A 57,671-nucleotide genomic window follows, 5' to 3' on the forward strand; every position below is an offset into this window, starting at 1 on the left:
TGCAGTTATTTCCTTTCTTCTCGAAATAGCGCAACGATTAAGATTGATTAGTGCAGTTATTTCCTTTCTTCTCGAAATAGCGCAACGATCGAGACATCATTTACGAATTGTGACAAAAAGCAAAATAGCTACGAAAAGATCCGTTTGCTATAAACTCTTCCATATGAAAAAGAACCCCCTACGGTAAGGCAGGAGGTTCCTATCAATTTAATTCATTTCAAATACTTGTGATACCGGCTCTAGATTACTAGATTCTAAACTTTCACCTTTCCAAACAAACGTTTTAAGCTTATGATCTTTTATATCCTTTGGCAAGTTCATGGACAAGTTCACATCATCTCGCTCACCATCACCAATCTCTGTTGACTTTGTTTCCATACCGACCATTTTATTGTTACCATCATACAGAGCCATCACAACTGTTACTGCCTCACTAGCTCCGTTATTTGTTATCGATACATTAGCCTCAACTTCTTCATTCGCTGTCAATTCTTTTATATTAAAATGATTCGTAACTTCAAATTGACTATCATCCACTACTAATATAGTAGCTTTTACTTCAACAGTAGGACCGTTTACAACGCCATCTCCATTCGGTACACCGAAATGAGGAGTTCCATCTTCGTTCCATGTAAGAACTTTTACACGGGTATGGCGATTAGGGTCGTATAAAGGATCCCCATCAATTTCTTTGTAGGACCTAGCATGGTAAACAAGAATATCTGTGACGCCATCTTCTGCAACCGTAAATGTACTATGACCTGGTCCGTATTGACTAGTAGCATCATTACTTTCCATTACAGGTTCAGGAGACTTAGTCCAGGAATCTGGATTCATAATGTCACTATCTTCATCTGCAGTTAGCAATCCAATTTTGTAATTAGCATTCGTTGCACTTGCAGAGAAAGTCACAAAGATTTTGCCATTACGCTTGATAACATCTGGTCCTTCATTTACCCAGAATCCAATTCTTTCCCAAGCATAATCAGGTGTAGAAAGAAGCATTGGCTCTCCTTTAATTGTCCAAGGATTAACTAGTTCATCCATATAAAGATTAGAGATTCCATTCTCTTTTTGTGCCCAAATGTAGTAGCTCTTGCCGTTGTGCTCAAAAACAGTTGCGTCTAAAGAGAAATCCGTGAATGAGAAATCATCTTCTTCTGATGTTTGAACCCTTCCTTTTTCAACCCATTCACCTTCTAATGGATTTGCATTTGTATTTTCGATAACGTAAGGACGGATCTTCCATATGTCACCGTCACCACCGCCTGCTGCATAATGGATATACCAGTTGCCTTCTTGGAAATGGATTTCTGGAGCCCAGATATGTGCAGATTGTTCACCTGATGCATGTGCTTCCCAAATAACTTTTTCTTCTGCTGTGGCAAGACCTTGTATCGTCTTTGCTCTTCTTAAAATAATGCGGTTGTACTCTGGAACAGACGCAGTAAAGTAGTAGTATCCATCCGTGTGCTTATAAATATTTGGATCTGCTCTTTGTTCAATTAAAGGATTCGTATATTGATATTTCGCAGCTGATCCTTCAACTGTAAAGCTGCCTGTTTCTTGATATTGAGATTTGTTAATTTCATCCCAAGAGACGGCAAGCTCATCTGATTGTCCATTGCTATAATGTGCCGTCACTGTTTCAGGTAGTTCTGGTGCTTTACCTGAAGTTGTAGTTACTTGGACATCATCTACACTTACTAATTCAGATACATATACTTTTGCAACTGCTGAAATATCAGTTCCATAAACTATTCCTTCTACTTCAACAGTTGAGCCATTTTCTGCAACATCATTAGCAGTAATCGTATCCCAATCGACACTTACTTCATCTGTGCTTTCATCATAATAATGTACGGTCACTTTTTCAGGTAATTTTGGTGGGAAGTTAGCTGGTGTGATAACCTCCACTTCGTCAACTGATACGATATTATCTGCTAGTACCTTAACGGTAAATTCTTTTGTATCAGAGTAGTCTCCACGGCTTAAAGTAGCAGTTAACGTTACTTCAGCATCTTGCTCTTCTAATCCAGGTCTAGTAACAACACCATCTTCAGACACGATATCTGTATTGCTAGATGACCAAGAAACACTAACTCCGTTAATAGAATTAGTCGGAAGCTCAATATCATCCACTACAGCTGAAGTATCTTCTATAGTGAAAACTTCTTTCGCTTTACTTACTGCTTCTTCATCTGAGAAAGACTCCGCAATTACTTGCTTAATTTCTTCCCCTTCTAAACCTTGATTATATATACGGAAGTCGCTAAATTGACCGTCAAAGTATGGATCAACCGCGTAGTTTGACCATCCAATATAGTTCATGGTTGTATTCCCCGGAGGTGTATCATCTTCCATTGTAGCAACCGCTGTTCCATTGCTATAAATCGTATATTGATCACCGGACTTTGCAACTGCAAGGTGAGTCCATTCTCCGACCTTTGGAGCACCTGAAGTAGCTGTAACAACCGCACCTTGATTATCTAAATGAAGATTTGGTGTTAAGAATATAGTGGAACTATTCGGACCAGTACCAAAATCAAAAATACGTGCCCAATCTCCAGTTTTTGATTCCATGTAAACCCATGTAGATAAAGTGAAATCTTCTAATCCTTCCACAATATCAGAAGGCATGGTCACATATTGCTCATCATCTGCTTCGAAATCTATACCATATTTGGAATCAACAGTAGAAACGGTAGCTCCGTTATGAACCGTACCATTTTTTTCAGAACCAGATACATCTGGTACTGTTGCACCATTTACTTCATCAAATTTGTACCAAGTAACTAAATCACCTGATACATCAGTTGTGACATTAACTGTAGCACGAGCAGTCTCACTTGTACCATCAATAGTACCTTCTACATTAAATGTTAATCCAGCTCTGCTGTATTGTGATGCAGCAATAGCATCCCATGTAACGGAAACATCTTCTGTACTCTCATTCGCATACGTTACGGTTACAGTTTCTGGTAAATTTGGTTCTTCATCCACTCCAGTAGTAACAAAAACAGGATCGACAGACACAATGTACTTCGTTGCAGTAACGGTTACATTTGCTTTTGCCTTTAGCTCTGTCCCCTCTAATGTTCCTTCAACAACAAAACTGCCTGCTTCACCATATGCTGAGGATTCAATCTCATCCCAAGTAACAGCAACTTGATCAGTTGTTCCATTCGGATAAGTAACTGTAACTTGTGTTGGAAGTGAAGGAGCTTCCCCAACAGCAGTTGTCACATTTACTTCTTCAATAGAATCAATGGAAAAATCAAAGTCTGCTAAAGTTCTAATTTCAGTTAAATCTAGTGCTCTATTATACACACGGAAATCTGCCACTTTACCATCTAAACCTTTTCCTTCTATTTGTTCATGAGGCATTGCATGAAAACCAATATAATTATTAGCATTTACATTGATATCACCAGCGTCAATCCCAATATTAACTGAACCATTTAGCTCACCATTTGTATAATGATACATAGTTTGATCAGAAATAACAGTTGTTACATGGACCCATTCTTGTGTAGGAAGTTCATTAGTCTCTACACTTGGAAATGGATATGGACCAAATAACTCTATAGATCCCTTTTCTGTATCAGCTGCTTTTGGTGCATAATTTATTGCATAATCTGAATTTTCACCATCAACAAAATTACCAAAAGCATACATAGTAGCCCAGTCTTTCGCTGTGTCAAATTTAACCCATGAACTTATAGTTACATCTGTTAATCCTTCAAAAATTCCGTTCGGTACGGTCACATAGTCTCGATCTCCGTCTAAGTCTACTGCACCGCCTTTATCCGTATCTGAGGTAATAGTCGCATCATTTACTAATGTACCATCATTGCCATTACCAGAAGCATCGGTCACGTTAGTACCCTTCGCATTCTCAAAGTCATACCATAAGACCAGATCTTGTTCCAAATCCGTTGTAGCAGCGTTAATGGTAGGTACTGCAGCTACAGGGAACATACTGAACAAAATGGCAAACACGGAAATAAGTGCGAGCATTTTTTTATAGAAGCGCTTTCGCATTCATAATCCTCCTTCACAAAATTTACTTGCGATCAAATCAGTTGTTATTTAATTTCTTCTTGCGTGCGTAAAGTACAGTTACAACCCCAATTGCTACTAATACTAGACCTGCAAGTAGATAGTTAAATAGATTAGTAGCAGTGTCCGGTAAATCTTTCCCATCATCGGATTGATTTCCATCTCCTTGATCGTCTTGGTTTCCGGGCGTCTTATCTTCATCATCTTGATCATCTTGGTCACCTGGTGTATCTCCACCATTACCTGGTTTGGTAGATGAGTAAGTGAAGCTAGTCTGATAGCTTTCTTCCAAATCAGCTGCCCCAATAACTACATCATACTTCCCCGCTACAGCTTCATTTATCATATAGTTGAAAACAAACTTACCTTGATCGTCAGTCACTGTTTGATCAACATAGTCAATATTACCGCTAGGAGATGTTACTCTCACTGTGACATTCTTACCTACTCTATCTTGTAGATAGCCTTCAATACTTACTTCTTTCGTTTTATTGTTGCTGGAAACAACAACATCTTTTAACACAACTGGTCCACTTACATATTCTTCTACATTAACTGTTACAGATGCAGAATAATTACCTTCTGTTGTAGATGCAACTATCTCAGCGGATCCAGCAGATTTTGCAGTAACTGTTACAGAAGTTTCCCCTGATTTAAAATCATAAGATATATCCGATACATTCACCACATCTGGATTAGTGGAACGAAAACTCACTTCTTTTTGTAAAGCTTGCTCAGGTGTTACAGAAGCAACCAATGTCGTCTTACTTCCATCTTGTAAGGAAATAGAATCTTTATCTAACGTAATTCCCGTAACATCTGCTTCGTTTACTGTAAAAGTGGCATCGGCTTTCTCAGCATCTGTAGCAACTTCACTTACTCGAAGAATGTAATCGTAATCCATGTATAAATATAATGATTCATCCTTATACGTTTGGAAAGAAACGGCATTTTCGTCAGCTAAACCTGCTACAGTTTTAAACGTTGCATTTTCTTTAAAACTATCTGTTCCATCATTTTTAGCTAATACAACGTTATTACCATCTCTTACTAAGTAAAAACCTGGATTGTTTTCTGATTGGAAAGATACATAACCATCTCCATCATCAGACAAACCAACAACCTTATGCCATTTTGAATCATACGTATCCCCTTCTACTGGTTCCACACGAATCTCACCGTCAAGGTTACGTACGTATCTATCGGTTTCATCAAAGGATTGGATAGAATAGCTCAGATCGCTTATACCTGAAGCAGTTGCAACCATCTTTTTAATTGTTCCATCAGCGTTGTATTCTAAATTTTCTATTGATACTGATCGTCTATAATCGCCACCCGTTGGTAATGCTGCAGTATGATAGATAAAGTAAGGTTCACCTTTATAATCTAAAATAGCAGGGTGGTTAGTACCAGTTCCAGTCATCGTATCCATCAGTTTGCCTTTGTACACCCAAGGACCTTCTGGACTATCACTCATTGCGTATGCTAAGTCCTCTGGCCAATTCATAGCGAAAGAAAGGTAATATTTACCTCCATATTGATGAATAAAAGGTGCTTCAGTGAAAGTGCCTGGCATATCTTGAATTTCGGTCTTATGAATCTCTCCATCAAGCTCAACCATGTTGTCTTTTAGTTTGGCATAATATAGATGGGTATTGCCCCAATATAGATACGCCTGTCCTTCATCATCGATAAAAACAGTCGGATCAATATCATCCCATGACCAAGAACCCATGTTGTCAGGATTTTCTGTATCCGTACTCTTCACCAAAGGTTTACCAATCGCATCTGTCCATCCTTCAACCGGATCATCTGACACAGCAACACCTATAGCTTTACCTGGAGCAGAGCTATCACTATTTTCAACGGTTGTGTACCAATAAAATTTTCCGTCCCTTTCTATCACTTCAGATGCCCACGCAGAATCATTTTGTGACCATTCAAATATGTCATCAGACACGGAACCCTCAAATTCCCAATTATTCATGTCAGTAGAAGAATAAATACTCCACTCAGGAATTACATATCCTCCTCCACCAACAGCTGCACTATCGTGACCTGTGTATAAATAAACTTTACCATTATGCTCGATCGCTGCTGGGTCTGCGCTAAAATAATCTTTAATTGCGGGATTATCTGCGTACGTAACATTCGAGAACAATAACGAAATTAGCAACAGCATGAGAAGCGTTGAGATTGACTTGTTCATAGTTCTCCTCCCATTTTTCAGATTTTAAAATACCATTCGAGTTAACAAATAGGTTATGTTAAGCGTTGATAGCGGTTATAAAAATGTATCTTTTCTTTTGACGCATTTCCTGTGATGCCGGCGCATTCTTGAAATGATTCGACGCATATCTTCGTGGAGCGACGCATTCACGAGATAATTAAACGCATTTCCACATGAATTCGGCGCATTCTGGGGATAACTTTTCATATATTGAAAAGTTTAGATTGCTAGCTTTCATTCTCTTTCCATGAAAGCTAGCAATACTAAGACATTATATAGAATTCTTTCTTTTTCTTACGATTACAAATGTAGATGCTCCAATAATGAGTAATACAGCACCCGCTAATAAATAGTTAAATAGATTCGTTGCTGTATCAGGTAACTCATCTTTTTTATCGTCCGGATCTTGTTGGTCTGCTACATTATCGTTAGGAGTTCCACCGTTGTCGGCCTCGTAATCACTTCCATCTACCGGTGGCGTTTCTCCATTCCCTGGATCTTCATTTCCATCTCCCGGTGGCGTTTCTCCATTCCCTGGATCTTCACTTCCATCTCCCGGTGGCATTTCTCCATTCCCCGGATCTTCACTTCCGTCTCCCGGTGGCGTCTCTCCGCCTTCTCCTGGGGCGGATCCAACAGTTACATCACTTTTAGCTGTATATCCACCGCTAACTGTCGTTACAGTAATCGTAGCAGTTCCATCTTTTAATCCAGTTACAAGACCATTTTGATCTACAGTCGCAACTTCTTCGTCGCTACTTGACCAAACAACATCTTGTACAGATGCATCTACCGGAGCAAGATTCGCAGTTAATTGTACTGCTTGATCAATTTCCAGCTCTAGTGCACTTTTATCAACTGTAATTCCAGTAACACTAACCGGTTCTTTAACTTGTACTCCTACACCCGGAATATTTATTTTTAATCTTTCATATTCTCCTTGTGTAAGGGAAAGCACATCACCGTGACGTGGGCGGTTTGGAAGTGTAAAGTCCTCAACTAGTTTCCAATCAGCAGAAGCTAAATCTGTTGTTTCAAACAAGTTGTAGCCACTTCCTCCTCCATACTCATCAATTAATAAATAAAATTTATCTGGATCTGTATTAGATTGGAAAATCTCAGCACCTTCACCATGATCAAGGACACCCATACCAATTCCTTCTTTAACTAGTTCAAATTCTCCAAAGAAAGAGTCCCCAACATCTTGAAAAACGTGCTCTCTGATTTCTTCTCCACCCCACTCTTTTTCTGAGTAGTACGTACCTTTAGTTATGCGGTAGACTTTATCCTTATAATCAATTGCAACCGTGTCTAAAATATCATGACCTAAATCTAGTAGCGTTTGCGGCTCTGTAAAATTATAAAAATCTCTTGTTTTTGCATACATAATCCGGTTATGCGTCGAACCATTTCCATATCGGTCTGCGACACTGTCATATACAAACGAAGACCAATAAACAATGTATTCACCTGTAGAGTCATCATAATAAACCTCAGGCGCCCATGTCATACCAGCTTCTGGTTGTGATACTTCCACCATTCGTTGTTCTGACCAGTTTACTAGGTCAGTAGACTCCCAAACCATAAGGGAATTACTTCCTTCTCTTACCGTTCTACCCCAGTTATTGTTACTTTGACCGTCGTACACTTTCAAATCTGTAGCAAGTAGGTAGAATTTATCACCCTCAGGCGAGCGTATAATGGAAGGATCTCGTAAACCTTTTTCACCTAAGTGACTTGTAATAACTGGATCCGCATTGTTCATCGATTCCCAGTTAGTTACATCATTACCTTCACTTAATGCAAAACGAATTTGTTCCCCATCTGGAGTGAATTCACCTTCAAAATATGTCATTAGATATGCAGACTTATCATCCACACTTTCTGGTAGTTCTTTTACTTTTGCAGAAAATTCTTTCGTAGTAGTTTGGTCACCTAATGTAATCGTTGCTGTTAGATCAACTGTTACATCTCCTTCGCCGTATGCTGGGCGTGATACCTCACCAGTAGTGGTAATAACAGAAACATCTGAAGATTCCCACGTGATAGTAGAACCATTTTCACCTTCAGTAGGTAGATAAAGATTTCCTCTTACATCATCAACGTGATGTACCACAAGATTGTCAACGTCTTCTTGGAAAGCTAAACTATCTTGTTTTGCTTTTAAAACGGTCACTGTAAAATCTTTTGTTTTAGAATTCGTACCATCTGAGATTGTCGCAGTTAACACAACTGTTTGATCACCGTTGTCATAGGATGGTCTTGTTACTTCCCCATTTGAAGCAATGATATCGGGATGATTAGACTCCCAAGTAATCGTAGTTTCATATGCACCACTATCCGGTAATTCCAAATCTGTAGTAATTTCATTTACGCTTGTATTGAGTCTTAAATAGTCCTCGATATCAATTTGATTTATCGCAAATTCTACAAAGTAACCATCTAATCCACCAATAGCATTAATTTTGGCTTCTGCATCATCTTGTAAACCACTAATTTCCTCAGCAGTTAATGCACCTGCATATATTTCAAAATCTCCTATCATTCCGCCAAAATACGGATCTGCCGCATAAAAAGATTTTGCAATATAGCCACTTATACCGTCTTCATTATTAATCTCTGCTAACGTATAACCATTGGTAGAAGCTTCTGCAACTAATTCTCCATCTATATAGGTTTGTAAAGTCTCTGTAGACCCATTTACAACGGTAGTAACTAATTTCCACTCTGTTGATGGTAATTTGGTTGATGCAGCAAACCTTTCATTGTTATAGGAATTAGTTGCAATTCCTACACGATCATTCGCACCGCCAATGTATGATGGGGTATAGTATGTATAGTGCGTTTGATCTTGTCCTAATCCATACAACCACTGTGCTCCACCTGATCCTTCCCAGTTCACCAAAGTGGAAACGGTTACACTTTCTAGATTGTCTAAGACACCCTCAGGAATTTCAATGTATGAGTCTACATCTCCACCAGCAAAACTTACAACACTTTCTCCTGTACTACTGTTTGAGATTAGTTCTGCTTTGTCTGGATTTACTAGTGTACCATCAAATTCTCCTACTGAATTTGGTACATTTCCTTCTGAGATATTAACCATTTCGTAGTCCAAAATCTTTTCTGCATCTGTTGATGCTGCTAATACATTCGTTATCCCATAACTTGGTACTATGGAAAATAACAGGGTAGCAGTAGTAACTAACGATAAAACCTTTCCTTTTTTCACCATGCAATTACTCCTTTCAAAATGATAATCTATAAAAAGACCCCATAAATGGATCTCTCTACCATATGAAAAACAATCTTTATAATTCTGGCTTTCAAGCGTACTTGAAAGCCAGATCATTTGAGTTATAGATTCATGTTTCTTTTTCGGTGAACAAATACAATACCTAAACCAAGTACCAGTAAAAGCACACCAAGTACTAAATAGTTGTATAAATTAGTTGCAGTATTCGGAAGATCTTGTTCTTTATCATCACCTGAAGAATCGCCATTCTGGTCACTAGCGCCTGATTTATTTTCGCCAGGTGTTTCGCCCTTAGATGCTTTATCACCCTCACCTTCATTTCCTGGATCTTCCCCATCCTGGTCTGGATTATCATTACCAGTATCAGGTTTACCATTATCTCCAGGAGTTTCCGGATCTGGGTCTTCATTATCTCCAGGCGGTTGACTACCATCACCTGGTTGTTCCGCATTTACATGTACTTCTGATGTAGCAATAAAACCGCCATCTACCGTTGTAGCGGTTATAACCGCAATACCTTCATCAACAGCCGTAACAGTTCCATCCTCAGTAACGATAACAGAGTCAACATTATTACTAGACCAGAGCACTTCTTTATTTACTGCATTCTCTGGCGTAACGGTAGCAGTTAACTGCGTTTCTTTCCCAATAGTCAAATTAACATTGGTTTGGTCAAGCGTAATTCCTGTTACAGCATCCTCCTTATTCGGTTCAACCTTAACAGGAATAGTAGAGGCCAAAGCATCGTACTCCGCTTGTGTAACTGGTAAAACAGTACCATGCCTTGGACGATCAGGTAAATCATAGTCCTCTGGTACTGCCCATTCCCCAGAGTTTAGATCTGTTGTTTCAAACGGGACATATCCTCTTCCGCCAAATTCATCAATAAACATGTACCACTTTTCTTCTGTATTGGATTTGAAAACAAGTGGCCCTTCTCCTCGGCTAATGTCCCCTTTTCCGATCCCTTCTTTTATAAGTTCAAAATTAGGATCTAGGACAGTATCCCCAACCTCTTGGAAGATGAATTTTCCATTCGGAGTAGATGAACTGTTTCCTCTTTCATCTTTCGTAAAACGATAGATTTTCCCATTATGCTCTATCATTGTTGTATCAATGATGGAGTAACCATAATCCATATAAACTTTTGGTTCAGAGAATGTATGGAAATCCCTAGTAGTCGTGTACATCATCCGTTGATAACTATTACCACTATTACGATCTTCTACTGTTTCGTACAACTTAGATGCCCAGAAAATGACATACTGTCCGATTGTTTTATCATAGAAAATTTCCGGTGCCCAAGTATTCCCTGCTTCTTCTGGAGCTACTTCAGCCATACGTTGTTCAGACCAATTTATTAGATCATTCGATTCCCAGACCATAATTGATCGACTACCCTCAGTTTGGGCTCTACCCCAATCACCATTCCCATACATTTTTAAATCAGTAGCAATCATATAAAATTTATCGCCTTCTGGAGAGCGAATAATAAATGGATCTCGAAGCCCTTTTTCACCTAGTTCGGATGTAAAGATTGGCTCACCATTGTTTAATGGCTGCCAGTGAAGTGGATCATTACCTTCACTGAGACCGAAATAAATTTGCTCCCCATTTTCATAGCCTTCACCTGTAAAGTAAGAGAAAAGATATCCTTTATAATCCTCTTCTTTAGGCATTTCCTTTACATTCGCCATAAAAGCCTTAGTAATAATTTGACCATCAAGCTCTAGTTTTGCTATTAATTTAACTTTAACATTTCCGTCTCCATGCTTCGGACGGTTCACTTCGCCTGTTGTTGTAACAACAGAAGTGTCAGCTGAATTCCACGTAATAGAAGATCCATTTTCCCCTTCTGTAGGTAAAGTGAGATTTCCCCTCACATCACCAATGTTATAAACGTTTAAAGCTTTTGCATCTTCTAATACTAGTTGACTAGATTCCGGCTTTTTCATTACTGTTACTTTAAATTCTTTTATAACGGAACCCGTATCATCTGAAATTGTCGCAGTTAGGGTAACGGTTTGATCGCCTTCTTTAAAAGTTGGGCGATGAACGGTTCCTTTGGTACTAACAACTTGTGATTGGCTAGACTCCCAAGATATTGTCGTACCATAATCACCTTCTGTTGGTAAAACTAGATTAGTAGTTATTGAATTTTCGTTTTCATTCCCATTTAGGATATCGTCATATTTTAATGCATCTGCAGCACTTTCTAACAGGGCGTCCTTCATATCTGAAACTGTATTAGCTGCTGTTGCTGCTAGTCCCTCTATCTGTTCGTTTGATAGCACACCATTGTAGACCTCAAAGTCTGAAATCATTCCACCAAAGTATGGGTCTGCTGAATAGAAAGATTTCCCGATGTATCCACTAATTCCATCCGTATTTTTAATATCAGCTAAGGTCAGGCCATTTGTAGATGCTGTCGCCACTTCTTCCCCATCTAAATAAATGGTTAATGATTCCTCGGCTCCATTGAACACAGTTGTGACTAGTTTCCACTTGTTACTCGTTTGTGTATTTGCTTTAGCTGAAACCTCATTACGCCATGTGTTCGTAGCGATCCCAAACCGTGCACTACTGTCAGCGTTGTATTTTGGAGTGTAGTACAAATACTTGGAACTATCCTGGCCAAATGTATAGAGCCATTCCGCACCGTTCTTACCATCCCAATTAACAAGCGATGAAACAGTTATACTTTCTAATCCATCAAGAATACCTTGAGGTAGTTCAATAAATGAATCGGTATTGCCACCAACAAAATCAATCACTGTATTTTCTCCGTTTGTAACTACATCCGCCTTTTCAGGGTTTATGATTGTTCCATCGAAGTTCCCTACCGTATCCTTAACGGTTGTTCCTTCGATGTTCGCAAAATCATAATTTAAAATTAATTCTCCTTCAGTCGGCTCTGGATCTGGGATTTCTCCTGGATTATTAGTCACCGGCTGATCAGCTAACTGTGCTACTTCTACACTAGGCAATGCACGATTATAAATTCTAAAGTCATCAAACTTTCCATCAAACAAACTGTGCGCATTATTTCTTGATTTACCTAAATAATTTATTGTGGTCTCTAACAGCATTCTCGGTTCCATATTGAAAGTAGAGCTCCTTGTTACCTCTTTACCATCAACATATAGGACCGCATCAAAGCCATCAATTGTAACAGCAACATGCTTCCATATATTGTTGTCTAACTTTTCGTCCCGTAAGGCATATTTATAATCACTAGCTAAAGAGCTAGTAGCACTACTGAATTTCTCCGTAAATGGCGTTACAATTGCAAACTCCAATTGACCCGTATCGCCTTGTGTACTTAGATACATAGTGTTTCGATTTGCAACCCTCCCAGTATCGGACGCAAAGTCAAAAATACGTTGGGAAGCGCTGTTTGCTTCTACATTCACCCAAGTAGATATAGTAGCACTACTCAAGTTCAAATCTTGAATTAAGTTTTCAGGCATTTTTACATAACCCGACGAACCATCTAAATCAACAGAAGCTCCTGAATCACCGATATAGCTTTCTGCATTCAAGCTTGCTCCACCCACTAATTCGGCATCATGGCCGTTACCTGACACATCTTTAACAGTAGTCCCATCTACGTCTTCACTGTTAAAAGAGTAATGAACGACTGGCTTTTCGGATGGTGAGTCAGTCGGTAAGGCATAGGCATCCTGAAGTGATTCATATTCCTCATTTGTGATTGGAATAACTGTTCCATGACGTGGACCAGGTGGTAAAGCATAGTCAGATTCAGGTACGACATTATTAACAAGCTGTGCGCCATCCTCTAAATCTGTTGTATAACGAACATGGTATGGCCATGAATCAAGGAACAGGTACCACTTATCTTCTTTTAATGATTTAAAGACAGTTTGCCCTTCATTATTTCCAGAAAACCCAATTAAACCTTGATTGCCATTTTGAGTTCCTGGTACATCTTCAAATTGGAAACCGTTCTCGCCAATACCATCTAGATCATTAAAGATATTTGTAGCCTTTTCGTAGTAAACTTTGTAATTAACTTCCGACTTCGTGAAACGATAAAGTGTTTCCCCGTCCTGAACCATTGTTGTATCGATAGTTGGAAAACCTTCATCGATTAACACCTTTGGTTCAGAAAACTCATGGAAGTCTCTAGTTGTTGCATAATACATCACATTATATTGACCATTTGGTCGACCATTTGGATAATTCCCATATGTTTCTTCATTCGGGATGGAAGAAGCCCAAAAGACAACATATTCACCAGTTTCTTTATTATAGAAAGCTTCTGGTGCCCAAGTATTTCCACCGTTTTTCGGTGCTACTTCTACCATCCTTTGTTCGCTCCAATTGATAAGGTCGTCTGATTCCCATACCATAATCGAATGACTTCCTGTGATTTGCGCCTCGTCGAAATTAGTACTTTCGCCCATTTTCAAATCAGTAGCAATCAGATAGAATTTATCTCCTTCTGGGGAACGCATAATAAACGGATCACGAAGGCCCTTTTCACCCATTGTTGATTGAATAACAGATTGACCATTGTTTAATGCACGCCATTTTAATGGATCCTTTGCGGTGGCAAAGGATATTTCTTCTCCACCTTCATACTCTCCTGTAAAGTAAGAGAAAAAGTAGGCATCATAGTCCTTTTTGCCTGGGTCAGCTATGACTGTTAAATCAAATTGGCGCTCAACTTTAGCATCTCCTTTTGTAACCGTAGCTGTTAGAGTCACAGTCGTATCAGCAGAAGGTCGCGTTACCCACCCTAATTGTTTTGGGTCCTCGATCGCCTGATCAGAGCCCTTTATAACATTCGGATTAGATGACTCCCAAGAGATTGTCGAACCATTATCACCATTAACCGGTAGCTTAAGATTTCCTTTTACCTCATCTTGGTTATATATTGTTAGTGCATCTGCATCTGCCTGCACCAATGTATCCGTAGAAAATTCTTTTAAAACAGTAACTGTAAATGTTTTCTCTGCAATAAGTCCTGCATGTGTTAACGAAGCTGTTAGCTCTACTACTGTATCAGCAGCATCATTTGGTGGCCTTGTGACTGAACCATCATTCGCAATCACATCAGGATTACTAGATTTCCAATTGATCGTCACACCATGCCTTCCTCCTGTAGGAAGATTTAAGTTTTTTGTTACAGTATCTAAACTATCTCCTATAGCTAGATAATCCGACACATCTAAAGCTTGCTGTGCATCATTTATAACTAATTGATTAATTTTAGTCGCTTTAGCTGAAGTTTCTGTGCTTAGTGTTGCAACTTCTTCTGCCGTTAATGCTTTATTGTAAATTCTAAAGTCACCTATCATCCCTTTAAAATAAGCATCATTGGTAAAGATAGATTTTCCTAAAAATCCAGAAAAATCAGATTCAGAATCGATGATGTTTGCTAGTTTTTTTCCACCAGCAGAACCAGAAGCAACCTGTTTTCCATCAATGTACAAACTTATTTTATCTGTTGAACCTGAAAAAACAGCTGTAACTACCTTCCACTCTGAAGCAGCCATTATAGCATCTGCCTTCACTAGCGATTCATTTCGCCATCCTGCTTCTGAAATAGCAGACCCAGCTACATTTCCAGAGCCATGTCGTGGAGTTGCAAAAAAGTAGGCATTACCGGTCTCAATATCGGAGGACACTTTTCCTAATCCAAATATCCAGCGGTTTGTTCCTGTATTAGACCAGTTGACTAACGTGGAAACAGTTACATCTTCTAAACCACTCAGTACGTCTGAACCATCAGCAGCCTTCGGAATTTCCACATAGCCACTATTGGAACTTGCGCTTCCACCATTAAAAGCAACATAGCCTACTTGATCATTCTTTACCAAATCTCCATTCTCAGGATTTTGAAAGATACCATCAAACGTTTTCGAACTACCCGAAACATCCTTTAAAATCACTTTTTCTTCCGATTCATCTGTGGTTGTCATATCATAATGAAGAATTAAACTGCCTTCCTCTTCAGGAGCTGCATATGTTTGTTGTGGAAGAGCGCTTGTAATCGTGTTTAGTACTAAAACAAATAACAAAACTATCGATAGGCGTTTATATCTTACTTTCTTCATCATCCACTCTCCTTATAAACTCTTTACCTACATTGATTTCGTCTTTAACGGGGGTGAAGACTCTTTTATATCAACGTTATTGGCTCCTGCCGCTTTTTTCACATTACTACGAACAACTAGAATTCGTTGGAAGACAATAAATGCAAGTACTAATACCCCAATAGCAATCTTCGTCCACCAGGAACTCAATGTCCCCTCAAAAATAATGATTGTTTGGATTACCCCTAGTATGAGCACCCCGATCACACTACCTGCAACATATCCGACACCACCGGTTAATAGTGTTCCACCAATTACTACAGACGCAATAACATCTAGCTCCATTCCGTTTGCATGTAGGGCGTAACCAGACAACATGTAGAACGTAAAGACTAAACCAGCTAGTGAAGCACAAAAACCACTAAACGTATAAATTAATATTTTCGTACGACCAACTGGTAATCCCATCAGAACTGCAGATTGTTCACTTCCTCCAATCGCATAAACGGTTCGACCGAAATTAGTATAATGCGCTAGATAAACCCCAATTAACACAACAACTAACGCGATTACCACACTAATCGAAATGAAACTATCCCCGATCGGTATTCTTGTTTTTGCCATAAAATCAAAGAAAGGATCTGTGATAGCAATCGATTCAATGTTAATCAGATAAGCTAATCCGCGTGCCAGGAATAACCCAGCCAGCGTTACGATAAATGGCTGTATGTTAAAGAAGTGGATAATACAACCATTGATTAAACCTAGTGTAGTACCTACTAATAAAGAAATCGGAATAACAAGCCAAGGGGAGAGCTGCGCATTCATAATTAAATCGGCTGCTACCATACTAGTAAGTGCAATTACAGAACCAACCGAGAGATCAATCCCACCCGTTAGAATAACGAATGTCATCCCAACTGCTAAAATAATTAAGAAGGCATTATTGATAAACAAATTTAGGAATACCTGACTCGACATAAACCCTGTATAGCGCATAGAACCAAAAATATACATTAAGATAAATAAGCCAACAGTAACCAAGATTGGGAGATGTTTATAGTTAATATTTAGACGCTTCAACACGTTAAGCCACTCCCTTCGCATCTCGGTTTGCCTTAGACTTTAGCCCACCAAGCACCTTTTTCCTGAATTCAGGAGATTGTAATAAACATACAATTAAGACAACTACCGCTTTTACTACCAAATTAACCTCTGGTGGAATACCAATCGAGTAAATAGTCGTTGTTAAACTTTGAATGATCAGAGCACCAATTACCGTACCCATTAAATGAAACTTTCCACCCATTAAAGAAGTTCCCCCAATAACAACTGCCAAGATAGCATCAAGTTCAAACCATAATCCGGCGTTATTCCCATCCGCAGCTGACACATTGGAACTTAGGATAATCCCACCTATACCCGCACAGAAACCAGAAAAGATATAAACCATTAACAAAATATTTTTAGAGTTTAACCCCGTTAAACGACTTGCTTCTGGGTTGGATCCAACCGATTCAATAAACAAACCGATCGAAGTTTTTCTCGTAAGGAAAAGGGCTAATGCTAGAACTGCCGCTACAATAAAAATAGAAAACGGAAGCATCAGTAAATAGCCACCACCAACAAATGAATATGGTTCATAATAAATCGTTAGAATTTGCCCATTTGTAATAAGCTGAGCAATCCCTCTTCCTGCAACCATTAAAATCAGCGTTGCAACAATTGGTTGAACCCCAATACGAGAAACGAGTAATCCGTTCCACATACCCGCTACTACTGATAAACCAATCGCTAAAGCTAGTGCAGTAAACAAAGGTACAAGGCTATCATCAGACAATCCCGGTTTACTGACGACAAAAGCAGCCATCGCACCGGCCATCGCAACGACAGATCCTACCGATAAATCAATCCCTGCTGTTGCAATTACTAAGGTCATCCCAATTGCGATCAATATAAGTGGCGCACCACGATTCAAAATATCAATTAAACTACCAGTTAAATGTCCTCCTCTTACTTCTACAGAAAAGAACCCTGGGTCAAAAAATAGGTTTAATAAAAGGATTAAAACCAATACAAGTATTGGCCAAAATAATCTAGATTTTATCATTTTACATTCCTCCGGCCATTTCCTTCATAATGTCTTGCTGTGTGATTCCATTATCATTCTCTAATTCAGATACCTTCTCATGGTCTCTTAACACAGCAATTCTTTGACATGTTCGTAAAATTTCTTCAAGCTCCGCAGAAATAAAAAGAATAGACATTCCTTTCTCACTTAACGAAAGCATTAACTTCTGAATTTCCGCCTTTGCCCCGACATCAATTCCTCGGGTTGGTTCATCAAGAATAAGTAGTTCTGGATTTGTAATAAGCCACCTTGCTAACAGTACTTTCTGTTGATTACCACCACTTAAATTTTTAATAAGCTGCTCTGGATTTGGTGGATTAATATTTAATAGCTTGATATATTCATCCACTATCTCATTCTGTTTCTTTCTAGGAATATATCTAAACCATCCTTTAACACCTTGGATAGCTAGAATCATATTTTCTCTTATGGATAGATCACCAATGATACCTTCCGTTTTCCTATTCTCCGATGAAAAGGCAATTCCATTCGTAATCGCTTGTTTTGGCGAATTTAAAGATACTTTTTTTCCATTTATTTTTATCGTGCCACCATCTGACTTATCTGCACCAAATAATAACCGCGCTAGTTCTGAACGGCCTGATCCTAATAAGCCCGCAAGCCCAACAATTTCCCCACGATTCATATTAAGATCAAAAGGCTGTATTTTCCCTTTCTTATATACCTGGTCAGCCTGTAAAAAACTTTCTCCGCCTTTAAATATTCGCTTATTAGAACTCGCTTCGGCCAGTACATCTAATTCCTTTCCAATCATTTTGGAAACCAGTTCTAATCTTGGTAATTCTTTTGTCATATATTCCCCGATCCAATTACCATTACGAAGGACCGTAATTCTATCAGAAATCTCGTAAATTTGATCAAGGAAGTGACTTATAAAGACAATTGCTAAGCCTTCACTTTTTAGTTTCCTTATCACGGCAAAAAGTTGTTCTACTTCATTTGTATCCAGACTCGATGTTGGTTCATCTAAAATTAGTACCTTTGCTGATACATTTAAAGAACGAGCAATTGCGATCATCTGTTGAATGGCAACAGAATAAGAATCTAATTCCCTTGTTACATCAATATTTAAATTTAGCCTGGTGGAGAGAAGCTCTTCTGCACGTCTATTAATCTCTTTCCAATCGATCCGACCTCTTTTTCTAGGTTCTCGACCGACAAAAATATTCTCAGCAACAGAGAGATTAGGACATAAGTTCACTTCTTGATAAACCGTACTGATTCCAAACTCCTGTGCTTCAAGTGGTGTTGTTATCTGGATAGGTTTGCCTTCTAGGGTAACGGTTCCTCCATCCGAAGCGTATACACCTGTCAATACTTTAACTAACGTGGACTTTCCAGCCCCGTTCTCCCCCATCAATGCATGAACCTCTCCAGGAAACAATCTGAAGTTCACATTCGTTAACGCTTTTACTCCTGGAAACACTTTGTTTATGCCATCCATCCTTAACATTGGCGTTTTAGCTGACATTATCGATACCACCTACTCTTTATTAAAGTAACGCCTATGGCTAAAAGTCTTGCTCCATGGCGTTTATATGAGAAACCTTCATTACTTTTAGCATGTTATTTACAAAAAAAGTAAGAGGAAAGCCACTGGTGCCAACTTGACCATCATTTGTATTTACCCGTACAGAATGACTAAAAGTTGACTTAGTGGCTTACCGATCTTTCCTAATATTAATTAATATTTACGTGTTGGAAGTAGCTCTTCAGCTTGATCCATTGTGTAAATACCTTCTTCAACAGATACACGCTTTTCAATTTTTTCACCCGCAAGGTGAGCCTCGATTAACTCAACCATTTGTGGTCCTGTTAATGGATTACATTCTACTGTAACGTTCATTTTGCCATCAGCCATTGCTTCAAACGCACCTCTAACTGCGTCGACACCGATAATTTTAATATCCTCAGCTGGTTTCAAACCATATTCTTCAATTGCTTGGATAGCACCAATTGCCATATCATCGTTATGGGAATAAAGTACATCGATATTTTCACCATCTGATTTTAAGAAGGCTTCCATAACCTCTTTACCTTTAGATCTTGTAAATTCACCTGTTTGTGATTTAATAATCTTAAATTTTTCTGGGTATTCGGAAATAACTTCTTCAAAACCTTCCTTACGATCTATTGCTGGTGCAGAGCCAACTGTACCTTGTAGCTCCACGATATTGATAGGACCTTCTTCGTCTTTGTATTCTTCAACCATCCAACGAGCTGCTTTTCTTCCTTCTTCAACGAAGTCTGAGCCCAAGAATGTTGCCCATAAAGAATCATCTTCAATATCTACAGCACGGTCAGATAGGAATACTGGAATTCCAGCATCTTTTGCCTCTTGTAATACCGTTTCAAACCCTGTTTCTACTACTGGTGAGAAAACAATTGCATCTACCTTTTGTGCGATAAAAGAACGAATAGCTTTTATTTGATTTTCTTGCTTTTGTTGTGCATCAGAGAATTTTAATTCATGTCCTGCGTCTTCAATTGCAGCTTTCATTGATTTCGTGTTAGCCGTTCTCCATTCACTCTCTGCACCAACTTGTGAAAAACCAATAACTAACTTTTCACTATCTCCACCTTTATCTCCACTACTATCGGATCCACCGCTGTCTGTTTCCGTTGAATCAGATCCTCCGTTTTCACCACTTGACTTTTCTGATTCCCCTCCACATGCGGCAAGCACAAGAAGCAACAACATCATCAGAAGTACTAATACCTTTGAACTAAATAGTTTTTTCATACCCTAAAAAACCTCCCTCATTTAGTACCAATCGATCAAATTTTGTTTTATCTCCAATTGGCTTGAGTTAATTGTAAAACGCTTTCAACACTTTATAAATGGAATCGCTTTCAATTAAATGGTGTATATTTTTGATTCTGAAAAAATCTATTGCATTATTTTGAATAATTATTGTATTTTTTTTAGTTTTTATTGAATTCTGTACAGTTTTATCCATAAATAGGATAGAATTAGTAAAAAAGTAATGACTGAAGATAGGGGAATCAAAAAAATGAATGCGCTATCAAAAATGTCTAACCTAACTTTACGGACTAAATTTGTCATCGCTTTTGTTACACTGTTTGTTTGGCTTGCTGCAGCAAACAGTGTTCAAATCATTCTGTTTATCGGATATGTAAAACAATATAATGAGATGATGGAAACCATTACCCTTACCAATTCGATCAACGGAGTCCTGCTACATCAGCTTGATGATGAAATTCGCGATATAGTGTACGGAAAAACCTCGTTCGAATCTGGCAATCAATATAAATTACTTGCACAAATGAATACGCATTTAGATGAAATTGAATTAGCAGACCAAAAAGATCGATTTAACGCAGATATTACAGAAGTAAGAAATACGTTAACTACAGCTAATGAATACGTTGATAAGCTTGGGGAACAAATTAAATTTAATGTGCCTGCAGAAGAAAAATACATCACACTCGAATACTTAGATATCATATCGGACTTAACAGATGAACAAGTACAAGAATTACTCCAATCAACATTAAAAGTGAGTGAGGAATCTAAATCAAAAATTGTTTATAGTCTTAAAAGGGATATTTCCATTTATATAGGTGTATTTTCTATCGTCATCTTACTTTCCTTTATTTTCGCCTGGTATATTTCTGGAAGTATTGTCAAACCTATCCGTAGATTAAGAGAAAATGCTAATAAAATTGCAGATGGAAATTTAACCGTTGATGCCGTTGTCGTTAATTCCACTAATGAGATAGGCGATCTTTGTAGGTCCTATAACCGTATGTCAGATAATCTAAAAAAAATCATCCAGGATGTACGCGATACAAATGATGAAGTCATGTTATCATCAAAGGATATCCATCACAGCATTCAAGAAAATCAGATGGCTGGTGAAGAAGTTGCCAACGCCACTCAGGCAATTTCTATTAATCTTCAAAAACAAGATGAAATAATCAAACAATCCTCATCAACTTTTGAACAGTTATTTGAACATTATCGTATAATGCAAAGCAAATCTGACCAGATAAAAAGCGAGTATACGGATCTTTATTCGTTCGAAACTATGAATCAAGAAGAATTTGATAAACTTTCTTTTCAATTTGATCATTATCGTTTGGTTGCTGAAAAAATCGAGGAAGACGTTAAAAGGATGATCCGGTTTTCTAATGATTATTTAAATACTCATAAGTTGTCCAGTGTTATTCTTAGGGAAATTCAGTTATTAATAGATACGATGGACATAAAAACCATAGATAAATCTCTAGAGGAAAAGTGGATAATTTTCACTAAAAAAATAGATGAGCTAATCGATGAATTTTCACATAGCGATCAGAATCTACAAATGACTTTGGCTAATCTGCAGTTACCACTTCAGGCTTTACAAGAAAACACGCAGCTTTTAAAAACGACAAATGAACAAACCAATTATCGTTCTGACCAAATGAAACAAAGATTTCAATCTATCTTGTCAATGAATGATGATGTATATTTCCAAATAAATCACATTAATAAATCCATTCACGATGCCATACTATACATGGAGTCTCTTCGTCATTCTTTTGAAAATCTAGAAAAACACTCTAATCTTAATAAAGATGAAGTTGCTGCTATTGCTGCCATGGGGGAAGAACAGCTTGCTACAATTGAGGAAGTATCGGAAGCTTCATCAAAACAAGTGGATAGAATATCGAGAATGAAAGATAGTATACGGCAATTCACTTTATAAAAATCCGACTTTATAACCAAAGAAAGCGTATTCATATATGTTATAATAAATGCTAGAATGAAAAGACTGGATGGTAAATTCTATGAAAATAACAAAATGGGTCGACTCCAGTTTACGTACAAAAATGTTAGTCATGTTTGTCATTTTAACGATAACTCCCCTCATTTTTGTAGGACTGATATCTTACTCCAAATCATATAATATTGTCTCGGAACAATCTCAAAAGCTAGCCCAGTTAAAGGCAGATGAATTGACAAGGGACATTGATGTTCTGTTCCAAGATATTAATAGATTTAATGAGATTAGTGAACAGCAGAGCACTGTACAATTTTTAATAAATCAAGAAGATACCTATGAGGAAGCAAAAGAAATATTAAATATGTTTAATTTCTATCGTGAAAGCTACCCCTCCAGTTCTAGCATCTTTGATATTCGAATTACCAGTAATGATGGTAAAGCAATAAGCGAAAAAAGAGGCGTCTATCAAATAGAACATACACCCTCAGACGATTCTAGCTATGAAATACTTCGCCAAAATCCGAACACTTCTTTAATAGCGCAAACGGAACAAAATGGGTTTCCGGCCATTTCCATTACAAGAACGATTGTATGGGATGTCACGGACACCGTCATTGGTTACACGACAATATTAATCGACGCAGCGACAATTGAAGATATACTACATAAAGCCAAGATTGGCAACTCAGGATCTTTTTATATTCAAGAAAAAAATGGCACTATTTTATTTGAAGAAACACCCAAACACAGTAACCCAAATCGAGCTATTACAACTATTCTACAGGATACGCAATCTGGACACTTTGTCAATGACTCCTCTACCTTCTTTGTGTTCCAGACATCTAAGATGACTGGTTGGAAAGTCATCGGATACGCACCTGTGAAAGAGATAATGAAGGATGCCAATGAAATTCGTAGTTTAATCATTTTAAGTGTAATGTCAAGTATTGTATTTACGATCGGGCTCTATTTTTTCATCTCTAATCGATTAATCCTACCGATCCGCAACCTAAAGAACAGAATGAAACAAGCGTCTCAAGGTAATTTTGATGTTAAAGTAGTAAATGATGGTGGAGATGAAATTGCTGATCTCGGTAACAGCTTCAATATTATGATTAGTAAAATTAAATCCTTACTTCAAAAAAGTATTGAGGAACAAAAACAACTGAAAATAGCCGAATTCCGTGCCATGCAAGCACAAATTAATCCTCATTTTTTATATAACACATTAGACACCATTATTTGGATGGTGGAATCAAAGAAAAGTTCACAAGTAATCGGAATTACAAAAGCATTATCACAATTTTGCCGTATCTCTCTTAGTAAAGGGAAAGATTGGATAACGATTGAAGATGAAATAGAACATATCCGAAACTATTTAATCATTCAAAAGGTGAGGTATGAAGATATACTAGAAGTTTCTTTTCACCTCAATGATGAAATTTATCGGTATCGAATGATGAAATTACTGCTTCAACCCTTAGTAGAAAATGCAATTTATCATGGGATTAAGAATAAACGTGGCAAAGGATTTATTCGAATAAAAGGTGACTTTGACCAGGATGGTAACATTTGTATCGATATCATCGATAACGGAATTGGAATGGACGAACAACGATTAGATGAGATTCGTAAACAATTAACTCTCGGTATCCCTTTTGACAACAGGAAGGGTGGATTCGGGATGATCAATGTTCAGCAGAGAATTAGACTATACTACGGGGAACCCTATGGTCTTACTATTAATAGCTGGTACGGGTCTGGTACAAGAATTTGTTTAAGAATTCCAGCAGAGGAGTGACACATGTTGAAAAAGGTATTTCTTATTGACGATGAAATGATTATCCGTAAAGGGATCGCTAATGGAATTGATTGGAAGGAAGAAGGATTCGAATATTGTGGAGATGCTCCTGATGGCGAAGTTGCTTTACCATTAATTGAGCAGTGTAAACCAGATATAGTCATTACTGATATTAAAATGCCATTTATGGATGGATTGCAAATTAGTAGAATTCTTCGGGAAAAAATGCCTTCTGTTAAGATTATCATTTTAAGTGGTCATGATGAATTTGAATATGCAAGAGAAGCAATCCGTATTCGAGTGACCGAATACTGTCTAAAACCACTAAGTGCTTCTGACTTGCTCCACACCCTTCATAAAGTATCTGCACAAATTGACAAAGAACAAATACAAGAACGAAAATACAATGATTTAAAAACAAAAGCATTACAAAATTTGTCGATATCAAAAGATAAATTTCTTATTGATTTATGTGATGGTGTCTACTCCACCTCAGATGCTATAAAACATGCCTCTGAGTTGGGAATCGACATTATTGCTAGCTATTATTTCATTGTTATCATAGAATCTAAGCAGCTTCGTTCTATTGACACCGACTGGATTAAAGAAGGCTATACCTGCTTGACCTTTTGGAAAAATACGAAAGAAAAGGTCTTTATTTTTCAAGGTACATCTCTTGACCAACTGGAACAGGCAGCAACCAACATTCGGAAAAAAATGCAGTCTAGAGAAGAATCCATCTGTTTTGGTATTGGAAAAATCGAAAATAGAATACAAGGGATTTCCTTGTCTTATGCCGAGGCACAAGAGGAAAAAAGCTATGCTCGTATCATCTATAAATATAATAAACAAGCGACAGGTGATGATTTGCAATCGAAAAAAGAATTACATCATTCCTTTAATCGTAAGGAACTCATCCAATTTTTAAAGTTTGGAAACATTGGACAAATTAAAGAGTTTTCTAAATCTTATTCTTCCTATTTACAGACATCTACTATCCATTCTCCCTTACTCTATTATTATTTTTTAATGGATTTTACGATAACAATCACCCATTTTATTAAGGAAATGGACAATGATTCAGGTGATGTACTAGGTCAAATTAAAGATAAGGAGATGCGTGCAAGTTGGATTAGAGAATACCAAGAAGTGATCACATATATGGAAGAGGTCTTGTCTATTGTCATTGGCTCACGTGATCAAACGAATAGTAAGTACGGAACGATTATTCAAAAAACAAAAGAATATATTTTAGAAAACTTTGCTGATCCTAAATTGTCACTGCAAACTTCTGCTGCAAAAGTTAATGTAAGTGCATCTTATTTGAGTCATATGTTTAGCAATGAAACGGGGCAAACACTAACTGAATTTTTAACCAATACGAGAATTGAACGTGCTAAAGAATTGTTAAAAACAACGAATGATAAAACTTATGAGATCGCTTATAAAGTTGGCTATAGTGATTCTCATTACTTTTGCCATTCATTCAAGAAAGTGACAGGAATGACAACAAAAGCGTTTAAAAATAGTGGGGAAATTATCCCGATTAAATAATGGAGGAGGGTTACCATGATAAGTCGTAGGTTCTTAAAATTCGCCATCGTATTGATTGGTATTTCTGTTGTCCTTTGCACTTATCCAACCCTTTTCCATTCTCCAAAAACGAATAACGTGTTCAAATCAGCTAATGAAAACCCAACTGATATAGAAGAAAAGCCAACCTATGCGGTTATCTATCCACTTGCACACCCTTTCTTTGAGAAGGTAACAAAAAACGCAAGAAATACTGCTGAATCATTAGGTGTTAACCTGATTATACGTGCTCCTGGAACTTCTTCTGTAGAGGAACAAGTAAGAATTTTCAACCAGTTAATTAAGGAAGATGTAGACGGAATCGCCATTGGACCAACTGATCCCGGAGTGCTCACCCCCCTCATTGATAAAGCGATGGACCTTGGCATTAATGTAATTTGTTTTGATACGGATGCCCCTAAAAGTAAGCGGCTTTCCTATATCGGTACAGATAATCTAGCAGCAGGTAAACATTTAGGTGATACCGTTGCTAAACTATTAAATCAAAAAGGTAAGGTAATAGTTAGTTCCGGACTTTCTACGATGGATAATTTAAACACTCGAATTGAGGGTTTAAAAGGAAGCTTTCGTAACTATCCAGATATGGAAATCATGGAGATAAGCTATAGCAACGGAACACCTGCCAACACACTCAAAAATATAGAAAAGATGGTAGCAAGTCACCCAGATTTTGATGCCTTAGTTGGGATTGATTCTCTTTCTGGACCAGCTGCCATAACCGTTTGGAAAGCACAAGGGATAAAGAAAACCTCTGTTACTTTTGATGATCTCCCTATTATTTTAGAAGGAGTAACAAACCATCATGTAACAAGTGCTATTTCCCAAAATCAAGGTGCTTGGGGCCACTTAATCGTTGAACGATTGAACCAAGCAAATTATGGTCAAACTATTCCTAAAATCGAGATAACCAAGACAGTTGAGATTACTGCTGATACAATTGATACCCATCTCTCTCCCCACTAATCATCCGAACTGTTACATAGGACATACCTTCCATTGCATATGATGAAAGTAAAAAAACAAATGGAAGGTAGGGCCTAGGAATTCCAGAATTCCTATCCCTTCCCTTTCTGTAGAAGTCACGGTAAAGGAGATGTTTTAGGTGGCAACTTTAAAATTCCTCTCCCATAAGCAAATTCATTCCTATTACATAGAAAATATCACCACACCTTTAGCAAAAGTCCGAAAACAAGCTTACGAACAGCGCGTCCCTTTCTTATTCAAAGTAGAAGAACAAGATGGCAAATATTTTTTAATGAGTGGATTTCGGTTCTATGATTCCTATAAGCAATTAGAAAGTCAGCGCTTAATTCCTTGTCTAGTAAAAAAAGCTAACAACACGGAACCAGATAGGATTGTGAAGGTGTTAAAGCAAGGAGTGAACCATGAAGGAACGAATTGGCGGTTTAAGTATCACCTTATTAACCGTTTAGTTAAGGTTCACAGAATGGATTGTCAGTCGATCGCATTCCAACTTGGTAAAGACGAATCGTATATTAGAGGCTTCTTACTAGATAGTGAAATACCAGATTATTTTAAAGAACGAGCTATTCGGTCCAATACTTCGGATCTAATCCAGTCTATTTATTTACACCCTGCTATTCCAGATAGGGATAAACTTGATTTCTATCAATTAGCTATATCCGGTAATTTATCTAACTGGCAATTCTATCTGTTAATGAGCAGTTATTACTCGATGTACACGAGTATTTATGGTCATCCATTTGCCCATTATCGTCTTGTGTTCTAGACAAAGTCGGACTACTTTCGAACAGTCAGTAAGTCTGGCTGTACTTATCTATCCTTTTGCCTTTTCAAAATGGTATGTTGCAATGGCACCCCACCCATGGGTACATTTGTTTCTTGTAACAGATACTTTTTTCCATCTATAAGGAACTCACCATTCCCTTGGTAGTGAACCGCTCTCCCTTGATCTTCTAATTCTTTACAGATCGCTTTCTGGTAGTCAGTTAAATTCGTATAGCGTTCGTCAAGATCCAATGTAATATTACCTTTTCGGTATCCCATTAGCCAATTTAATCCAAAAAATACTAGTAACATTACAATCACGATGATAGCTATTTCTAGCATCTAATCTCCCCCGTATTGCCAATTTATTTCCACTTATTAATACGGTTTGACTTCAAATAAAGTTTCATTTCTAATAAGCATTAGGTTCTTTTCATTACAAAGTTGCTTCTAACGCATTTTGTATAGAATCACCAGTAAGTATTTTCTTATATTTACTTATTTGATGGGTGCGATGTGTCACTAGGAAGCATCCCTTGTCCTGTGGGAAAGGAACAGTCTGAAGATCCCACAGGTAGCGAGGGGACTACTTGAACAATCATCTTTGCGCCCTTGCACCGAGGAAGCCCACTTCGAAGCGTTACTAGCAGACGCAGGTGCATGCACTTTTGCGAGCGAGGAAGCTGAAGCGTTCCCCACGGAAAGCGAGTGTTTTTCCGCAGCGTCGGATTTGCACTCAACTAATTAAAAAATAAGAAGTTACTGCAGATTTTATCTCAATTGCGTCATAAGCAGTATTAGTTACGTAAAAGTGTGTTTTAAAAATTGAAACAAAAAACCAAATCACAGTGATTTGGTTTTTCCACTACCTAAAGTTAACTTAGAAATACAGCGCCATAGATTAATGAGCCTAGGATTACAAAAGCCGGATGGAGTTTCACTTTTTCCATTAATATAAAGCTAACCAAACCAATACCAAGCATCTGCCAAACTCCTGAATCTATATAGGAAGTATGAAATAAATTAAAAGCCATTACACCTAATAAAACAGCAATAGTTGGTCTTATTAATGTTGTCATACGCTTTACCTTTGGCGAGTCCTTGAACCTTAGCAGAATACTTAATAAGACAACCATTAAAATTAAGGACGGAGCTACTGTTGCAAAAATCCCAACAATGGAACCAAGGACACCCCCCTGTTGATATCCAATATACCCCGCCATTTTCGTAGCGATTGGACCTGGCAAGGCATTAGCCATTGCAAGCATTTCACTAAAATCATTAACACTCATCCAACCATACCGATCGACTACCTCGTTTTCAACAAGTGGGATAGAAGCAGGACCACCACCATAGCCAACGATACCCGGAATAAAAAAGGCGACGAATATATCCCAATATTTCACGATGATTGCCCCTCCTTCTGGTTATCCTTTTGTTTAGCTTTATCAGGTTTTACTAATGCAAAAATTAACAAAATCGCTATAATAATGCCTGGATGAATACCTGCCCATTCGATTAATAAAGCAGAAATAACAGCCATTATGATTGTTATCACCCAACCGAGAGCCCCTTTAGCTTTTTTCAAAAAATCATAGGTTAACGTTGCAAGCATTACACCAACTACAGGAACAACTGCTTGTGTCATCCCGGCTACCCATGGTTGATCACTCATCGAAGATAAAAAAGTTAACAGAACGATCATAATTAAGATCGTTGGTACTATAGTGGCCAGTACCGCATTAATCATACCGATAATACCAGATACACGATACCCGATATAACCTGCCATTTTCGTAGCAATTGGACCTGGAAGTGAATTTCCTAATGCTAAAATGTTAGCAAACTCCTCATCATCCATCCATTTATACTTTTCTACTACCTCTTTTTGCACAAGTGGAATAGAGGATGGCCCGCCCCCATATCCCAATATCCCTACTCGAAAAAAGGCTAAGAAAATGTGCCATTGTTTCATGTTTATCAGATCCCTCATCAAATTAATAAGCAGCGATTGTTCCGTCAGTTCGCGATTCTGTTCATCCATAGAGCGTACCTGTTTTCAGGTCTCACCATATCACTTGCCCTCTACCAAATGGATATTTATCTAGAACAACTTCTATTGATGTCTTGTCCATTCGGCGTAATTTCCCATACATCAAAGCTCCGATAGTTTACCGAAATAAATAAGCTTAACCCACTTTGGTTGTTAAGCTTTTAAATCTGTTTTAGTCAGAAAACCGTCGTACTATTTTGAAAAGGAAGGTTTTTTGTCTGCAATTTTCCGAAGCGTATTAGCACGATCTGGTTCCTTCCACACTTCCCCTACCTTGGGAAGTTGGTTCCACAACCGTTAATGCTGCTGCGGTTGCAATAGCAGCATCAATGGCATTTCCACCTTTTTTCAAAATATCCAATCCAGTCTGGGCAGCTAATGATTGAGATGTTGCGACCGTTCCACGATTGGCAATAGTTGTCATCCTCTATGAAGGATATGGATAAGAATGTGCATCAAAAGATAACATTCTATCTTCTTAGTTTCTTATTGATCATCATTATCTTATATTATATTTCGTTTGTTAGTTTATAATGATATTTTAATTAACTAATGTTATACTAGAAACAATTATATAGTAAATTATGGTTAATTAAAAGAAAAAATTAATCGGCTATCTTTTATAGAAGAGAGGAAGATACAGGAATGGAGATTGATCAAATAGATAAACAAATACTTCAGTTACTGACAGAAGATGGACGCCTATCCTACACAGACATCGGAAAACAACTTAATTTATCTCGGGTAGCTGTCAGAGCTCGTGTCAATCAGTTAATGGAAGCTGGAATCATTGAAAAATTCACTTGTGTCGTAAACAGTGAAAAGGCTGGAAAAAACGTTTCCGCTTTTTTTGAAGTAGATTGTGAACCGAGCTATCTTGTTGAAGTAGCAGAAAACTTAGCAAATCATCCAGCTGTAGCAAGCTGCTACCAAATGACAGGGCCAAGTACACTACATATGCACGTGCTCGTTAGTGATTTTACCAAGCTAGAGGGGTTTATAAATGAAGAGTTATATGCGTTAAAAGGAATCACACGGGTAGAAAGCCATATCTTACTACGAAGGTTCAAGAGTCGAAGTGGCTTGAAATTATAGAAATAAAAAACTTCTTAGCAATGATTACAGGTTATGTAAACAATAAACAACAAAAAAAGAGACCGTAGATAGTCTCTTTCCTTAGCACGAACAAGCAATTAAGTTTTTAGTATAGTTAGTCTAACTTCGGTAATGTTCGAACCTCTTTTTCCATTTCAGCCTTACATAATGGACAAGCTGGCTCTTTATCGAAAGAGTAGTTCTCTCTCATCCAACCAGAACAATCATCACTAGTGCATGACCAAATGGATGTTTCAACTTCTGGGACCGGTTCTCTTTTATTGTTATAATAAGCCATAGGGCATCCCCTTTCATGGGTAATTCCTTTTATTATACCTTATTTTGAAGCTAATTACAAAACAGGGTAAGTTAATAAAAATTACGAGTACTTCCATAATTATGCTGGATGTGCTTTACCTATGATTTTTATTTTCAGTTAACGCCCTTTACCTTATAAAATTTATACTTTTTTCTTAAAAACTATGTACACAATAATTAAAATAAAAACCCCACCAACTATTTGCATTACTCCTGCAAATGTTGACAGAACACTTTGTTTATAAACAGTTAAAGTCATGATACCATTTAAAAAAGCTATAAAAGTAAGAAACAACCATACAATTTTTTGAGTGTTATTCTTAGTCATAGAGTTAAACCCCTCCACAATATTAATTCAATATTTATTATACCATTTGGAAGGATTGATGACAGTGTTTCCAAAAAAGTAACTTTACCATTAGACTTACTTGTAGATGTCAGTAGGGTGCTATTTACCACCTAAATCACTAACTCTCCTATAGATATTTAACTTAGAGGCTAACCTCAAAAGTCAGTCTTATTAGAGCATTCATATTAAGTAATACTATGGTTTAAATCTCTAGATGTATAACAAAGATCGACATCCATCCAATACACCCGTTTTCTGAAATTTCTTTCAATTAACTTATTTTATTGTTATTATAATTTAAAAAAGAGATACATGAAGGGGATAATACAATATGGATAACAAGGATTTCTTAAGTAAAGCAATTGAGTTAGCAGTTGATAATGTAGCAAACAATGGAGGCCCTTTTGGTGCTATCATTGTAAATAAAGATGGAAAAATAGTCGGACGTGGTCAAAATAGAGTGACAGATACATATGACCCCACTGCACATGCTGAAGTACAGGCTATAAGAGAGGCTTGTCAACAATTGCAAACCTTCCAATTAACGGATTGCACTTTATATACTAGCTGCGAACCCTGTCCAATGTGCTTAGGAGCGATTTATTGGGCTCGGTTAAATAAGGTGTATTATGCGGCCGATCAACAACTAGCTGCCGCTGGCGGATTTGATGACGCATTTATTTATGAAGAGATAAGCAAACAACATGAGGCTCGTAATATCCCATTTATTGCACTTCAGTTAGATAATCGGAATGCACCTTTTGAAAAATGGATAGAGCATGATGAAAAAGTAAAATATTAATTTTGATAATAAATAAAGAGACAGAGTCATGGAGATTCTGTCTCTTTATTTGGAGTATAATTAATTATTGACCTATTAATTATAGTCCCATAAAACCTTCCAAACATCTTCCTCCTTCGTCACGAAAATTTCTTGACTAAGCTGTAAATTCCCATACTTGCTCTTATAATATTGTATAACCGAAACACGGTAAACATCATTCAATGGCTCCGTTTCATTGGACATATTCCACTCTGACAGTTCCTCTACATCACCTAGTTCATAGTCGAAAGTTTCTACACCAAAGTGGTTCATAAACACATGGGCACGATCTTGAATATAAGCACCCTTATTAAATTTATTTTTCATCTGGGAATGAAATAATGCCCATGAATCTGAGAAATCACCATCTTGTTCATAGTTATAAAACAATTCCACTGTTTCTTTTGCTTGGTGTTTTGGGGAGAATTGAATAGAAATAAATAGGCTACAACCTATGATTATCACCAGGATGAGAAAGATGAACGCCCACTTTTTTTTCATAATACCCTTCTCCTTCTAGCATTACTCCTTGTCTTTCTTGTTTATATTTATTCAGCAACGGGAAGAAATAGTATTTTTTATGAAAAGTATCATTGAGAAAGCATGAAACAAGCCTACAAGTGGTAATAATGGTATTATCAACTTCTTTTAATGTGAGGGATCATAAATGGAACAAGAGCATGGTTCATTCGGTAAAGGTTGTTTTTTTGGTGTACTTCTCTCTACTCCAATATGGACAGTGGTTGTATTTTTGATGAGACGCTTTCTCTGATCACTGTTCATAGATTTCCAAAGGAAGACCGTCGGGATCCTGAAAGAAAGTAAACCTTTTGTTTGTGATTGGATCTACCCTTATTTCTTCTACGGTAATACCTTTTTTCTTTAATTCTAATGAAACCTGGTCTATATCATCTACAGTAAATGCTAAATGCCTTAATCCTTGTGCCTCAGGATAGCTAGGACGGTCTGGTGCACCCGGAAAAGAAAATAGCTCCAAAATATAGTTCCCATGGAGTGCTAAATCCAATTTGTAGGAATCTCTTTCCTCTCGATACACTTCACTTATAACCTCTAGTCCCAATTTTTCTACATAAAAATCTTTTGATATCTGATAATCACTACAAATAAGCGCAATATGATGGATGCGTTTAAACAAGAAAAACCCTCTCCTTTTATGAAAATTGTACACAATCTGTATTAATTTTCAATATAAGACTTAAGACCTATTGTAAAACGCTTTCACTAATTATATACTGAAACCGGTTACAACTTTTTAGGTGTATGTACATATACTGTGCTTACTATGCCTTAGGTAGAAGTAAGAGAGTAATGTGCAGTATTTTTTCAAAATAGATTGTCCCCCTTTGGCACCCATAATGGGTGTTCTTTTTTTGCCTTTGATTAGTACGTTCGAAAAGAGTAGAGAATGCTAGGAGTAGAATTTGTGTGGCGCTTCTTGCAACACTGTTTCACTTTCTCAGGCAGAATGCGTCGAAACAGTTTGTCAATGCGTCAGCATAGGTCAAATATGCGTCTACATACAATAGAAATGCGTTATTTCGGCTAGAGAATGCGTTGTAATCAAAATATATGCGTCAGCATGCTCGGAATCGTTTATAAAAGAAAAGACGTAGGGAAAACTATGATAATAAAGTAGAAGGGATGTTGTAAAGATGAAGTATAGAAAACTCGGAAATACAAACCTAGATGTTTCAGTCATTGGCGTCGGGACTTGGCAGTTTGGCGGAGAATGGGGGAAAGACTTCACCCAAAAGGAAGTAGATAGTATCCTGGATAAAGCAAATGAACTAGGGATCAATCTTCTAGATACTGCGGAATGTTACGGGGACCACCTATCAGAAAAGTTTATTGGAGACTATTTAAATAGACATAACCGGGAGGATTGGATTGTTGCAACTAAATTTGGACACCACTTCCATTCTAACTTTGAGCGAACAAGACACTGGAGTGCCGATGAAGTACTTAAACAGCTAGATAGTTCCCTGAAAACATTGCAAACAGAGTACATAGACCTCTATCAGGCTCACTCCTGCTCGGATGAAGAGTTTGATAACGATGAGCTATGGACAATGCTTGATAAGCAGGTACAAGCAGGCAAAATACGCAATCTAGGTATATCTTTAAAAACAAACGACGAAAGCTACCAGACCGACAAAGCATCTGAGGTAAATGCAAAAGCGATTCAAGTTGTATATAACCGCTTAGAAAGAGAGCCAGAAGAAGCAATATACCCATCAGCAATGAAACAAAATCTTGGAGTATTAGCACGCGTGCCCCTCGCAAGTGGTTATCTATCAGGAAAATATCAGCCCGGAACTGTATTTGATAACAATGATGTTCGTTCCAGACACGACCAAGCGGAAACCGCAAGAAAATTAAAGCTAGTCGAGGAAATAGCCCGTAACGAGGTACCAGAAGGCACTCCAATGGCTGCATGGGCATTAGCTTGGTGCCTAAAACATGATGCTGTAACAACGGTTATCCCTGGATGCAAAACTTCAGAACAAGTGGAATCCAATGCAAAGGCAGCAGATCTAGCTCTCGTTTCAATGGATCATCCACAAAGCGTTAATAAGTAGTAGATTGCCACCTCATGAAATGGAGGTGGCTTTTTGTTAATGGAACATAAAGTAAAAGTATCGGCATGAATGGTACGCCAATCCAAAGTATAGATCCCCTTTTTCTATGACATGCTATTAAATGAGGTGGACGACATGAAACAAATAAGGTTCTTATTAGCTAGCCTAACCATCGTCGGAGGATGGTTATATTTTATCAGTTTTGAAACAGTTGCACCCAGACATGATCAACATCAAATGGTCAATGACTCCTTTGAACAAAAGCAAGAAAGTGATAACTATACTCATAGATCAACACCAAAAGTTACAAGCTCATCCGTAACAAACTCGATCACACCTTTAAAAATACTAAAACAGAAATATAAGTCTAAATTTAAAACACTGGAAAGCAATACAAACGATAAACTTAACGAGCTTTTAGAGTCTGCCTATAAAGAATTTAGGAAGCAACAGCAGAGGGGAAATATCGATTATTTTGGATTATATAGCAAGTATAAAAGGAAGGCAGACAAGCTTGAATCTTTAACTGACGAAGAATTCCAACATATATACGAGAAACTACAAGCTGAATTAGTAGAGAATGGCTATTCAAAAGAGCAAGCAAATGTGTATAAACAAATGTACCAAGACTCTAAGAAAAAGAGAAAGAACAACATAATGGATATATTGTTAGACAGGGCTTTACCCTGAAAAACACAAAAAAAGCCAGATAGCCTATAAGCCATCCAGCTGATAAAAACCCATCCCAATTCAATTTTATACCAATACGTTTAAACTGAAAAGCGCTTTCTTTTGTAAAGCAGGAAAACTCCAACATTCCTCATATGGAATATTGGAGTTTTCCTTATTACTTATCAAACTTAGATACATCGATTGGAATAGTAGCGTTACTACTATAATATTTCGCCAATTCTTCCGCACTCGCTGTTTCTTTAGGTTTTTGATTGTCTATATAATGATCAAATGTTTCCTTTTGCTCTTGTTTCACTTTTTTATCCATGTCGAGTCCTCCTTTTAAGACTAGTATGAAGCTCGACAATATTTTTTATAAGTAACTTTTTAAACCTTTGAAATGGCATCCATCACCTCATCAAGTGATTTTCCCATTCCTGATTCAACTGCTGCAACGTATGCACCCTCTACCAACGGGACATTATCGGCAATTTTAATATTTTCATAATTTGAAAACTCAATAGCCATTTCTGCGTTCATCATGGCACTTCCTAGGTCGTAAAGTAGGACTACTCCCCTTTCATTATATACCTGTTCAATCGCCGCCTGAATTTTTTCAAAACTAGTGCCAATTTCATTATGGTCCGTTCCACCAGCTAATTCAATCGGAACGTTCCTTATCACCTGTGTAATAATATCCTTAATCCCCTCTACTACCTTTGGACTGTGGGATATAAGGACTAATCCTACATTTGACATGATTAACTATGCCCCTTTCTCCAACACTTCCGCGAGTGATTCAAACAAATAAAAGGATGACACCGATCCAGGGTCCAGATGCCCTACAGAACGTTCACCTAAGTAAGCAGCACGACCTTTTGTAGCCTTTATCGTTTTAGATTCCTCTACCGCTTCACTAGCACAATTAATTAAGGCATTTGGTAAAACTTCTTGCTCCTTTTGAAAGAAGTTAACAACAGGCGCCCAAACATCTACTAATGTTTTCTCACCTTCTGTTGATTTTCCCCTCTGCTTTATCCCTTGGAGAGCATCATTTACAGCAGTGGCAAACACCTGTTGATCAACCTCTTTCCCTTTAGAGGCTAAAGACATTTTTAGAAAAGCTGTACCGTACAACGGGCCAGATGCTCCACCTACTTTTCCCATTAAAGTCATCGCAACATCTTTAAACACATCAGAAACAGATTCGTATTCTGTCACAGACAGCTTGCTTACAACCTCATTAAAACCACGAGCCATGTTTATTCCATGGTCCCCGTCTCCAATAGCTTGATCAAGCTTTGTTAGATATTGTTTATTATCTTGTATCTTCTGGTTCATGATGTTCATCCAATCAATTGAATCTTTTAAGGAAAGTAGCATTAAAAAATTCCTCCCATCAGTTTATATACGAAAAGCAGACGCTTCTGATTTAGCATCGAGCAATCCCTTTAATTCATCATCTAGCTTGAGCAAAGTAACGGAACAGCCTGCCATCTCCAGTGAAGTCATATATTCTCCTACAAAAGTTTTATATACCTTTATCCCTTTCTCTTGCAATAATTGGTGTACCTTAGCATTGACTATATATAGTTCCATTTCTGGCGTTGACCCTAATCCGTTTACCATAACCGCTACTTCTTCATTTGAATAGTCAATGTCCTCTAATATTTTGTTAGTAATTTCTTCAGCAATATCATCTGCTGAAGCAATCGCTTTTCGTTCAATACCTGGTTCACCATGGATCCCGATACCAATTTCCATTTCATTTTCTTCTAATTCAAAACTCGGACTGCCAGCAGCAGGTACTGTACATGGGCTAAGTGCCATCCCCATTGATCTGACATTGCTGTTCACTTTATTTGCAATCGCTTTCAATTCAACTAAAGATGCACCTTCTTCAGCCTTAGCACCTACAATTTTATGAACAAAAACCGTACCAGCAATTCCCCTACGCCCCGTCGTAAAAGAGCTATCCTCCACCGCAACATCGTCATTTACGACAACTGCTTCAACTTGGATTCCTTCAGCTTCAGCAAGTTCAGCTGCCATTTCGAAGTTCATTACATCGCCTGTATAATTTTTAATTATTAGAAATACACCTTTCCCACTGTCAACCGCTTTAATAGCTTCATAGACTTGGTCTGGAGTTGGAGATGTAAATACCTCACCAAGAACAGCTGCATCTAACATGCCTTTGCCAACAAAACCAGCATGTGCAGGTTCATGCCCACTTCCTCCTCCACTTATTAAAGCAACTTTGTTCGCAACAGGAGCATCTTTTCTAGCCAACACTGTCGCATTTGGTACTTGTTTTAAGCTAGATGGATAAGCTGCCACCATACCTCTGATCATGTCTTGAACAACTTGATTTGGATCGTTTATTATCTTTTTCAACTCATTCCACTCCTTTTTATGGATTTGATGAAGAAAATAACCAATTGCTCTTATTCTAAATTATAGTACAAAATATCCTCTATATGAACAGAGAACAGAATAGCTAATTTTATATTAGCTATTCTGTTTAGTTAGATAGTTAGATTACATTTTTATGTGTTGATTCTTCATCAGAATCAATGGGATGCTGTGCTTCAAATAGCAATCGCTCTAATTCTCCACTATATTGTTCTATTTGTTCTGCGTTCCACTCAAACAAATCTGCCATATAGTTCATGACACTTGCCTTGTGTTCTTTTACCCATTCGATATTAAAAAATAATGCACCTGTACGCCGAATAAAGAAGTCGACTGGCTTGCAAACCGATTCATACTGGATGGCATATTGTAATGCAGCATAAACAAGTGGTTCAACACCTGCACTTATAGCTACTTCCTTTTCGCTTCCATAAAAGTCAAAGACCAAATCAACATTAGAACCATAGCGATGGACTAGTGTTTCCGCCTCTTGAGCCGATAAACCAAGTCGCATTCCGTCCTTTGTTTTTTCTTGAACAAATACTCCAAATCCTTTAGATCCACCCACATCTCCACCAGATAGCGCCATATGTTTTGTGACTGATTTGGAAAATAATTTGTTATCCTGTTGCTTAATTTTTTCCGCTACAAGATTAACAACACTTTCGCCCATCTTTCTGTAGCCTGTTAGCTTTCCACCAGCAATCGAAATCAATCCAGAATCAGATACAAATATTTCATCCTTTCTGGAAATTTCCGAGGGATCCTTACCATCTTCATGGATAAGTGGACGTAATCCTGCCCAGCTCGATTCAATATCTGCTGCTTTAATGCCTACTTTTGGGAACATAAATTGGATGGCATTTAAAAGATAATCCCTGTCTTCCACCGTCATAGTAGGGTGTGAAATATCACCTTGATATACCGTATCAGTCGTTCCAACATACGTTTTCCCTTCACGCGGAATGGCAAAGACCATTCGACCGTCTGGCGTGTCAAAATAAATAGCCTGCTGTAACGGAAATGTTTTTTCATCGAAAACTAAATGAATTCCCTTCGTTAGTTGCAGCGATTTGCCATGCTTTGAATTATCTTTTTCTCTTAGCGTATCAACCCATGGACCTGCAGCATTTACGATATGATTCGCATATATTTGGTGTTTCGTATTATTTAGTTGGTCTTCTACCTCTACCCCAACTACTTGCCCATTTTCATAGATTAGTTGATCCACTTTCGAATAATTTAATGCTAACGCGCCATTCTCCACCGCTTTTTTCATAACCTCTATAGTTAAACGGGCGTCATCCGTTTTATATTCCACGTAATAACCCGCACCTTTCATTCCCTCTTCCTTCAGGAGTGGCTCTTTACGAAATGCCTCCTCCTTACTAAACATCTTTCTTCTCTCATCGCGCTTAACACCTGCTAAGAAATCGTAGACGCGTAAGCCAACGTTTGTAGAGAGTGGTCCAAATGTTCCACCTTTGTAGAAAGGTAACATCATCCATTCTGGTGTAGTTACATGTGGTCCATTTTCATAGACAATGGCACGCTCTTTCCCTACTTCCGCAACCATTTTCACTTCAAATTGCTTTAAGTAACGTAGCCCACCGTGCACTAGCTTAGTAGACCTGCTTGATGTTCCTGCAGCAAAATCTTGCATATCAACTACCGCTACATTCATCCCTCTTGTTGCAGCATCAAGCGCAATTCCAGCTCCAGTAATACCACCACCTATTATAAGTAGATCTAACGATTGATTCTCCATTTTATTGTACGTATCCTGACGCGATAAACTTGAAAATACCATTTTTCCATCGCTCCCTTTTTATTTATACGATGTTCTCGTTAACAAACATAAACTGTCCCCATAATAATTCGACAAAATTCGGGTGGTGCCAGGCACCCGCAAGGGGTGCCTGGCAAAAAAAGAGACCACAAAGCTTACTCATTGTTGTTTTGTCTAATGAGTAGTTGTGGTCTCTCGTTTTCTCCGAACCTAATATTAACTTGTAGTGTTAGTGTAACATAGTAAAGTCATCGATTTCTACTTAAATACTCTTGTTGCTTCTACAGCTTTCTGCCATCCAGCATACAGTTTATCTCTAGTTGCATCCTCCATATCAGCTGTAAAGGTCTTCTCTTTTTGCCACTGCTTAGAAATCTCTTCTTTACTCTCCCAAAATCCTACTGCCAAACCTGCTAAATAGGCAGCACCTAAAGCAGTCGTTTCATTTACCTGTGGGCGCTCAACCGGAACACCTAATAAATCACTTTGAAATTGCATTAAGAAGTTATTCTTAACCGCTCCACCATCTACTCGAAGTGATTTTAAATCAATACCGGAATCTGCAATCATTGCATCTAATACATCCTTCGTTTGATAGGCAAGTGATTCTAGTGTTGCACGGATAAAGTGTTCCTTCGATGTTCCACGAGTGATGCCAAACATCGCTCCACGTGCATCACTATCCCAGTATGGTGTACCAAGTCCAACAAAAGCTGGCACCATATACACTCCCTCAGTCGATTCCACGCGCTCTGCATAATTTTCCGTATCTGCCGCATCCTTGACCATTCTAAGTCCATCTCGTAGCCATTGAACTGCAGAACCTGCTACAAAGATACTTCCTTCTAAAGCGTATTCCACTTTTCCGTCAATTCCCCAAGCTAATGTAGTTAAAAGTCCGTGCTCTGACTGTACTGGCTTTTCTCCAGTATTCATTAGCATAAAGCAACCTGTTCCATATGTGTTTTTAGCCATTCCTTCCTCGTAGCACGCTTGCCCAAATAAGGCTGCTTGTTGGTCACCTGCAATACCCGCAATCGGAATCTCCTGACCATATAAATGATAGCTAACGGTTTCTCCATATATTTCTGAAGATGGGCGAACCTCAGGTAGCATACTTTTCGGGACAGTTAATATATCTAGGAGCTCTTCATCCCATTTCAAATCATAAATATTATACATTAGTGTACGAGAAGCATTAGAATAATCTGTTACATGTTTTTCTCCACCAGTAAGCTTATAAATTAGCCAACTATCGATTGTTCCAAATAATAAGTCACCGTTGTCCGCCTTCTCACGAGCGCCGTCGACGTTGTCTAAAATCCATTTAACTTTTGTACCAGAGAAATACGGGTCGATTAACAAGCCTGTTTTCTCTCTGAATAACTCATTGTAACCTTTTTCGCGTAATTCTTTACAAATATCTTCTGTTTGTCGAGATTGCCAAACTACCGCACGATAAATTGGTTTCCCCGTATTTTTATCCCAGACAACAGCTGTTTCCCTTTGATTCGTTATGCCTATTCCAGCAAGTTGAGATGGTTCAATGTCTGCTTTACGAAGCACATCTGCAATACACGCAAGGACAGATGTCCAGATTTCATTAGCATCATGCTCTACCCAACCTGGTTTAGGGAAAAACTGTTCAAATTCCTTTTGACCTGTAGCCACAATTTCCCCTTGATGATTAAATAAAATCGCACGTGAACTTGTTGTCCCTTGATCTAGTGATAAAATAAACTTCTCCACGATAATTCCCCCTATTAATAATGTTATCAAACTACCCCTTATATCGCCTTTTTCATATTATCTGACACTGGCGCTTTGCCTTTTTTCAACTCCACATTGGCTGCCATCACCATGATAAGGACAACAACAGCACTAACTGCCCAGAACCCAAAGCCATATTCATTAGCAAAAATTGCGCGATAGAATAATGCTCCATAGATACCACCTAATGCTGGCCCTAAAACCGGAATCCAAGCATATCCCCAATCAGATTTCCCTTTACCGATTATAGGAAGTACCGCATGAGCAATACGAGGACCCAAGTCCCTAGCAGGATTGATGGCATAACCAGTTGTTCCGCCTAAAGACATACCAATTGCTATAATTAATAACCCAACAATAGCTGGATTTAATCCCTCTGTAAAATTATTCGCACCGATAAACATTAACCCCATAACAAGAACAAAAGTACCGATAATTTCACTTACTAAGTTAGACAATGGACTTCTTACTGCTGGATCTGTAGAGAAAACAGCTAGTTTAGCCCCTTTATCTTCCGTTTCTTTCCAGTGTGGCAAGTATTGGAAAAATACAATTGTAGCACCAATAAAAGCACCTAACATTTGTGCTCCGATGTACGTCGGGACCTTAGCCCAAGGAAACTCCCCTACAGACGCAAAGCCTAACGTAACAGCTGGATTTAAATGTGCTCCTGATACACTTCCTACTGCATAAACCCCCATCGTAACAGCAAGACCCCAACCGATCGTGATCACGACCCAACCTGCACCTTCTGCTTTGGTTTTCTTGAGTACTACTCCCCCAACAACTCCACCACCAAAAATGATCAAAATCATCGTACCAATCACTTCAGCTAAAAACTCTGACACTTCCATCCACCCCTTTTGTCATTGTTTGTAGTTAACTACATTCATAACAGGCACGTGCTTTGTGAAAAAGACACAGAAAAGCCCACACAACAATCCATGTACTCCATTCCTAGGAAAAGTACATAAACTTGCAGTGTGGGCTCCATATCTCCAACACATTTTCTTAACTTGTTATACCCATAAGTTACAATACTTTGTAAACGCTGTCAACAACTTTTTCAGAAAAAATTAGTAAGGAAGGGAGTGGAGCCCAATCCACCCTTCCTTCTTACCTTACTGGTATTACGATGATCTTCAAGCAAACTGGCACATTCATTAAAGATAAGATTGCTCCAACTTTTTAACTAGATAAAACTTAATCACCTGTAAGAATATTTGCTAATCACCAGGAATGTTCGTTTTTATTCCTTTCCAGAAGTACACTATTTACTTTTTAAGGATCCAACAATCCTGAGAAAAGTATATCTATCCGTCACAGCACTTATAAAAGCTACTTTTTGACATGCCACAGATCAGATCGTGATGTCGTTATCGCAACAGCTCCACTCCCTAAAGCATTTCTAACATCCTCTTCTGTTCTAATTAAACCTCCCGCAATAAGGGGCAGACTTACGCGCTCACTTATTTCCGAAAGAATAGAAGGAATAATCCCGGGCAATACCTCTATGTAATCTGGCTTCAACTTTTGGATCAATTGAATGTTATGATTTAACGCTTGACTATCTAAGGCAAACAATCGTTGAATTGCAATGATTTTATTTTTCTTTGCGAGGGAAATGACATTGGCTCTAGTCGACAAAACCCCGTCTACCTTTAACCCATTGACTAGATATTCCATACCATATTCATCTGCCTTTAAACCTTGAATCAGATCTGCATGCACTAATACTTTTTTCCCTCTTTTTTTAGAGTAATTAATTAAACTACCAATCTGCGAAAGTCTCGTTTCTAGAAATATGACATATTCCATATCACTTTCTAACACCTTTTCAAAATCTTTTACATTTCTGACAGCGGGGAGAACTCCTGCTAATGTCACAACACCAAACCCCTTTCCAACAAAACTACTTTAATTTTTTTATATTATATGATTATCTTCTATATTCTAGACTAGAATACTAGAAAAGGAAAAGACTAGTACATCCCTATAAAAGAGCACAAAACATGATGAATTTAGTAAAATTTCAACTCTAATAATAGGTCTTTTTTCTCAAAAACTGTAATATAAGTAAATAATTCACGGAAAAATGTAGGATTATGTCAATTCGTTTAGTATAATAAGCAGTACTTCCTAGTAGTTATTACTTATAAGTTCGTTATGAGGGGCTGTCGTTACAATGACCAACATTCAAACAATTGAGAGAAAAATAGAGAAACTGAGAATGCAAATGTACGAATGCTATAAAGATAATCGATTCAGTAGTGACGTAGTAGAAATCTCCCAGGAACTAGACAAACTATTAAATGAAGTACAAAACATCCCCTCTACTAGTCAAAATACATAATAGAAAAGCGTAAGCGCCTAGACCACACCCAACAAGCAAAAGACTTAGATGGGATAGGCGCAAGAGCTAGACACCTAAGCAAAAAAATCACATTTTCTTATAGAGCAAAAAAGGCGAGTCCTATGATGGACTCGCTTTTTTACTAGTTGCAACTGCTTTTCTATCATATAATTTCGTCGTAATATAAGGGATAGTATATAAAACAATTAATAGGTAAAATAAAACCTGAATATTAAATAAATCAACAATGACACCACCGACTACCGGTCCAATCATCCTACCAGCAGCCCCAACACTATTGATTATCCCTTGATAGAATCCAATTCTACCCTTAGGTGCCAATTCATATGCGAGTGTTGGTATGGCAGGCCAAACAAGCATTTCACCAATTGTTAAAATGACCATCGCAATTGCAAATACGGTGAATTTGTCTGCAAATAACAACACAATAAAGGAAGCAATAAATACAGTAACACCTAAATAAATCTGTTTTTTTGGTTCTGTTATGATGTTTGTTAACCATTTAATAATCGGTTGACCTAGTACAATGAGTGCACCATTTATCGCCCACAACACACTGTATTTTGAAATAGATATCCCTAATTCTTGTGTATATGGTGCAATCGTTGACTGCCACTGGACATACCCTATCCAACACACAAGAAAACCAATGCTTAATATAATCAATGAATAGAACGCTGATTTATCCTTAATTTTTTTACTTTGGTCGATTACCGTACTATAAGCATGGGCATCTGTTTTCTTATCCATCTGTCTATACGTAACCGATGCAAAAATAAAGAATACAATAAACAAGACTGCATTAGCTATAAAAATATAAGCAAATGAGATATCTGCAATGAATCCTCCAATCGAGGCTCCTAACGCCACACCTAAATTCTGGGCCACATATATTGCATTAAAAGCCTTTCTTCCACCTTCTGGCCAGATTGAGCTAGCCATAGCATATACAGCAGGCATACTAATTCCAGACCCAAAACCCATCACAATTAACAAAATGGAATAAGGGACAATTGAATTAAACACGGCCAATAGACTAGCAGCGATTACCGTGATCGATCCACCACTTATTATCGTTCGATACCCACCTAGTTTATCAAATAGTGTTCCACCAATTAAATTACCGAGAATTCCAAGCCCTTGGTTAAGCATAAGTATGAAACCCGCAAATGCAAGTGACTTTCCTAATTCATTATGCATATATATTGCATTAAGCGGCCACACGAATGAAGCTGCTGTAATATTTATAGCCGTACCTATTATCAAAAACCAAATTTGCTTTGGCATAGTATTTCATCTCTCTTCTATTTATTCAAAATGAAATATTAAACTAATTACAAAATAACTACAATAGCTTAGCTAAGTTTCGGAATTATTAATTTTCGACACAGAATTTAGTCTATTAATATATAGGAAGAAAAACGTGAAAATCGTCGTATTTTTATAAAATATGGTGACATTACTTATAATTTTTTGCGATTAATTAAAAGTAATTTACAAATAGTGGGTATGTAACCAACCTTATTATTTGCTCACCACCCTGTATTCGCTTACAATATTAATGTGACAAACTTTTGAACTTTTTAAATAAATAATTGTTGCTAATTTTCAAACAAGCATCAGGCATCGATCATTCAAAAACCTATCTCAAAATTAGATGGATTTGAGGTTGTGAGATTATTTAACATACTAAATAGTTAAATTTCTGGCCAAAACATGTTATGATAGATATATATCCCAAGAGAAACCTAGCTTTTAAAAAGGTGCTTGATACAATAAAAAGCTAACGTTTTCTTTGTACAATTTGGAGTGTTAATCAGTCAAATAGTACAAATTATTATCTTTCAATATCGTGTTCCTTAAATATTCCCCATCGAAAAATTCCATAAATCGAATTGGAGTAATAGAAAAATAGATTGGTTAAGGATATGCTAAACAAAGATTATTTAGCTTTGTTTTCGGGTACAAATAAATAGAAACATACCGATAATATTCTGAAGTTTCTTACTTTAACCTATCCCAATCGATATCCACATGGACAACGACTTATCGTAAGCACCAAAATTCAAACACTTACTTAGACAAAATTTGAAAGGACGTGCACCGTTTGGAAACTAAAACAGAACAAAAAAGCACTGTCTCTCTCCATAGAGATGTAGACTATTTAAGTCAATTACTGGATAACGTACTATTGCACGAGGGTGGAGAAGTATTACTTGAAAAAGTAAACAAAATTCGATCTCTTTCCATCAATTTACGTGAAACACAAGATCAAGCTATTTACAAGCAGATTAAAACAGAGATTAATAGTTTAGACCCGTCATTACGCCAAAATGTTATACGTGCGTTTGCTATTAACTTACATTTGTTTAATATCGCAGAACAAAATTACCGCAGCCGCCGTCGTCGCGAATATCAAGCGCAGGATACGAATATTATCCAGCCAGGTTCTCTAGAAGATGGTGTTAATACATTAATCAGCAATGACGTCACACCAGATATGATTTCAAGCTTACTCGAGACATTATCTTTAGAACTCGTAATTACTGCGCACCCTACCGAGGCTACTCGAAGGACTATTTTACAAATCCATCAGCGCATAGCTAATTTGTTAAAGTCTTGGGATTACGCTTATACTCGTTATGAGAAGAAAGTGATTCAAGAAACCATTCAAAATGAAATTACAATTCTTTGGCAAACTGAAGAAATAAGAGAAAAGAAACCTTCCGTAATGAAGGAAGTTTCAAACGGGCTTTATTATTTTGATAAGGTACTATTTGATGTGCTACCACGACTACATCAAGATTTAGAGGATTTACTTTTTGAGAAATATAATAAGCGTTGGCAGGTGCCTTCTTTCCTACGATTCGGTTCATGGATCGGTGGGGACAGAGATGGAAATCCTAATGTGAAAGCAACGACAACATTTGAAACATTAAAAACACATCGTGCTTTAGTATTGAAAAAATATAAGCAATCATTAAAGGATTTAAAGGATCTTTTAAGTCATTCTGCAAAAAAAGTTACCATTGATGATGAAATAACTACTTCTATTAAACAAGACCAAGAAAAATTAAACGAACGCGGATGGCATAAAGAGGATGAAGTTTACCGTGTTAAAGTTTCCTTAATGCTTAAAAAGCTAGAGCTCACTGCACAAGACAGTGACTTAGGATACCAAAGTGCCGAAGAATTATTAGATGATTTATATATGATTCAAACCAGTTTAACAAACCATCATCCTAATCACAATCCTATCAAGCTATTGCGCAAAGTAATTCGCCAAGTAGAATTATTCGGATTCCATTTAGCATCGTTAGATATTCGAAATCATAGCGGTGAGCATGAATCAGCGATCACTGAAATTTTACACAAAGTGAAAATAGCTAGCGATTATAAAGCGTTAGATGAGAAGAAAAAAGTAGATACACTAATTGAAGTACTAGAAGATCCTAGACCGATGATTTCTATCTACGATGAATTTACGGACGAGACACAAGAAGTAATTAATACGTTTAGAATGATCAAACGCGCTCAGGACACATTTGGTCAGCGAGCGATCGAGGTTTATCTAATTAGCATGACTACTTCCGTAAGTGACTTACTTGAGGTTTTAGTACTTGCTAAGGAAGCAGGACTATACCGCGTATATCCAGATGGAAAAGTGGTAAGTCGAATTCACGTTGCACCACTTTTGGAGACGATTGATGACTTGAAGAATGGACCAGGAATGATTGAACAGCTATTTAGTATTCCACTTTACCGCAAGCATCTAGAAGCACGTAAAGATTTACAAGAAATTATGTTAGGATACTCTGACAGTAGTAAAGATGGTGGTACACTAACAGCTAACTGGGAATTATACAAAGCACAACAAGATATCCATGATATCGCTTCTCGCTATGGAGTTAAATTGAAATACTTCCACGGACGCGGAGGATCATTAGGCCGTGGTGGCGGTCCGCTATATTCTAGTCTGTTATCTCAACCTCCAGTAACATTAGGAGATGGTGTGAAAATCACGGAACAAGGTGAGGTACTATCGTCTAGGTACCTATTACCTGATATAGCTTACCGTAGTTTAGAACAAGCAACATCAACTATGATGACTGCAATTATGGGTATTAATAGTTCTACTTCAGAGCAAAGACACCTGCAATCTGCAGAGGCAGAAAAAGCGATGGATGATATCTCCACTTACGCGCTAGAGAAATATCAATCACTTGTCTTTAATGATCCAGGTTTCTTGAGTTACTTTAATCAAGCGACACCATTGCACGAGCTTGGTGACTTGAATATCGGTTCAAGACCAATGAAACGTAAAGGTAGTGACCGATTTGAGGATTTACGTGCAATCCCTTGGGTATTTGCATGGACACAAAGTCGTCAACTTCTACCAGCATGGTATGCGGCTGGTTCTGGATTACAAAGATTCATTGATGAATCTAACAATATTGAGCTATTGCAGCACATGTATAAAACATGGCCATTCTTCCAAGCTACGATTAACAATCTGCAAATGGCTTTAATCAAAGCAGACCTTGCGACTGCTGAAGAATATACGAAAATGGTTAATGATGAAGAAGTTAGAAAACGTATTTTCGATCAAATTACCGATGAATACAATTTGACTAAAGATATCGTTCTTAGAATAACGGGTCAAGCGGAGCTTATGGATCATAAAACAAACTTAAAAGAATCCGTCCGCTTACGAAATCCATTAGTAGATCCGCTAAACTTATTCCAGGTTGATCTCATTTCTTTACTACGCAGTGGTAGTGACGACGATAAGAAAGCAGAAGACTTACTAACTGAGGTACTACTAACGATCAATGGTGTGGCAGCAGGACTTCGTAACACAGGTTGATTTAGATTACACTAACACAAGACTGATTCATGGTTAACGCCATGGAATCAGTCTTTTTTTTAGCTATAACAAAAACATCCTCTTTCAACTTCAATTTTAACACTCAACCATTTATTAAAATTACGAATTAGCAATAAACAGTTTCCCCACTTAGTTTGTTTACCCTTCTAACCTAAGTGCTTCTGTTCGTCCCCTCAAAGCGGACATCTCAATGCCAGTAATCCTTTAGTTCAATAAAAACAACAACAAACCTAATCCTGTCATGTCATGTATCAATTAATTATATTTCTCATACAAATAATAATAGTCAACACCTAATTGTTACAAATTTTCGAATTAAATGTTACATTTTTGTGAACATGATGGTATAATAAATGTAAACACTTACAAAACTATAATAAAGCAACAATTCCAAGGAGGATTTTGACATGGATGTATTATTGATATTCTTATTGATCTTTAGTGTAACACCATTGGTTTTATGGGCTGACAATTGGAAAAAAACAGCGATTGTCCAAATTCCGTTAGTTCTTGGATCTTGGTTTGTATTTATGAAATTTGTGACAACTGGAATTGACCCAAGTCAATTTTATTTGTGGATTATATTCTATGGAAACATTTTATATGGCCATATCGCATTTACCATCATGCTTTTAGAAGCAAGAAAATCGCTAAAACTCCGTGGAGATTACCTTACATCAAGGCGGATGACTTTGTCTAGGAACTAACTTTTTTAAAAAAAACCAAAAAATAAACCCCCTCAATACGATTTATCGAGGGGGTTTCTATGTATGATCGCATGGGAGACAAAATCACTTGGGAGGTCATTTTGGTCAAACAATCCATGCGATTTCTGGGTGAATTCATGCTAATCACCCAGGTAGTTTAAGCTAATATTTTAGCTTCTATATTAGTTATAACAATAAAATTGTTATTTGTCATACATCTAAAGTCGGAGTTTTTATCCGCTTTTTGGTGGATCCCTTTATTACGATAGAATTAATGTTGTTAGGGGATTATTACCACCCTTAGTTATACAGCCTCTCTAAACTAAAAACTTCTAGAAAGATTATCCTCTCCTCTTCTTATTACCACACTTTTATATACTTAAAACATAATAAGAAAAATAGTCCTATTTTAAGTGACAGTAAACATCGATCAAGATTATAATGGTATTTTAAGGGTAAAAGAAGATGAAAACGATGGACCAAGTAAACTACTTTAGTTAATCCATCTAACTATCCTTTCATGACATTTGTATTATTTTTTGCAGAATGTCAATCATGTGTGGATATCCAATTCCCTTCATCTCCACTTTTTCAATGCTTTATGAAATTCTAATCAAGAGTTCGCATTGGCTAGAACTGTATTCTTCTATGTTCTTTGTAAGTGGTATCGCAATTTCATCCTTACTCCTATCTCATTGATTGGCCAACTCGGGGGAAAATCAAAGGGACTAGTCACTTTGATTTACACACTTGTATTATTCATGGGTACGAGCGTCGGTCCGATTATATCTGTTCATTTATCAGACTAACGGCATACATTCATTGCCTTTTTACGCTTTTGTGGGACTTCTTACCATTGCCTTCCTACTGGCAAACTTTATAACAATAAAAGCGCCTGAATAATAACAAAGATAAGATCAATCCTAATTGGTATAGTTACCTTACATACATATTGGAGGGAGAAACATGCACGAATTCAATGAAGTATTCATACAATTACTAATCCTGTTGGCAATATCCATCACTGTAATTGGTATAGCCAAACGCTTGAATCTACAGTACACAATTGCACTGGTTTTTGTCGGGCTAATTTTAGGTATCACTGACGTTCCAATCCCACTAATGAATGATGCAGAAGTATTCATTACACAATCAGAGGTTTTTCAAGCTATTATTATTTCGTTATTTTTGCCAATCTTACTTGGTGATGCGACTTTGAAGCTACCATTTCACCATTTACTTCAATATAAAAAAGAAGTAGCATCTATGGCACTTGCAGGTACTTTTCTTTCATTTATCGTAATTGGATTTACCTCCCACTTTATCATCGGGCTATCCATTCCAGTTGCCTTTACATTCGCAGCCTTGATGAGCGCGACTGACCCTATCAGTGTACTGTCGATTTTTAAATCAGTCGGGGTATCCAAGAAAATTTCTACTGTAATGGAAGGGGAATCTTTATTCAACGACGGGATTGCTGTTGTCCTTTTCCAAATTTCTTCTATTTATTTGTTATCTTATATAGAGCTAGGTTGGCAAGGTTTAGGCAACGGGATTTTCATGTTTTTAAAGTTTAGTATTGGTGGTGCCTTGTTAGGGATAGTGTTAGGCTATATTTTCTCGCAAATTATTAGGCTATACGATGACTACCCTTACGAAATTGCCATTTCTGCCTTACTATTCTTTGGAAGTTATTTTATAGCTGAACATATTCATGTATCAGGGGTAATTGCAGTAGTTGCTGGTGGATTTGTGTTCGGTGACTATGGTGGTAAAATTGGGATGTCTAAAGAAACAAAAACGAACATTAATACGTTTTGGGATGTCATCACCCTAATTGCAAACTCGATTATTTTCTTATTGATCGGCCTAGAAATTAGAAATATAGACTTTACAGGACATTGGGATATTATTGCCCTTGCTATTCTAATTGTATTACTCGGAAGACTTGTAGCACTCTACGTTAGTACATTGCATACGAAAGAGTTAAACCGTAAAGAACGGATTCTCCTAAATTGGGGTGGGTTAAAAGGGAGCTTGTCCATTGCACTTGCGTTAAGCTTGCCTTACAGCTTTGAAGGAAGAGAAACCGTTTTGTTACTTACTTTCTCTGTTGTGTTATTTTCGTTAATAATACAAGGTCTGACAATTAAGCCTTTAATAAAGAAGCTTGGTTTATCAACTAAAAATTAAACACTCTCCGTACAAAACAGATAAAAGTAAGCCCTTCGCTACCTATTAACGAAGGGCTCTATTTATTATTCAACCAATTCACTTGAGTTAGAATCGATAACATCTCTGTTCACTACATACGTTTTGCATAAAAAGTCATGAAGCGATTTATGCTGAAAGTCGAAAAAAATCATAACATAACCAAGAAAGCATAATGCAGAAGAAATGAAATAAGCATAAAAACGGAGCAATGAACGAATAAACGTAATCTGGTTGCCATCCCCATCCACAACCACGGCACCAATTGACATCTTTCCTAGCGTTCCTCTTAATGGAGAAGCTGTCATACCAGCATAGTAGAGCGAGATGAGTAGAAAAAGTAGATAAAAGTTGGCGATTTCTAGCACTAAAATACTGAGGATGAGACTATCAATGCAAAAAGCAAACAGGCGCTTTTGGAAACCAATAAATGTTTCCTCCTCATTTTGTTCGCTTTGATGCTTCAATGGAGTTAAATCAGAATGTTGACTATCATTCCGATTAGAATATCTTACCTCATTATAGAGTTTCTGCCATTCTATAAGCCGTTTACTCTTTTCCACACCACTCAGATCCTTTCAGCCTTATTGTCTAATAATAGCATAATTAGCACGAAAACTCTTGTCGATTGTTACTAACTGATCGGTGAGAACTAACGTTGCGGGTTCAAAAAAAGACTAGCCCCGTGTGAGGCAAGCCTTTTTGACCATTATTCTTTAGAGATAACCTTTGCAATAACCTGCTCACCTGCTGAAACTGTTCCTGATGTGTTAGATTCAGCAATTTCGAAGTCATCTCCATTTAACACAATAATTGGTGTAATGGTGTTGTATCCGCTATTGTTTATTTGTTCTAAATTAAAGTCAGCTAATACATCGCCTTGTTTTACTTTTTGACCTGCTGACACCTTAATATCAAAGCCTTCACCTTTCAAATTGACCGTTTCGAGCCCCATATGTATGAGCAACTCTACGCCTTCATTTGATCGGAAGGAGATCGCATGTTTTGTATTAAAGACATCTACAACTTCTCCATCTAGAGGTGAAACAACCTTGTTATCCGTCGGCTTTATCGCTAGGCCATCCCCCATCATTTTTTCCGCAAATACTTTATCAGGGACATCTTCTAGTGGGACTACGGTTCCTGTTAGTGGTGCTACAAGTATTGTATCCTTTGGTTCCTTATTCTTTTTAAATAGTGATTTAAACAAGTGGATTCCTCCTAAGATCTTAGTCCATAGAAATAAGCAATTAGATTCCTTATATTTTTCATTGGTTACACTTGCAATTCTCAAATAGATTAATTTGCTTTAAGTACATTATACTACTTGTATATACATCAAGTAAATCATTCCTACCTACCATAGATATTCCTCTTCTACTAAGTATTAAACCACAATAAAATTTGATAACCAATATAAACAGATTGCACAAAAAATACAGTTCCCCAAATAACAGCTGGTATTAATGTCGCCTTCTGTAAATTAGTTGCATCTCCTGCATTTTTAGGTTCAAAGAAACTTATTCTCAAAATATGACTGGCACTAAGGATTGATTCTACAAGGATAATCGCGGCTAACATATAACTAATATGAATAATAAGTATATCCATCGAGTGATTCAAGAGCAGCCAAATCAATATTACGAATGAACTAGTCCAAAGAAACCCAAATACGTTTCTAATCCACAAAACACTAGCTATAGCTGCAATAACTAAGTAAAGTGTTAGAACAGCAGAATAGCGCCCTTCGTTTAATAAATAAAATAATAACAGTGCTGTTATCGATGCTCCAGTGTACCCTGCATAGGCTGTTAAAACTCTACTTATCCAAGAAGCATTACTTGTAATCGCATATCCAGATGTATCTCTATTTAATGCTATTCGGTGACCCTTCCCACCCGTAACACTAGCGATAACAACATGCCATATTTCATGTGTAATCGTATTAATTAATCTTATATAAGTTCCGATAAATGGCGTTTTTATTAATATAATTGCTCCTATCATATAGTAAATTAGGTTCACCCTGAATCCTTCCTTCGAATTGATTATTACCATACATTTTTCCCACTTTTAATAAAAGTTAAAACGTCTGTTTCTAAGTCATAACGGTAAACACATGTTTCATAAGAAAGAATATACTGAATTAACTATGCTACCAGCTAATAATCCATAAACATATCCCCTAATAAAATATCCAGATTGCCTTAAAGGTAGTACCTAATCCCAACGCCCTAAATAATGGGAAGGAGTACAAAGATGATAATGGAGGATGACTTTTCTTTCGTAGATGGGCAACCATTTATGAATCTTTCAAAAGACAACATGTCCTTTGAAGATGTTTTCACACATATTGTACAATTTATGAAACAAGACCCAAAGGGCAATTATCGCCTAATGGTCGGAACCGATTCCCAGGTTCATAAATTTCATACACTTTTTATCACAGGAATTGTGATCCAAAGAAAAGGCAAAGGTGCATGGGCTTGTATTGTTCCAATCAAATTCAAGCGCAAATATTTAAACCTTCATGAAAAAATCTCTATGGAAACAACACTTACAGAACAAGTTGCCTATCTGTTTACGAAAGAACATAAAAACAAATTAATAGATATTATTTTACCTAATTTGTACAAAGGCAGTTCCTTTACGATGGAAGGCCATATTGACGTAGGATTAGAAAAAAGGTCGTTAACACGCTTTATTGCTAGTGAGATGATGGCAAGAATTGAGTCTGCAGGACTTGAACCTGTAGTCAAACCTGAATCGATTGTTGCTTCTGGTTATGCAAACAGATATACGAAATACCCGAAAAAGTTTCTAAAGTTTTAGAACGGTAGAAGAGAGTATCTCAACATCCATGAGATACTCTCTTCTACTTTTTATTTGTGCTATTTTTGTCTATTGACGCATTCCTTTGAAATAATGGTTGATATAGCCTTTGAATTGACGCAAATATCACCTAACACACGCAATAAACTGTCAAAGCAACGCATATCTGTTTTTTGATGACGCATTTTATTAGATTCGGGAACAATACAACGGTGTAAAGATAAGACCTGAAAATATAGGATGAAAACTTAAACAATCTGAACGTCACCACGATCAGAAATGACTGTTTTTGATTATTTTTCACTTTTATTAACTTAAATCCTTTCGCTATTTTAATGTTTTTGAAATAAAATGATTGTTTATGAAAGAAAGTGATTGATTTTTGTAAGCGCTTGAGTTAATATATAATCAAAGAAACCAAAACAAGAAATATAAAATCAAATATTAAATGTAACCGCTTTTAAAATGTACTGGTAAAGAAAGGTGTGTTAAGAGTGTTAACAATTGAACGACAATCAAAAATTCTGGAACTATTAAATAAAAAAGATTTTGTAACAATCCAAGAACTTGTTGACCAACTATCCTCTTCCGAATCAACTATACGTCGAGATCTAAGTCAATTAGAAAAGGAAAAAAAATTACGTCGAGTACATGGTGGTGCCTCTAATTTACATCAAAAAGGAGAGGAACCTAGTTTAACTGAAAAATCCACCAAGTATTTGAAAGAAAAGGATGTAATCGCAAGCAATGCTGCAGGACTTGTACAAAATGGTGACTGTATTTTCTTAGACGCTGGTACAACAACGTATCAAATGATCAAGCACTTATCAGCAAAGGATATCACAGTTGTAACGAATGGGTTAAATCTAGCCCAAGCATTACTAGAGCTAGAAATTGACACTCATTTAATTGGTGGATTAATCAAAAGAAAGACAAATGCATTAATAGGACCAAAGGCTACCGAGACATTATCACAATTTAGATTTGATAAAAGCTTTATCGGTGTAAACGGCATTCATTTAGATTTTGGTTATACGACACCGGATCCTCAAGAGGCAGCTGTTAAAGCACTTGCCGTCAATCTTGGACAAAAAGTTTATGTCCTGGCCGACGCTAGCAAATTCCAGGAAGTTACCTTTTCTAAAGTATCTGATTTAAAAAATGCCATTATTATTACAAACCAACTAGACTTAGAGACATACAACGAATTTAGTTCTGAAACCGAAGTTAAAATGGTTAACATTTAACTTTCACGCTTAGGAGGCAAGTACAATGAAAATTACTGATTTATTAAAACCAGACACAATGATATTAAACCTTCAATCCAATTCAAAATCGGAAGTTTTAGATGAATTAATAGAAAAATTGGACCAAGCTGGGAGATTAAGAGATAAGAAAGTATTTAAAAATGAAATCCTTAAACGTGAAGAACATACTACAACTGGGATAGGTGATGGCATAGCTATTCCTCATGCTAAAACAAAGGCGGTAAAGGTGCCATCAATCGCATTTGGTAGATCACAACAGGGTGTGGAATTTGAAGCATTAGATGGCAAACCTAGTAATCTATTTTTCATGATTGCCGCTTCAGAAGGTGCAAATAATGATCACCTCGAAACATTAGCTCGCTTATCCGGTATGTTAATGGATGATTCATTTAGGCAAAAGTTACTACAGGCTAATTCTGAGTCTGAAATTTTTGAAGCAATCAATAAAAAGGAACAAGAACGAATTGCGCAAGATAACGGAGGTGTTAGTAGTATGGCGAAGAAAAAAGTCCTTGCTGTTACTGCCTGTCCTACTGGGATTGCACACACGTTTATGGCAGCGGATTCATTAAAGGCAAAAGCTGCTGAACTTGGTGTAGATATTAAAGTAGAAACTAGAGGTTCTGGTGGTGCTAAAAACGTTCTAACTGAAGAAGAAATTAAAAACGCTGATGCTATTATTGTAGCAGCTGACACGAAGGTAGATATGGATCGCTTCCATGGTAAACCCGTTATAGAAGCAGCAGTTGCCGATGGTATCCGGAGACCTAAAGAACTTATAGAAAAAGCATTAAGTGGAAATGTTGCGCCTTACAAGGGCAGCGGTTCTACTGCTAATTCCAATTCGTCATCCAGTTCGTCAACTGGAAATCCATTTAACGCATTTTATAAACACCTCATGAACGGTGTATCACATATGCTACCATTCGTAGTTGGTGGCGGTATCCTGATTGCATTTGGATTTATCTTCGGTATTGAATCACATATACCAGGAAAAGAAGGTTATAATCAATTTGCAGAAGCGTTACACACAATTGGAGGCGGTAATGCATTTGGATTAATGGTTCCAGTGTTGGCTGGTTTTATCGCAATGAGTATAGCTGATAGGCCAGGGCTCGCTCCAGGTATGGTTGGTGGCTTTATGGCTGCACAAGGTGGATCTGGGTTTTTAGGTGGACTTATCGCTGGTTTCCTTGCAGGTTATATTGTTATTGGATTGAAACATTTATTAAGAAATTTACCGCAATCATTAGAAGGTATTAAAACAGTTCTTTTATATCCAGTATTAAGTATTTTTGCGGTGGGTATGACTATGTTTTTCGTTATAGATAAACCAGTTGGCTGGTTCAATACAGCGCTTGGTGATTGGTTACAAGGAATGGGCTCTACTAACGCAATTATTCTTGGTATTATTCTTGGCGGAATGATGGCTATTGATATGGGTGGTCCAGTAAATAAAGCAGCCTACACATTCGGTATTGCGATGATCGCTGATGGATTTTTAACTCCACACGCAGCTATCATGGCAGCTGGTATGGTTCCACCACTAGGAATTGCTCTAGCAACATTTTTATTCAAGAAAAAATTCACAAAAGAAGAACGCGATGCAGGTAAAACAAATATCGTTATGGGGCTTTCTTTCATTACAGAAGGTGCAATCCCATTTGCTGCAGCAGATCCTGGTCGTGTTATTCCGTCAATCGTAGCTGGTTCGGCAGTAGCAGGTGCATTATCCATGGCATTTAATATTGGTACACAAGCACCACACGGAGGAATATTCGTTATTGGTCTTGTACAAGGAAGTGCCTTACTTTACTTGTTAGCCATTCTTGCTGGTACTATTGTTAGCGCATTGATGCTAGGAATTTT

44 protein-coding genes and 1 pseudogene (1 of these 45 running past the window's edge) are annotated in these 57,671 nt (G+C 37.4%); 17 read left to right on the top strand and 28 right to left on the bottom strand.

Going from position 1 to position 57,671, the window contains the following annotated elements; translation table 11 throughout:
• On the top strand, positions 1-187 hold a 187-nt coding region (locus H7K77_RS21000), incomplete at its 5' end, for a hypothetical protein (protein ID WP_222599260.1).
• Positions 188-207: 20 nt separating this feature from the next.
• On the opposite strand, the gene H7K77_RS07135 is transcribed toward H7K77_RS21000, so the two are convergent.
• The 8 genes from H7K77_RS07135 to H7K77_RS07170 form a co-directional block, all read right to left on the bottom strand.
• Entirely contained in the window at positions 208-4,044 is a 3,837-nt protein-coding gene (locus tag H7K77_RS07135) for a family 43 glycosylhydrolase (RefSeq protein WP_186577046.1), read from the bottom strand.
• A gap of 37 nt (positions 4,045-4,081) precedes the next feature.
• Positions 4,082-6,271, bottom strand: coding sequence for a family 43 glycosylhydrolase (locus H7K77_RS07140; RefSeq protein WP_186577047.1), 2,190 nt, complete (start codon positions 6,269-6,271; stop codon positions 4,082-4,084).
• Positions 6,272-6,563: 292 nt separating this feature from the next.
• Positions 6,564-9,524 (bottom strand): immunoglobulin-like domain-containing protein, encoded by a 2,961-nt coding sequence (locus H7K77_RS07145; RefSeq protein ID WP_222599261.1) that lies wholly within the window; start codon positions 9,522-9,524, stop codon positions 6,564-6,566.
• Positions 9,525-9,649: 125 nt separating this feature from the next.
• Positions 9,650-15,631 (bottom strand): immunoglobulin-like domain-containing protein, encoded by a 5,982-nt coding sequence (locus H7K77_RS07150; protein WP_186577049.1) that lies wholly within the window; start codon positions 15,629-15,631, stop codon positions 9,650-9,652.
• A 27-nt stretch (positions 15,632-15,658) separates the two neighbouring features.
• A complete protein-coding gene (gene yjfF, locus H7K77_RS07155) occupies positions 15,659-16,696 on the bottom strand; it encodes a galactofuranose ABC transporter, permease protein YjfF (protein ID WP_328701059.1) in 1,038 nt (345 codons plus the stop codon).
• 1 nt (position 16,697) lies between these two features.
• Positions 16,698-17,720: an ABC transporter permease gene (locus H7K77_RS07160; RefSeq protein WP_186577050.1), complete on the bottom strand. Its 1,023-nt coding sequence runs from the start codon at positions 17,718-17,720 to the stop codon at positions 16,698-16,700.
• A gap of 1 nt (position 17,721) precedes the next feature.
• Positions 17,722-19,233, bottom strand: coding sequence for a sugar ABC transporter ATP-binding protein (locus H7K77_RS07165; RefSeq protein ID WP_186577051.1), 1,512 nt, complete (start codon positions 19,231-19,233; stop codon positions 17,722-17,724).
• A gap of 213 nt (positions 19,234-19,446) precedes the next feature.
• A complete protein-coding gene (locus H7K77_RS07170; RefSeq protein ID WP_222599263.1) occupies positions 19,447-20,505 on the bottom strand; it encodes an ABC transporter substrate-binding protein in 1,059 nt (352 codons plus the stop codon).
• Between the two features lie 271 nt (positions 20,506-20,776).
• Here H7K77_RS07170 and H7K77_RS07175 point away from each other — a divergent pair, with 271 nt between their 5' ends.
• The 5 genes from H7K77_RS07175 (at position 20,777) to H7K77_RS07195 (ending at position 27,639) form a co-directional block, all read left to right on the top strand.
• On the top strand, positions 20,777-22,477 hold the full coding sequence (locus tag H7K77_RS07175; protein WP_186577052.1) for a HAMP domain-containing protein: 1,701 nt from the start codon (positions 20,777-20,779) through the stop codon (positions 22,475-22,477).
• Between the two features lie 82 nt (positions 22,478-22,559).
• Positions 22,560-24,296, top strand: coding sequence for a cache domain-containing sensor histidine kinase (locus tag H7K77_RS07180; protein ID WP_186577053.1), 1,737 nt, complete (start codon positions 22,560-22,562; stop codon positions 24,294-24,296).
• 6 nt (positions 24,297-24,302) lie between these two features.
• Entirely contained in the window at positions 24,303-25,850 is a 1,548-nt protein-coding gene (locus H7K77_RS07185; RefSeq protein ID WP_186577054.1) for a response regulator, read from the top strand.
• 15 nt (positions 25,851-25,865) lie between these two features.
• Complete coding sequence (locus H7K77_RS07190; RefSeq protein WP_186577055.1) at positions 25,866-26,852, top strand: substrate-binding domain-containing protein; 987 nt, start codon at positions 25,866-25,868, stop codon at positions 26,850-26,852.
• Between the two features lie 139 nt (positions 26,853-26,991).
• A complete protein-coding gene (locus H7K77_RS07195) occupies positions 26,992-27,639 on the top strand; it encodes a hypothetical protein (protein WP_186577056.1) in 648 nt (215 codons plus the stop codon).
• Positions 27,640-27,683: 44 nt separating this feature from the next.
• Here the strand turns inward: H7K77_RS07195 and H7K77_RS07200 are convergent, their stop codons facing one another.
• From H7K77_RS07200 to H7K77_RS21820, 4 genes and pseudogenes are all read right to left on the bottom strand, one after another.
• The gene (locus H7K77_RS07200; protein ID WP_186577057.1) at positions 27,684-27,980 is read right to left on the bottom strand and encodes a hypothetical protein; all 297 of its coding nucleotides are present in this window, start codon (positions 27,978-27,980) and stop codon (positions 27,684-27,686) included.
• Between the two features lie 533 nt (positions 27,981-28,513).
• Positions 28,514-29,044 (bottom strand): chromate transporter, encoded by a 531-nt coding sequence (locus H7K77_RS07205; RefSeq protein WP_186577058.1) that lies wholly within the window; start codon positions 29,042-29,044, stop codon positions 28,514-28,516.
• Positions 29,041-29,613, bottom strand: coding sequence for a chromate transporter (locus tag H7K77_RS07210; RefSeq protein WP_186577059.1), 573 nt, complete (start codon positions 29,611-29,613; stop codon positions 29,041-29,043). The genes H7K77_RS07205 and H7K77_RS07210 overlap by 4 nt, the downstream gene beginning before the upstream one ends.
• A gap of 343 nt (positions 29,614-29,956) precedes the next feature.
• Positions 29,957-30,115 (bottom strand): annotated as a pseudogene (locus H7K77_RS21820) (gamma-glutamyltransferase); the annotation flags it as partial.
• Between the two features lie 221 nt (positions 30,116-30,336).
• Between H7K77_RS21820 and H7K77_RS07220 the strand changes: the two are divergent.
• A complete protein-coding gene (locus tag H7K77_RS07220; protein ID WP_186577061.1) occupies positions 30,337-30,786 on the top strand; it encodes an Lrp/AsnC family transcriptional regulator in 450 nt (149 codons plus the stop codon).
• A gap of 115 nt (positions 30,787-30,901) precedes the next feature.
• Here H7K77_RS07220 and H7K77_RS07225 read toward each other — a convergent pair whose 3' ends face one another.
• Positions 30,902-31,084 carry a cold-shock protein gene (locus H7K77_RS07225; protein ID WP_186577062.1) on the bottom strand — a complete coding sequence of 61 codons (183 nt, stop codon included), beginning with the start codon at positions 31,082-31,084 and terminating at the stop codon, positions 30,902-30,904.
• 162 nt (positions 31,085-31,246) lie between these two features.
• Entirely contained in the window at positions 31,247-31,432 is a 186-nt protein-coding gene (locus H7K77_RS07230) for a hypothetical protein (RefSeq protein WP_186577063.1), read from the bottom strand.
• Between the two features lie 352 nt (positions 31,433-31,784).
• On the opposite strand from H7K77_RS07230, the gene H7K77_RS07235 reads away from it, so the two are divergent.
• The gene (locus H7K77_RS07235) at positions 31,785-32,255 is read left to right on the top strand and encodes a nucleoside deaminase (protein ID WP_186577064.1); all 471 of its coding nucleotides are present in this window, start codon (positions 31,785-31,787) and stop codon (positions 32,253-32,255) included.
• Between the two features lie 75 nt (positions 32,256-32,330).
• On the opposite strand, the gene H7K77_RS07240 is transcribed toward H7K77_RS07235, so the two are convergent.
• Entirely contained in the window at positions 32,331-32,777 is a 447-nt protein-coding gene (locus tag H7K77_RS07240; RefSeq protein ID WP_186577065.1) for a hypothetical protein, read from the bottom strand.
• A gap of 271 nt (positions 32,778-33,048) precedes the next feature.
• Positions 33,049-33,432 (bottom strand): SMU1112c/YaeR family gloxylase I-like metalloprotein, encoded by a 384-nt coding sequence (gloA2, locus tag H7K77_RS07245; protein WP_186577066.1) that lies wholly within the window; start codon positions 33,430-33,432, stop codon positions 33,049-33,051.
• A gap of 517 nt (positions 33,433-33,949) precedes the next feature.
• On the opposite strand from gloA2, the gene H7K77_RS07250 reads away from it, so the two are divergent.
• The gene (locus tag H7K77_RS07250; RefSeq protein ID WP_186577067.1) at positions 33,950-34,876 is read left to right on the top strand and encodes an aldo/keto reductase; all 927 of its coding nucleotides are present in this window, start codon (positions 33,950-33,952) and stop codon (positions 34,874-34,876) included.
• A 135-nt stretch (positions 34,877-35,011) separates the two neighbouring features.
• Positions 35,012-35,566 (top strand): hypothetical protein, encoded by a 555-nt coding sequence (locus H7K77_RS07255; protein ID WP_186577068.1) that lies wholly within the window; start codon positions 35,012-35,014, stop codon positions 35,564-35,566.
• Between the two features lie 157 nt (positions 35,567-35,723).
• On the opposite strand, the gene H7K77_RS07260 is transcribed toward H7K77_RS07255, so the two are convergent.
• From H7K77_RS07260 to H7K77_RS07295, 8 genes are all read right to left on the bottom strand, one after another.
• Positions 35,724-35,876 (bottom strand): hypothetical protein, encoded by a 153-nt coding sequence (locus H7K77_RS07260; protein WP_186577069.1) that lies wholly within the window; start codon positions 35,874-35,876, stop codon positions 35,724-35,726.
• 59 nt (positions 35,877-35,935) lie between these two features.
• A complete protein-coding gene (gene dhaM, locus H7K77_RS07265) occupies positions 35,936-36,307 on the bottom strand; it encodes a dihydroxyacetone kinase phosphoryl donor subunit DhaM (protein WP_186577070.1) in 372 nt (123 codons plus the stop codon).
• 6 nt (positions 36,308-36,313) lie between these two features.
• Positions 36,314-36,931 (bottom strand): dihydroxyacetone kinase subunit DhaL, encoded by a 618-nt coding sequence (dhaL, locus tag H7K77_RS07270; RefSeq protein ID WP_186577071.1) that lies wholly within the window; start codon positions 36,929-36,931, stop codon positions 36,314-36,316.
• A 21-nt stretch (positions 36,932-36,952) separates the two neighbouring features.
• Entirely contained in the window at positions 36,953-37,945 is a 993-nt protein-coding gene (dhaK, locus tag H7K77_RS07275) for a dihydroxyacetone kinase subunit DhaK (RefSeq protein ID WP_186577072.1), read from the bottom strand.
• Positions 37,946-38,084: 139 nt separating this feature from the next.
• Positions 38,085-39,773 (bottom strand): glycerol-3-phosphate dehydrogenase/oxidase, encoded by a 1,689-nt coding sequence (locus H7K77_RS07280; protein ID WP_186577073.1) that lies wholly within the window; start codon positions 39,771-39,773, stop codon positions 38,085-38,087.
• A 237-nt stretch (positions 39,774-40,010) separates the two neighbouring features.
• Positions 40,011-41,504, bottom strand: coding sequence for a glycerol kinase GlpK (glpK, locus tag H7K77_RS07285; RefSeq protein ID WP_186577137.1), 1,494 nt, complete (start codon positions 41,502-41,504; stop codon positions 40,011-40,013).
• Positions 41,505-41,539: 35 nt separating this feature from the next.
• Entirely contained in the window at positions 41,540-42,370 is an 831-nt protein-coding gene (locus H7K77_RS07290) for an MIP/aquaporin family protein (protein WP_186577074.1), read from the bottom strand.
• A gap of 490 nt (positions 42,371-42,860) precedes the next feature.
• Positions 42,861-43,409 carry a glycerol-3-phosphate responsive antiterminator gene (locus tag H7K77_RS07295; protein WP_186577075.1) on the bottom strand — a complete coding sequence of 183 codons (549 nt, stop codon included), beginning with the start codon at positions 43,407-43,409 and terminating at the stop codon, positions 42,861-42,863.
• Between the two features lie 298 nt (positions 43,410-43,707).
• Here H7K77_RS07295 and H7K77_RS07300 point away from each other — a divergent pair, with 298 nt between their 5' ends.
• Entirely contained in the window at positions 43,708-43,875 is a 168-nt protein-coding gene (locus H7K77_RS07300; protein WP_186577076.1) for an aspartyl-phosphate phosphatase Spo0E family protein, read from the top strand.
• A 120-nt stretch (positions 43,876-43,995) separates the two neighbouring features.
• Here H7K77_RS07300 and H7K77_RS07305 read toward each other — a convergent pair whose 3' ends face one another.
• Positions 43,996-45,183, bottom strand: a complete 1,188-nt coding sequence (locus H7K77_RS07305; protein ID WP_186577077.1) for an MDR family MFS transporter — start codon at positions 45,181-45,183, stop codon at positions 43,996-43,998.
• 811 nt (positions 45,184-45,994) lie between these two features.
• Between H7K77_RS07305 and ppc the strand changes: the two genes are divergently transcribed.
• The 3 genes from ppc to H7K77_RS07320 all read left to right on the top strand — a co-directional run bounded on the left by ppc (position 45,995) and on the right by H7K77_RS07320 (position 51,684).
• Positions 45,995-48,763, top strand: coding sequence for a phosphoenolpyruvate carboxylase (gene ppc / locus H7K77_RS07310; RefSeq protein ID WP_186577078.1), 2,769 nt, complete (start codon positions 45,995-45,997; stop codon positions 48,761-48,763).
• A gap of 428 nt (positions 48,764-49,191) precedes the next feature.
• Positions 49,192-49,491, top strand: coding sequence for a spore morphogenesis/germination protein YwcE (locus H7K77_RS07315; RefSeq protein ID WP_186577079.1), 300 nt, complete (start codon positions 49,192-49,194; stop codon positions 49,489-49,491).
• A gap of 966 nt (positions 49,492-50,457) precedes the next feature.
• Complete coding sequence (locus H7K77_RS07320) at positions 50,458-51,684, top strand: cation:proton antiporter (RefSeq protein WP_186577080.1); 1,227 nt, start codon at positions 50,458-50,460, stop codon at positions 51,682-51,684.
• Positions 51,685-51,749: 65 nt separating this feature from the next.
• Here the strand turns inward: H7K77_RS07320 and H7K77_RS21495 are convergent, their stop codons facing one another.
• The 3 genes from H7K77_RS21495 to H7K77_RS07335 all read right to left on the bottom strand — a co-directional run bounded on the left by H7K77_RS21495 (position 51,750) and on the right by H7K77_RS07335 (position 53,727).
• Complete coding sequence (locus H7K77_RS21495) at positions 51,750-52,265, bottom strand: RDD family protein (protein ID WP_186577081.1); 516 nt, start codon at positions 52,263-52,265, stop codon at positions 51,750-51,752.
• Between the two features lie 146 nt (positions 52,266-52,411).
• On the bottom strand, positions 52,412-52,912 hold the full coding sequence (locus H7K77_RS07330) for a PTS sugar transporter subunit IIA (protein ID WP_186577082.1): 501 nt from the start codon (positions 52,910-52,912) through the stop codon (positions 52,412-52,414).
• Positions 52,913-53,082: 170 nt separating this feature from the next.
• Entirely contained in the window at positions 53,083-53,727 is a 645-nt protein-coding gene (locus tag H7K77_RS07335) for a M50 family metallopeptidase (protein WP_186577083.1), read from the bottom strand.
• A gap of 234 nt (positions 53,728-53,961) precedes the next feature.
• Here H7K77_RS07335 and H7K77_RS07340 point away from each other — a divergent pair, with 234 nt between their 5' ends.
• The 3 genes from H7K77_RS07340 to H7K77_RS07350 form a co-directional block, all read left to right on the top strand.
• Complete coding sequence (locus tag H7K77_RS07340) at positions 53,962-54,534, top strand: ribonuclease H-like YkuK family protein (RefSeq protein ID WP_407926421.1); 573 nt, start codon at positions 53,962-53,964, stop codon at positions 54,532-54,534.
• A gap of 494 nt (positions 54,535-55,028) precedes the next feature.
• Complete coding sequence (locus H7K77_RS07345; RefSeq protein WP_186577084.1) at positions 55,029-55,781, top strand: DeoR/GlpR family DNA-binding transcription regulator; 753 nt, start codon at positions 55,029-55,031, stop codon at positions 55,779-55,781.
• Between the two features lie 25 nt (positions 55,782-55,806).
• On the top strand, positions 55,807-57,671 hold the 5' portion of the coding sequence (locus tag H7K77_RS07350) for a PTS fructose transporter subunit IIABC (RefSeq protein ID WP_186577085.1). The gene runs 19 nt beyond the window's last position; the window shows 1,865 of its 1,884 coding nt (coding positions 1-1,865); the start codon lies at positions 55,807-55,809; the stop codon falls past the right edge of the window.

It is taken from the genome of Aquibacillus kalidii, assembly GCF_014280935.1.
Lineage (GTDB): Bacteria > Bacillota > Bacilli > Bacillales > Amphibacillaceae > Aquibacillus_D > Aquibacillus_D kalidii.

Bases quoted from the DNA above. Each gene is read 5' to 3' on its own strand.
- H7K77_RS07135 (WP_186577046.1), bottom strand. From the start codon at position 4,044: ATGCGAAAGCGCTTCTATAAAAAAATGCTCGCACTTATTTCCGTGTTT.
- H7K77_RS07140 (WP_186577047.1), bottom strand. From the start codon at position 6,271: ATGAACAAGTCAATCTCAACGCTTCTCATGCTGTTGCTAATTTCGTTA.
- H7K77_RS07150 (WP_186577049.1), bottom strand. From the start codon at position 15,631: ATGAAGAAAGTAAGATATAAACGCCTATCGATAGTTTTGTTATTTGTT.
- H7K77_RS07160 (WP_186577050.1), bottom strand. From the start codon at position 17,720: ATGATAAAATCTAGATTATTTTGGCCAATACTTGTATTGGTTTTAATC.
- H7K77_RS07165 (WP_186577051.1), bottom strand. From the start codon at position 19,233: ATGTCAGCTAAAACGCCAATGTTAAGGATGGATGGCATAAACAAAGTG.
- H7K77_RS07170 (WP_222599263.1), bottom strand. From the start codon at position 20,505: ATGAAAAAACTATTTAGTTCAAAGGTATTAGTACTTCTGATGATGTTG.
- H7K77_RS07175 (WP_186577052.1), top strand. From the start codon at position 20,777: ATGAATGCGCTATCAAAAATGTCTAACCTAACTTTACGGACTAAATTT.
- H7K77_RS07180 (WP_186577053.1), top strand. From the start codon at position 22,560: ATGAAAATAACAAAATGGGTCGACTCCAGTTTACGTACAAAAATGTTA.
- H7K77_RS07190 (WP_186577055.1), top strand. From the start codon at position 25,866: ATGATAAGTCGTAGGTTCTTAAAATTCGCCATCGTATTGATTGGTATT.
- H7K77_RS07200 (WP_186577057.1), bottom strand. From the start codon at position 27,980: ATGCTAGAAATAGCTATCATCGTGATTGTAATGTTACTAGTATTTTTT.
- H7K77_RS07210 (WP_186577059.1), bottom strand. From the start codon at position 29,613: ATGAAACAATGGCACATTTTCTTAGCCTTTTTTCGAGTAGGGATATTG.
- H7K77_RS07220 (WP_186577061.1), top strand. From the start codon at position 30,337: ATGGAGATTGATCAAATAGATAAACAAATACTTCAGTTACTGACAGAA.
- H7K77_RS07225 (WP_186577062.1), bottom strand. From the start codon at position 31,084: ATGGCTTATTATAACAATAAAAGAGAACCGGTCCCAGAAGTTGAAACA.
- H7K77_RS07230 (WP_186577063.1), bottom strand. From the start codon at position 31,432: ATGACTAAGAATAACACTCAAAAAATTGTATGGTTGTTTCTTACTTTT.
- H7K77_RS07235 (WP_186577064.1), top strand. From the start codon at position 31,785: ATGGATAACAAGGATTTCTTAAGTAAAGCAATTGAGTTAGCAGTTGAT.
- H7K77_RS07240 (WP_186577065.1), bottom strand. From the start codon at position 32,777: ATGAAAAAAAAGTGGGCGTTCATCTTTCTCATCCTGGTGATAATCATA.
- H7K77_RS07250 (WP_186577067.1), top strand. From the start codon at position 33,950: ATGAAGTATAGAAAACTCGGAAATACAAACCTAGATGTTTCAGTCATT.
- H7K77_RS07255 (WP_186577068.1), top strand. From the start codon at position 35,012: ATGAAACAAATAAGGTTCTTATTAGCTAGCCTAACCATCGTCGGAGGA.
- H7K77_RS07260 (WP_186577069.1), bottom strand. From the start codon at position 35,876: ATGGATAAAAAAGTGAAACAAGAGCAAAAGGAAACATTTGATCATTAT.
- dhaM (WP_186577070.1), bottom strand. From the start codon at position 36,307: ATGTCAAATGTAGGATTAGTCCTTATATCCCACAGTCCAAAGGTAGTA.
- dhaL (WP_186577071.1), bottom strand. From the start codon at position 36,931: ATGCTACTTTCCTTAAAAGATTCAATTGATTGGATGAACATCATGAAC.
- H7K77_RS07280 (WP_186577073.1), bottom strand. From the start codon at position 39,773: ATGGTATTTTCAAGTTTATCGCGTCAGGATACGTACAATAAAATGGAG.
- H7K77_RS07300 (WP_186577076.1), top strand. From the start codon at position 43,708: ATGACCAACATTCAAACAATTGAGAGAAAAATAGAGAAACTGAGAATG.
- H7K77_RS07305 (WP_186577077.1), bottom strand. From the start codon at position 45,183: ATGCCAAAGCAAATTTGGTTTTTGATAATAGGTACGGCTATAAATATT.
- H7K77_RS07315 (WP_186577079.1), top strand. From the start codon at position 49,192: ATGGATGTATTATTGATATTCTTATTGATCTTTAGTGTAACACCATTG.
- H7K77_RS07320 (WP_186577080.1), top strand. From the start codon at position 50,458: ATGCACGAATTCAATGAAGTATTCATACAATTACTAATCCTGTTGGCA.
- H7K77_RS07340 (WP_407926421.1), top strand. From the start codon at position 53,962: ATGATAATGGAGGATGACTTTTCTTTCGTAGATGGGCAACCATTTATG.